The organism is Haloarchaeobius marinus, assembly GCF_051207415.1.
Taxonomy (GTDB): domain Archaea; phylum Halobacteriota; class Halobacteria; order Halobacteriales; family Natrialbaceae; genus Haloarchaeobius.
This window is the reverse complement of the sequence record NZ_JBPKGD010000004.1, coordinates 167,598-225,268: the sequence shown is the minus strand read 5'-3', so window position 1 is coordinate 225,268 and position 57,671 is coordinate 167,598. Positions and strand designations below refer to the sequence as shown.

At 63.9% G+C, this 57,671-nt stretch carries 45 protein-coding genes and 2 pseudogenes (2 of these 47 cut by a window edge); 34 read left to right on the top strand and 13 right to left on the bottom strand.

The features are described 5' to 3' along the window. A protein-coding gene (locus ACSC1W_RS16000; protein WP_435348581.1) for an SDR family NAD(P)-dependent oxidoreductase crosses the window boundary here: on the bottom strand, positions 1-35 show its beginning. It extends 697 nt beyond the left edge of the window; the window shows 35 of its 732 coding nt (coding positions 1-35); it begins with the start codon at positions 33-35; its stop codon lies beyond the left edge, outside the window. A 235-nt stretch (positions 36-270) separates the two neighbouring features. Here ACSC1W_RS16000 and ACSC1W_RS15995 point away from each other — a divergent pair, with 235 nt between their 5' ends. The 14 genes from ACSC1W_RS15995 to ACSC1W_RS15930 all read left to right on the top strand — a co-directional run bounded on the left by ACSC1W_RS15995 (position 271) and on the right by ACSC1W_RS15930 (position 15,643). Beyond that, positions 271-1,404, top strand: a complete 1,134-nt coding sequence (locus ACSC1W_RS15995; protein WP_435348580.1) for an NAD/NADP octopine/nopaline dehydrogenase family protein — start codon at positions 271-273, stop codon at positions 1,402-1,404. Continuing rightward, entirely contained in the window at positions 1,401-2,381 is a 981-nt protein-coding gene (locus ACSC1W_RS15990) for a 3-hydroxyacyl-CoA dehydrogenase family protein (RefSeq protein ID WP_435348579.1), read from the top strand. Before ACSC1W_RS15995 ends, ACSC1W_RS15990 begins: the two co-directional genes overlap by 4 nt. A gap of 150 nt (positions 2,382-2,531) precedes the next feature. Further along, complete coding sequence (locus ACSC1W_RS15985) at positions 2,532-2,969, top strand: VOC family protein (protein WP_435348578.1); 438 nt, start codon at positions 2,532-2,534, stop codon at positions 2,967-2,969. A gap of 88 nt (positions 2,970-3,057) precedes the next feature. After that, positions 3,058-4,383: an ABC transporter substrate-binding protein gene (locus tag ACSC1W_RS15980; RefSeq protein ID WP_435348577.1), complete on the top strand. Its 1,326-nt coding sequence runs from the start codon at positions 3,058-3,060 to the stop codon at positions 4,381-4,383. A 60-nt stretch (positions 4,384-4,443) separates the two neighbouring features. After that, a complete protein-coding gene (locus ACSC1W_RS15975) occupies positions 4,444-6,417 on the top strand; it encodes an ABC transporter permease (RefSeq protein WP_435348576.1) in 1,974 nt (657 codons plus the stop codon). Beyond that, positions 6,417-7,211 (top strand): ABC transporter ATP-binding protein, encoded by a 795-nt coding sequence (locus ACSC1W_RS15970; RefSeq protein WP_435348575.1) that lies wholly within the window; start codon positions 6,417-6,419, stop codon positions 7,209-7,211. The genes ACSC1W_RS15975 and ACSC1W_RS15970 overlap by 1 nt, the downstream gene beginning before the upstream one ends. Next, a complete protein-coding gene (locus tag ACSC1W_RS15965; protein WP_435348574.1) occupies positions 7,211-7,966 on the top strand; it encodes an ABC transporter ATP-binding protein in 756 nt (251 codons plus the stop codon). The genes ACSC1W_RS15970 and ACSC1W_RS15965 overlap by 1 nt, the downstream gene beginning before the upstream one ends. Positions 7,967-8,056: 90 nt before the next feature. Further along, positions 8,057-9,748 (top strand): acetate--CoA ligase, encoded by a 1,692-nt coding sequence (locus tag ACSC1W_RS15960; protein WP_435348573.1) that lies wholly within the window; start codon positions 8,057-8,059, stop codon positions 9,746-9,748. A 245-nt stretch (positions 9,749-9,993) separates the two neighbouring features. Then, entirely contained in the window at positions 9,994-10,770 is a 777-nt protein-coding gene (locus ACSC1W_RS15955) for an enoyl-CoA hydratase/isomerase family protein (RefSeq protein ID WP_435348572.1), read from the top strand. A gap of 168 nt (positions 10,771-10,938) precedes the next feature. Continuing rightward, positions 10,939-11,586: a helix-turn-helix domain-containing protein gene (locus tag ACSC1W_RS15950; protein ID WP_435348571.1), complete on the top strand. Its 648-nt coding sequence runs from the start codon at positions 10,939-10,941 to the stop codon at positions 11,584-11,586. A 171-nt stretch (positions 11,587-11,757) separates the two neighbouring features. Then, a complete protein-coding gene (locus tag ACSC1W_RS15945) occupies positions 11,758-12,648 on the top strand; it encodes a DUF6282 family protein (RefSeq protein ID WP_435348570.1) in 891 nt (296 codons plus the stop codon). Between the two features lie 452 nt (positions 12,649-13,100). After that, the gene (locus tag ACSC1W_RS15940; RefSeq protein WP_435348569.1) at positions 13,101-14,723 is read left to right on the top strand and encodes an acetate--CoA ligase; all 1,623 of its coding nucleotides are present in this window, start codon (positions 13,101-13,103) and stop codon (positions 14,721-14,723) included. A gap of 457 nt (positions 14,724-15,180) precedes the next feature. Beyond that, positions 15,181-15,363 carry a hypothetical protein gene (locus ACSC1W_RS15935; RefSeq protein WP_435348568.1) on the top strand — a complete coding sequence of 61 codons (183 nt, stop codon included), beginning with the start codon at positions 15,181-15,183 and terminating at the stop codon, positions 15,361-15,363. 4 nt (positions 15,364-15,367) lie between these two features. Beyond that, a complete protein-coding gene (locus tag ACSC1W_RS15930; protein WP_435348567.1) occupies positions 15,368-15,643 on the top strand; it encodes a DUF8156 family protein in 276 nt (91 codons plus the stop codon). A gap of 88 nt (positions 15,644-15,731) precedes the next feature. Here the strand turns inward: ACSC1W_RS15930 and trpB are convergent, their stop codons facing one another. Together trpB and ACSC1W_RS15920 are read right to left on the bottom strand one after the other, a co-directional pair. After that, complete coding sequence (gene trpB / locus ACSC1W_RS15925) at positions 15,732-16,886, bottom strand: tryptophan synthase subunit beta (RefSeq protein ID WP_435348566.1); 1,155 nt, start codon at positions 16,884-16,886, stop codon at positions 15,732-15,734. 450 nt (positions 16,887-17,336) lie between these two features. Continuing rightward, positions 17,337-19,205, bottom strand: a complete 1,869-nt coding sequence (locus ACSC1W_RS15920) for a cation:proton antiporter domain-containing protein (protein WP_435348565.1) — start codon at positions 19,203-19,205, stop codon at positions 17,337-17,339. 366 nt (positions 19,206-19,571) lie between these two features. Here ACSC1W_RS15920 and ACSC1W_RS15915 point away from each other — a divergent pair, with 366 nt between their 5' ends. Further along, the gene (locus tag ACSC1W_RS15915; protein WP_435348564.1) at positions 19,572-20,432 is read left to right on the top strand and encodes an IS5 family transposase; all 861 of its coding nucleotides are present in this window, start codon (positions 19,572-19,574) and stop codon (positions 20,430-20,432) included. A gap of 80 nt (positions 20,433-20,512) precedes the next feature. Beyond that, a complete protein-coding gene (locus ACSC1W_RS15910) occupies positions 20,513-20,905 on the top strand; it encodes a DUF6176 family protein (RefSeq protein ID WP_435348563.1) in 393 nt (130 codons plus the stop codon). A 210-nt stretch (positions 20,906-21,115) separates the two neighbouring features. Here ACSC1W_RS15910 and ACSC1W_RS15905 read toward each other — a convergent pair whose 3' ends face one another. After that, complete coding sequence (locus ACSC1W_RS15905; RefSeq protein ID WP_435348561.1) at positions 21,116-21,292, bottom strand: hypothetical protein; 177 nt, start codon at positions 21,290-21,292, stop codon at positions 21,116-21,118. Between the two features lie 248 nt (positions 21,293-21,540). On the opposite strand from ACSC1W_RS15905, the gene ACSC1W_RS15900 reads away from it, so the two are divergent. After that, positions 21,541-21,978: a DUF5518 domain-containing protein gene (locus tag ACSC1W_RS15900; RefSeq protein ID WP_435348560.1), complete on the top strand. Its 438-nt coding sequence runs from the start codon at positions 21,541-21,543 to the stop codon at positions 21,976-21,978. A 135-nt stretch (positions 21,979-22,113) separates the two neighbouring features. After that, on the top strand, positions 22,114-22,632 hold the full coding sequence (locus tag ACSC1W_RS15895; RefSeq protein WP_435348559.1) for a hypothetical protein: 519 nt from the start codon (positions 22,114-22,116) through the stop codon (positions 22,630-22,632). Positions 22,633-22,640: 8 nt separating this feature from the next. Here the strand turns inward: ACSC1W_RS15895 and ACSC1W_RS15890 are convergent, their stop codons facing one another. After that, a complete protein-coding gene (locus tag ACSC1W_RS15890; protein WP_435348558.1) occupies positions 22,641-23,504 on the bottom strand; it encodes a GNAT family N-acetyltransferase in 864 nt (287 codons plus the stop codon). Between the two features lie 268 nt (positions 23,505-23,772). On the opposite strand from ACSC1W_RS15890, the gene ACSC1W_RS15885 reads away from it, so the two are divergent. From ACSC1W_RS15885 to ACSC1W_RS15875, 3 genes are all read left to right on the top strand, one after another. Then, positions 23,773-24,195 (top strand): hypothetical protein, encoded by a 423-nt coding sequence (locus ACSC1W_RS15885; protein ID WP_435348557.1) that lies wholly within the window; start codon positions 23,773-23,775, stop codon positions 24,193-24,195. Positions 24,196-25,116: 921 nt separating this feature from the next. After that, a complete protein-coding gene (locus tag ACSC1W_RS15880) occupies positions 25,117-25,314 on the top strand; it encodes a hypothetical protein (RefSeq protein WP_435348556.1) in 198 nt (65 codons plus the stop codon). A 378-nt stretch (positions 25,315-25,692) separates the two neighbouring features. Continuing rightward, positions 25,693-33,003 carry a DUF5797 family protein gene (locus tag ACSC1W_RS15875; protein WP_435348555.1) on the top strand — a complete coding sequence of 2,437 codons (7,311 nt, stop codon included), beginning with the start codon at positions 25,693-25,695 and terminating at the stop codon, positions 33,001-33,003. A 184-nt stretch (positions 33,004-33,187) separates the two neighbouring features. Here ACSC1W_RS15875 and ACSC1W_RS15870 read toward each other — a convergent pair whose 3' ends face one another. The 3 genes and pseudogenes from ACSC1W_RS15870 to ACSC1W_RS15860 all read right to left on the bottom strand — a co-directional run bounded on the left by ACSC1W_RS15870 (position 33,188) and on the right by ACSC1W_RS15860 (position 36,890). After that, positions 33,188-34,684, bottom strand: coding sequence for a TrkH family potassium uptake protein (locus tag ACSC1W_RS15870; protein ID WP_435348553.1), 1,497 nt, complete (start codon positions 34,682-34,684; stop codon positions 33,188-33,190). Beyond that, positions 34,681-36,018: a Trk system potassium transporter TrkA gene (gene trkA, locus ACSC1W_RS15865; RefSeq protein ID WP_435348551.1), complete on the bottom strand. Its 1,338-nt coding sequence runs from the start codon at positions 36,016-36,018 to the stop codon at positions 34,681-34,683. Before trkA ends, ACSC1W_RS15870 begins: the two co-directional genes overlap by 4 nt. Positions 36,019-36,352: 334 nt before the next feature. Next, positions 36,353-36,890, bottom strand: a pseudogene (locus tag ACSC1W_RS15860) (transposase). A gap of 959 nt (positions 36,891-37,849) precedes the next feature. Between ACSC1W_RS15860 and ACSC1W_RS15855 the strand changes: the two are divergent. Continuing rightward, on the top strand, positions 37,850-38,620 hold the full coding sequence (locus ACSC1W_RS15855) for an IclR family transcriptional regulator (RefSeq protein ID WP_435348550.1): 771 nt from the start codon (positions 37,850-37,852) through the stop codon (positions 38,618-38,620). 150 nt (positions 38,621-38,770) lie between these two features. Further along, complete coding sequence (locus tag ACSC1W_RS15850) at positions 38,771-40,252, top strand: CoA-acylating methylmalonate-semialdehyde dehydrogenase (RefSeq protein ID WP_435348549.1); 1,482 nt, start codon at positions 38,771-38,773, stop codon at positions 40,250-40,252. 80 nt (positions 40,253-40,332) lie between these two features. Here ACSC1W_RS15850 and ACSC1W_RS15845 read toward each other — a convergent pair whose 3' ends face one another. The 3 genes from ACSC1W_RS15845 to ACSC1W_RS15835 form a co-directional block, all read right to left on the bottom strand. After that, complete coding sequence (locus ACSC1W_RS15845; RefSeq protein ID WP_435348548.1) at positions 40,333-41,037, bottom strand: cyclase family protein; 705 nt, start codon at positions 41,035-41,037, stop codon at positions 40,333-40,335. A gap of 80 nt (positions 41,038-41,117) precedes the next feature. After that, the gene (locus ACSC1W_RS15840) at positions 41,118-42,008 is read right to left on the bottom strand and encodes a branched-chain amino acid ABC transporter permease (protein ID WP_435348547.1); all 891 of its coding nucleotides are present in this window, start codon (positions 42,006-42,008) and stop codon (positions 41,118-41,120) included. A 2-nt stretch (positions 42,009-42,010) separates the two neighbouring features. After that, the gene (locus tag ACSC1W_RS15835; RefSeq protein WP_435348546.1) at positions 42,011-43,072 is read right to left on the bottom strand and encodes a branched-chain amino acid ABC transporter permease; all 1,062 of its coding nucleotides are present in this window, start codon (positions 43,070-43,072) and stop codon (positions 42,011-42,013) included. Between the two features lie 251 nt (positions 43,073-43,323). Here ACSC1W_RS15835 and ACSC1W_RS15830 point away from each other — a divergent pair, with 251 nt between their 5' ends. The 4 genes from ACSC1W_RS15830 to ACSC1W_RS15815 all read left to right on the top strand — a co-directional run bounded on the left by ACSC1W_RS15830 (position 43,324) and on the right by ACSC1W_RS15815 (position 48,449). Continuing rightward, entirely contained in the window at positions 43,324-43,809 is a 486-nt protein-coding gene (locus ACSC1W_RS15830) for a (2Fe-2S)-binding protein (RefSeq protein ID WP_435348545.1), read from the top strand. Beyond that, positions 43,802-46,186: a xanthine dehydrogenase family protein molybdopterin-binding subunit gene (locus tag ACSC1W_RS15825; RefSeq protein WP_435348544.1), complete on the top strand. Its 2,385-nt coding sequence runs from the start codon at positions 43,802-43,804 to the stop codon at positions 46,184-46,186. Before ACSC1W_RS15830 ends, ACSC1W_RS15825 begins: the two co-directional genes overlap by 8 nt. Next, entirely contained in the window at positions 46,186-47,055 is an 870-nt protein-coding gene (locus tag ACSC1W_RS15820) for an FAD binding domain-containing protein (protein ID WP_435348543.1), read from the top strand. The genes ACSC1W_RS15825 and ACSC1W_RS15820 overlap by 1 nt, the downstream gene beginning before the upstream one ends. A gap of 125 nt (positions 47,056-47,180) precedes the next feature. Further along, positions 47,181-48,449 (top strand): FAD binding domain-containing protein, encoded by a 1,269-nt coding sequence (locus ACSC1W_RS15815; protein ID WP_435348541.1) that lies wholly within the window; start codon positions 47,181-47,183, stop codon positions 48,447-48,449. A gap of 25 nt (positions 48,450-48,474) precedes the next feature. Here the strand turns inward: ACSC1W_RS15815 and ACSC1W_RS15810 are convergent, their stop codons facing one another. After that, positions 48,475-48,969 carry a VOC family protein gene (locus tag ACSC1W_RS15810; RefSeq protein WP_435348540.1) on the bottom strand — a complete coding sequence of 165 codons (495 nt, stop codon included), beginning with the start codon at positions 48,967-48,969 and terminating at the stop codon, positions 48,475-48,477. A 284-nt stretch (positions 48,970-49,253) separates the two neighbouring features. Here ACSC1W_RS15810 and ACSC1W_RS15805 point away from each other — a divergent pair, with 284 nt between their 5' ends. From ACSC1W_RS15805 to ACSC1W_RS15795, 3 genes are read left to right on the top strand one after another with little or no spacing between them, the layout of a single operon-like run. Then, complete coding sequence (locus ACSC1W_RS15805; RefSeq protein ID WP_435348539.1) at positions 49,254-50,432, top strand: ABC transporter substrate-binding protein; 1,179 nt, start codon at positions 49,254-49,256, stop codon at positions 50,430-50,432. Positions 50,433-50,457: 25 nt separating this feature from the next. Next, positions 50,458-51,213, top strand: coding sequence for an ABC transporter ATP-binding protein (locus ACSC1W_RS15800; protein ID WP_435348538.1), 756 nt, complete (start codon positions 50,458-50,460; stop codon positions 51,211-51,213). Further along, positions 51,206-51,904, top strand: a complete 699-nt coding sequence (locus ACSC1W_RS15795; protein WP_435348537.1) for an ABC transporter ATP-binding protein — start codon at positions 51,206-51,208, stop codon at positions 51,902-51,904. The genes ACSC1W_RS15800 and ACSC1W_RS15795 overlap by 8 nt, the downstream gene beginning before the upstream one ends. A 67-nt stretch (positions 51,905-51,971) precedes the next feature. On the opposite strand, the gene ACSC1W_RS15790 is transcribed toward ACSC1W_RS15795, so the two are convergent. Continuing rightward, on the bottom strand, positions 51,972-52,745 hold the full coding sequence (locus ACSC1W_RS15790) for an SDR family NAD(P)-dependent oxidoreductase (RefSeq protein WP_435348536.1): 774 nt from the start codon (positions 52,743-52,745) through the stop codon (positions 51,972-51,974). Between the two features lie 148 nt (positions 52,746-52,893). Between ACSC1W_RS15790 and hisD the strand changes: the two genes are divergently transcribed. The 4 genes and pseudogenes from hisD to ACSC1W_RS15770 form a co-directional block, all read left to right on the top strand. After that, entirely contained in the window at positions 52,894-54,210 is a 1,317-nt protein-coding gene (hisD, locus tag ACSC1W_RS15785; protein ID WP_435348534.1) for a histidinol dehydrogenase, read from the top strand. 200 nt (positions 54,211-54,410) lie between these two features. Beyond that, on the top strand, positions 54,411-55,016 hold the full coding sequence (locus ACSC1W_RS15780; protein ID WP_435348533.1) for an SRPBCC family protein: 606 nt from the start codon (positions 54,411-54,413) through the stop codon (positions 55,014-55,016). A 214-nt stretch (positions 55,017-55,230) separates the two neighbouring features. Further along, a pseudogene (locus ACSC1W_RS15775) lies at positions 55,231-55,451 on the top strand (hypothetical protein); the annotation flags it as partial. Between the two features lie 675 nt (positions 55,452-56,126). After that, a protein-coding gene (locus tag ACSC1W_RS15770; RefSeq protein WP_435348532.1) for a PD-(D/E)XK nuclease family protein crosses the window boundary here: on the top strand, positions 56,127-57,671 show its 5' portion. It continues 576 nt past the right edge of the window; 1,545 of the gene's 2,121 nt are visible here — the first part of the coding sequence; its start codon is at positions 56,127-56,129; its stop codon lies beyond the right edge, outside the window.

Here is a 57,671-nt window from a genome sequence, read left to right as displayed (position 1 = left end):
CTGACGACCAGGGCGGTTGTCTCTGCGTCCACCATATCGTTCGTGTCGACCGACTCGTATTTCAACTCTCGGGAAGCGGACCTCGCCCGTGAGCCGACGACCAGGGCACACGACCCGGTTCCCGCCCGGCCAGTCCGCCACGAACGTCTCCACGCTCGTTCGAGAGCGATTCGGCCGACGTGGGTACCACGTCGCCGGTGGAGTCGATAGGGATAGGCTCCCGTCGTGAGCCCCCCTGATTTACGTCGGTCCACGCCAATCGGGAACGTGATGCAAACCGTCGCCGTCGTCGGCGGCAGCAACGGCGGGTACGCGGCCGCCGCTGACTTCGCCGACCAGGGATTCGACGTACAGTGGTACGTGCGCTCACCGGACAACCACCGGCGGGTGCTCGAACGAGAGACGATCACGCTGGCCGTCTCCGAGAACTACATCGGCCGCAGGACGCCGGGCGAGCGCCGCGAGGTGACCCCCCACCTGGTGACGACGGACCTCGGTGAGGCGGTGTCGGGTGCCGACCTGGTACTCGTCCCGTTGCCGACGACCACACAGGAGGCGGTCGCCGAGACGCTGGTGCCACATCTCGAAGACGGGCAGGTCGTCGTCACCTGCCCCGGCAACTGTGGCTCGGTGCTCTTCCGCCGGGCGCTCGACGACCTCGACGGTTCGGCGGCGAACGTGGTCTTCGCGGAGACGCCGACGTTGCCGTACGTCACCCGCAAGTCCGGGCCGGCCGAGGTGACCATCAACCTCGACGCCGTCCGGCTGCCGGTCGGCGCGTTCCCCGGCCGCGACACCGACCGAGCGTACGAGGCGACGACGCGACTCTACGACGCCGCCCTGCCGGCCGAGAACGCGCTCGACGCGGCGTTGAACAACAGCAACGCGTGTGTGAACGCGACGCCGACGCTCCTCAACGCGGGTGCCATCGAGTGCGACGAGTTCGCGTTCAACATCCACCGCCACGGCGTCACCGAATCCGTGTACGAGGTCATCCTGGCGGTGGACGACGAGCGAGTTCGCATCCGTGAGGCACTCGGGTACGGCGACCCCCACTTCACACAGGACGAGTACTACGAACCCGGCCCGGAGACCGGCGAGCACTTCTACGGGGCACGGTCCCGCGAGGCGCTGGTTGCCGCCGATACGTTCAGCGAGGACCCGCCGTCGCTCGACGACCGCTACGTCCACGAAGACGTGAGCATCGCGACCGTCCTGCTCGCGTCGCTCGGCGACGCGCTCGACCTGCAGACGCCCACTATCGACTCGCTCGTGCACATCGCCGAGACGATGATGGACGAACCGTACGCCGAGACCGGGCGGACGCTGGAGCTGCTTGGACTCGACACCGGCTCGCAGAGCCAGCTGGAGGCGGTCCTCGAACGGGGGTTCGACGCCAGATGAGCGCCGACGTACCTGACCCGGAGGACGCCACCATCGCCGTCGTCGGTCCCGGCCGGATGGGCTGTGGCATCGTCCAGACGTTCGCGACCGCGGGCCACGACGTGCGGTTGCTCGATACCAAGGACCGCTCCCCGGAGGAACACGAGGAGACGTTCGAGACCGCACTCGACACGGTGCGGTCGAACCTCGCGTTCCTCGCGGAGGCGGGCGACTTCGAGGGGGACGCCGACGCCGTCGTCGACCGCGTCACCTGCACCACGGACGCTGCCGAAGCGCTCGACGGTGCCGACTGGACGTTCGAGGCGCTGCCAGAGGACCCAGACGTGAAGAGGGCCTTCTTCTCCGGAGCAGCCGAGGACGTCCCGGCCGAGGGCGTCGTGGCGACGACCACGTCCTCCATCAGCCTCGACACGGTCGCCCCGGCCGCCCCGGACCGGTCCCGGATGGTCATCACCCACTGGCTCAACCCCGCGTTCGTCGTCCCGCTCGTCGAGGTCGCCCGTGCGGACTACACGAACGACGTGGCCGTCGAGGCGACCGTCGAACTGCTGGACAGCGTCGGGAAGGAACCGGTCGTCTGTGCGGACAGTCCGGGGTTCATCGGGTCCCGCGTTCAGGCGGCGGCGATGAACGAGGCGGTCCGCGCCTGGGAGGAGGGCGTCGCCAGTGCCGAGGACATCGACACCGCGCTCCGCACGGGCGTCGGGTTCCGGATGGCCGCCATCGGTCTGCTGGAGTTCGTCGACCTCGGCGGCGTGGACGTCCTCTACTACGTCAACGAGTACCTCCAGGAGGAACTCGGCCCCAGGTTCTCGAACCCCGAGAGCGTGACCGAGAAGATGGAGAAGAACGAACTCGGCCCCAGGACCGGCAAGGGGTACTACGACTACGACGACGTGGACGTGGATGCCCTCCAGGCGGAGAAGTACCGGGTCATGCTCGCGCTCCGAGAGGCGCTCGCGGACGCAGAGCCCTAGTCGTCCGCCGCCGTCGTCGATTCGGCTCGGTCGGTCACTCCGATAGGCGGTTCAGCGCGTCGGGAACGACCCTGTTCGTCCGGGCGTCCCCGACTCGTCCGAGCAGCGAGTCCCGCAGAATTATACTGTCTCGACCTGATGAGGGAGACGATGCAGGTACTAGGGATAGACAGAGTGCTCGTCGCGACCGCCGATATCGACGACAGCGTCGCGCGGTTCGAGGAACTGCTCGACCTCTCGTTCGGGTCGCTCATCGACCCACCCGGGGAGCCGGCGGCCAACCGCATGAGTGCGTCCGGTATCGAGTTCGTCACGACCGACGACGAGGACTCGGCCGTCGGCCGGTTCCTCGCCGAGCGAGGGCCGGGGCTCTACGCACTCGCACTGGAGGTCACAGACCTGGACGCTGCGCGCGAACGTCTGGCCGAGAAGGGCGTCGAACCCATCGGCGAGATGGACGTCGCGGACTTCCGGGAACTGTTCTACCATCCGTCGTCGTTCGAGGGGGCGCTGCTCGTCCTCACGGAGTACGACCACCGCCACCCAGCAGAGATTGCTGCCCGTGGGCTGGGTGGTGACGACGACTGAGTGGAGCCAGCGCTTCGACTTTCCTTCTCTGTGCAGCAACTTTTAAATAATAATAAAGGTTTATTAGCCGGTCTTTCATTGACAACGTATGGCAATGGCAGGAGCCACGGGGAAGTCCAGCAACGCAGAGGCTAGCAAGAGTAGACGTAGCAGACGTCGTTTCCTCCAGGTGGCGGGTGCAGCAGGGGCGCTCGGGTTCGCTGGCTGTGTGCAACAACGCAACGGTGGGACGACCTCCGGTGGCGGTGGCGATGGCACCACCCAGGGTACCGCTGGCGGTGGAGGAGACATCGGGACCGTCACGTTCGGTATCCTGAACCCGGTAAGCGGCCCGCACAGTCCCCTCGGGTCGGCACAGCGTCAGGCGGCGAGGATCGCCGTCGACTACGTCAACAACAGCGACGACTTCGATTTCGAGATCGACGCCGTCTACGAGGACACCAAGACCGACCCCGCGACGGGACGACAGAAGGCACAGAAACTCGTCGAGCAGGACGGAGCGCAGGTGCTCGCCGGCGACACGAACAGTTCCGTCGCGCTCGCCGTCGCGGACTACGCGAACAACTCGGAGGTACTCTACACCTCCGGCGGTGCTGCGATGGCACTCACCGGCGAGAACTGCAACAGGTACACGTTCAGGAACGAGACGAACACCGCACAGCAGGCCGCAGGTCTCGTGGATTACGCCGTGAACAACCTCGGCAAGAAGATGTGGATCCACACGGCCGACTACGCGTACGGCAACTCGGCCATCCAGCAGATCAGGAGCCGCATCGAGGCGGAGAACTTCAGCGACGTCGAAGTCGTCGGCACCACCAAACCCGAGCAGGGAGCGAGCAACTTCGGCCCGCAGATCAGCCAGATAGCCAACTCGGACGCGGAGGTGCTCGCCATCCCGCTGACCGGCGGTGACCTCATCAACTTCATGAAACAGGCGGAGAGCCAGGGACTCCACGACCAGGTCGAGATAATCGGCACCGCGCTGTTCGCACAGGTCATCCGCGGTGCGCTCGGGTCTGCCGCGTACGGCACCTACTCGTCGACGCTGTACAACCACAAGCTGGAGACCGGCGACAACGCACAGTTCGTGCAGGCGTATCAGGACGAGTACGGCAGCCCGCCCGGCAGCTTCGCCCGCGTCGGCTACGAGGCGGTCCGCATGGCGGCACGTGGCATCCAGATGGCCGGCACCGCCGACCCGACAGAGGTCGCGAACACGTTGCCCGACAAGACGATGACGACCGTTCTCGGGGACACGCACTTCCGTGCCTGCGACCACCAGTCCGTCAACCCGGTCTGGACCGGCAAGATCAACGAACCGGACAGCGGGGACGTCGGTACGGTGGAACTCCTCAACGAGATTCCCGGCGAGGAAGCGATTCCGCCGTGTGACGCAGTGAACTGCAACATGTAACCGGCCTCCCGACACTCTTATCGTGGGCAAGGTTGACAAACAACGTAGCTACCCATTGGCATGGTATCAGGCACTCAACTCCTCGAACTCATACTGAACGGACTGACAATAGGGATGGTGTACGTACTCGTTGCGGCAGGGCTGTCCATCGTCTTCGGCGTGATGGACGTGCTCAACATCTCCCACGGCGAACTGCTGGCGCTCGGCGCGTACTTCGCGTTCTCGCTCATCTCTTCGATGGGGGGTAACGGCTTCTGGGTCGCGCTCGTCGTCGTCCCCATCGGCGTCGCGCTCCTCGGGGTCGTCATCGAGCGGTTCACTATCCGACGCGTCTACGGACGTGGCCACCTGGCCCACGTCCTGTTGACGTTCGGGTTACTGCTCATCATCTACGACCTGAAGCAGATACTCTGGGGCACCGAGGCGAAACTCTTCTCCGCACCGGCGGTCATCGACCACCCGGTCCAGATACTGGGCTTCAGCTACTCGCTCTACAACTACTTCATGATCCTCTCGGCGGCCGGACTCGCCCTCGCGACCTGGGCCCTGCTGAACTACACCAAGTTCGGGCTGGTCGTTCGTGCGGGCTCCGAGGACCGCGGCATGGTCCGGAACCTCGGCATCGACATCGACCGCTACTACACGCTCGTCTTCGGGTTCGGTGCGGCGCTCGCCGCGTTCGGCGGCGTGGTGCTCGGTGGCTACCAGAACGTGAACCTGGAGATGGGGAACGCGGTCATCATCCCCGCGTTCGTCATCGTCGTCCTCGGCGGTCTCGGGAGCTTCCGGGGCGCGGTCGTGGGCGGGCTCGGCGTCGGTATCATCCAGAGCGTCCTGAGCACGTACGTTCCCCAGCTGCAGGGACTCGTCATCTTCCTCATCATGATCGGCGTCCTGCTCGTCCGTCCGCACGGGCTGTTCGGGAGTGGAACCTCCCACGTGGCCGGGCGGTCGGAACCGAGCGAGTTCGTCAGTGGTCTCGAGGGAGGGCTCATCGGGGACCGGTTCAGGTCCAGACTGGGGCTCGCTCTACTCGGGTTGCTCGTCCTCGTTCCCGTGTTCGAGGGCATCCTGTACACTCCGTTCGTCGTAACGCTCGCGATAGAGGTGCTCATCTGGGCGCTGTTCGCGTTGAGCATCGACATCATCCTCGGCTACGCGGGCCTCATCTCGCTCGGCCACGCGCTGTTCTACGGCGTGGGGGCGTACACGGTGATGCTCGTCTTCCTGCACCTCACTCCCTCCGTGTTCGTCGCACTCGGTATCGCGCTGCTACTCTGTGCGATGCTCGCGTGGGTCGTCGGGTACCTCTCGCTCCGGGTCTCGGGCGTCTACTTCGTGATGATAACCCTGGCGTTCGCGGAGCTGTTCTACAGCGCCGTCTTCAAGTTCGACTTCACGGGTGGGAGCAACGGCCTGTTCGGCGGTCCGACGCCGCTGTACGGCATCGCGGGCGTCGGCATCCACCTGAACGACATCGTCGTCGGCGTGGAACCGTTCGCGTTCTACGGCGACGAACTGTTCTACTACTTCCTCCTCGCGGTCGTCGTGGGGGTCTACCTGACGACGCGGCGCATCATGGAGGCGCCGTTCGGGAGCATCCTCCAGTCAATCCGCGAGTCCGAACAGCGGGCGAAGTTCATCGGCTACGACGTCCAGGGATTCAAGCGCCGCGCGTTCGTCCTCAGTGGAACGCTCGGCGGACTCGCCGGTGCGCTTTTCGCGGTGCACTACGGCTACGCAGCCCCGGCGTTGCTCCACTGGATAAACTCGGGTGACGTCATCATCATGGCCGTGCTCGGTGGGACGGGGACGCTCTACGGGCCCATGATCGGTGCGAGCGTGTTCATCGTCTTCGAGGAGCAACTCTCCTCGCTCATCCCGTGGTGGCGGCTGCTGCTCGGGGTGTTCTTCGTGCTGGTGGTGCTGTTCCTGCCGAAGGGCATCATCTCCTTCCCGGCAAAGCTCGACGAACTCGTCAACGGCGAGGGAACCGACATCGCCCTCGGGGACGAAGCGGAGGCAGATAACTGATGGCACGAACGACACGAACGGCGGCCGAAGAGGAGCAGGGCGTCGTCCTCCGGACCGAGGGACTGACGAAGAAGTTCGGCGAACTCGTCGCCGTCGAGGACGTGGACTTCTCGCTCGAACGCGGGGAGTTCCGGAGCGTCATCGGTCCGAACGGGGCGGGCAAGACGACGCTGTTCAACCTCATCAGCGGGGCACTGCCGGCTACGGCCGGCACTATCACGTTCAAGGGTGAGGACGTGACCGCGCTCGACCCCTACCAGCGGGTTCGGCGGGGGGTCGCGCGGTCGTTCCAGATCACGATGGTGTTCAACGGGCTGTCGGTCCGCGAGAACGTCAGGCTCGCCGCCCAGTCGATGGCGCTCGACGACATGAGCCCGCAGCAGGTCCTGTTCGCGGACAAGAACGGGTTCGAGGACGTGAGCGCCATCACCGACGACGTCCTCGAGCGGGTCGGTCTCGAAGGGATGGGAGCGGTACAGGCCAGCAATCTCGCGTACGGCGACCGCCGTCGTCTCGAGATCGGACTCGTCCTCGCGACCGACCCCGAGGTCATCCTGCTCGACGAACCGACGGCAGGCATGAGCAGCGACGAGACCGTGGACACCATCGAACTCGTCGAGGACGTGCTCGCGGACAAGACGCTCATCCTCGTCGAGCACGACGTGGAACTGGTGATGAACGTCTCCGACAAGATAACCGTCCTCCACCAGGGACAGGTGCTTGCGGAGGGCACGCCACAGGAGATATCGGACAACGAGGCCGTTCAGGAGGCCTACCTCGGAGGGTACGACTGATGACGACGACAGGTTCGGCCGACAGAACGCACAGGCTCACCGACCCACTCCTCCGCATCGAGGGCTTCACGTCGGGGTACGGCGGGACCGAAGTGCTCCGTGACGTCTCGCTCGACATCGACGAGGGAGAGGTCGTCGCCCTCATCGGCCGCAACGGCGCGGGCAAGACGACGACGCTCCGGACCATCCTCGGGAACCTCATCCCGACCGCGGGGACCGTCACGTTCGACGGCGAGGAGATCGGCCACCTCGGTCCCGAGGAAACCGTCAAGCACGGTATCGCGCTCGTCCCCGAGGAGCGACGCATCTTCCCCAGCCTCACCGTCAGGGAGAACCTGGAACTCGCCAGGCTGGGCGGGTCAGGGGCCGGTGTCCGGCGCGACATCGACGAGGTGCTCGACACCTTCGAGAACCTCGCGCGCAACGAACACTCCGCCGGCAGCCAGCTCAGTGGCGGCGAACAGCAGATGGTCGCCATCGCGAGGGCGCTCGTGGGTGGCGCGCGCCTCCTCCTGCTGGACGAACCGACCGAGGGACTGGCACCGTTCATCGTCCAGCGCGTCGAGGAGGTCATCGAGGAACTGAGCGACGAGGGCCTGCCGATACTGCTCGTCGAACAGAACGTCCGCGTGGCGCTCGACGCCGCCGACTACGTCTACGTCATCGACAACGGCCAGATCGTCCACCAGGGCACCGCCGAGGAGGTGCGGGCGAACCAGGAGGTCCTCGACCGGTACCTCGGCGTCACGGTCTGACACTGGACCGCCTGCCGTACGGTTCTGGCTCGTCCAGAACCTTTATGCTGAGATTGGGGCAAGAGGAAGACGACCGGAGTAGCTCGCAGGATGCCAACACAACACAATACGTTCGGGTCGGTCGTCGTCGATTGGGACGAGGAACCGGTGCCGAACATGGGGCAGTTCGAGACGTATCAGGAGGCGAGAGAGGCGATGGAGTGGGACGTCCCGGAGACGTTCAACATCGCGACCGACGTCGTCACGAAGCACGCGGACGACCGCGGCCGCGTCGCCATGTTCCAGGAGATAGAGGGCGGTGACGAGCGGACCCACACCTTCTGGCGACTCGACAGGCGGTCGAACGAGATCGCGAGCGCGCTGGAGTCCCGCGGCGTCGGTCGCGGTGACCGCGTCGCCATCATCGGTTCACGGAGCGACCAGGTGATGCTCTCTCACCTCGCCACCTGGAAACTCGGCGGCATCAGCGTGCCGCTGTCGGTGCTCTACGGTCCGGACGCGCTCGAGTTCCGGCTGAGCGACAGCGAACCGACGGCGGTCTTCGTCGACCCCGAACTGCTCGACGCGGTCGGGGAGACCATCGCGAGCATCGAGAACGTCGACTGCGTCGTCGGAATGGGCGCGGAACCGGACGTGGACGGCGTCGAGACGCTGGCCTTCGAAGCCCTCGACGGCGACCGCACCTACGACGCTGCCGAGACGGCACCCGACGACCCGGCGTTCATCCTCTACACGTCCGGGACGACCGGCCAGCCGAAGGGCGTCCTGCAGACCCACCAGGCGCTCGTCGGCTGGTTGCCGAGCTTCCAGATGTGCTTCGAGTTGCCCTGGCACGAGGCGGACCCGTTCCTCTACGCGACGCCCGACCTGGCGTGGATCGGCGGCATCAACCTCGTTCTGGGGTCCTGGCACTACGGGTTCCCGGTGCTGCGGTACGACTCCACGTCCGGGTTCGACCCGGCGACCATCTTCGAGAACGTCGAGAAGTACGGCACCACGCGAGCGGTCATGGTCCCCGCGATGCTCAAGCCGATGTCGAAACTCGACGCCAGCCAGTACGACCTCTCGACGCTCACGGTCGTCATGTCCGGGTCCGAACCCGTCTCGGAGACGCTCTACGAGTACGTGACCGAGACGCTCGACGCCAACCTGAACGAGATGTACGGCCAGACGGAGGCCATGCACCTCATCACCACCTGTGAACGGTGGTTCGACGTGGAACCCGGGAGCCTCGGGTATCCGGCACCTGGCCACGAGATAGACGTCATCGACGAGGACGGGAACCGGTTGGACGACGGTGAGACGGGCATCATCGGCCTCGAGAAGCCGGACCCGGTGATGTTCCGGGAACTCTGGAACGACCCGGTGGGGACGGAAGACAAGTTCGTCGGCGACTGGATGAACACGGACGACCTCGGCCAGAAGGACGAGAACGGACAGTTCTGGTTCAAATCCCGTGCAGACAACCTCATTCTCACGTCCGGCTACCGCGTCGGTCCGGCGGAGGTCGAGGACTCCATCATCGAACTCGACGCCGTCGCCAACGTCGGCGTCATCGGCGTCCCGGACGAACGGCGTGGCGAACTCGTCAAGGCGTACGTCGAGGTGGCCGACGGGTTCGAGGAGAGTCAGACGCTCGAATCGCAGATTCAGGACCACGTCCGTCAGAACCTCGCGAAGTACGAGTACCCCCGTGAGATAGAGTTCATCGAGGAGATGCCGACCACGGTGACGGGCAAGATTCGGCGTCACGAACTCGAAGAGCGGGAGGGACTGGAGTGACCGGGAGTGCCCGGCACCGCCCCGTCGCTCCGGGTCGGACCGTCGCGTTCGCCGAACCCGTCGACTGACCCGATTCGCCCGCCAGCAGAGTGCTGTCTCCCTCGTTCGCAGGTCAGCGTCTGTGACTTCGGGCAAGTAGCGTACGCCGACCCCACCAGCTATTTCGTGTTCCGACGAGACGGTTCCCGTATGACCGGTCACGGGGACCGACTCGGGACGGGCCGCCCGAACGCAGGTGACAGACGGTGGTAGGAATCGACGTGGACGTGGCGGACCACGTCGCCACGCTGACGATACGGAACCCGGAGAAGCGGAACGCCATCGCCCCGTCGTTCCTTCCCGACCTCGCAGAGGAACTCGACGACCTCGAATCCCGGGACGACGTCCGGTGTCTCGTCGTCACCGGGGCGGGAGCGAAGGCGTTCTCGTCGGGATTCGACCTCTCGGAACTCGACGGAGACGCGTTCCAGGAGGAGTACGAGGACGTCTACGACGAGGCGTTCACTCGACTGGCCCGGTTCGACTACCCCACCATCGCCAGAATCAACGGTGACGCGGTCGGCGGGGGCTTCGACCTGGCGACGGCCTGTGACCTGCGCGTCGCCGCCGACCGGGCGAGATTCGGCATCCCCACCGCCAGGATCGGTCTCGTCTACACCGAACGAGCGATTCGACAGACGCTCACCGCAGTCGGGGCCGCTAACGCTAAGGAACTCCTGTTCACGGCCGACCTCGTCGACGCCGAACGCGCGGAGGAGATGGGGCTGTTGAACGACCGCGTCCCCGCGGCGGAACTCGACGACAGGGTCGACGACCTCGCGGAGCGGATAGCCAGTAACGCGCCGCTCTCGCTCGTCGGGACGAAGCGCATCGTCCAGGGGATACTGGACAAACAGGCGTTCTCGCCCGCGGAGCGAGCACTCGTCGAGCGATTGCGCGAGGAAGCCTACCAGAGCGACGACTACGACGAGGGCCGTGCAGCCGTCTCCGACGACCGCGAACCGGAGTTCACGGGGGAGTGACGGGCGCCGGTCACCTCGGCGTGGAGAACGACCGCCAGCAGGTCGGCCAGCGTCCCGCCACGTCCTTTCACCGCCGAGGCGTCCGTGCACTCCGTTTCGCACACGGGGGGACACTGATTTGCCACAACATGACAGGGGTTTATATGGAGGCTCTCCGTACGGGCCGGTATGATAGAGGAGTGTCTCGTGGTGGAGTTCGCCGTCACCGGCGACGACTGTCCCTTCGCAGACGCGACGTCGGAACTGGATACGACCGTCCACTGTCACCCGCCCCAGTACCGTGCGGACGGGACCACGCTCTTGCGTTTCACGGCGACCTCCCGGACCGACGACCTCGCATCCTGGCTCGACGAGGACGACCGCATCGCGTACCTCCACGTCTCGGACGCCGGCGACGGGAGCAACTACCGCTGTCTCTCGAAGCATCCGTGCGTCATCCACGACCTCATCAATACGGGGTTCATGGCGGAATCGCTGGAGTACCGCAACGGTCGGGGCATCTTCAGTGGCGGTGTCGTCGGGTACGACGTGCTCCGGAACGTCCTCGAGACGACGCAGGACGCGGTCGGCGTGGACCTCAAGCGCGTCTACCCACTCGACTCCTCACAGGACGAACTCATCGTCAAGAAGTGGGACCTGACCCCCGCACAGGAGGAGGCACTCCGCGTGGGACTCGAGATGAACTACCTCAGCGTTCCGCGCGAAGTGACCGCCACCGACGTCGCGGACGAACTCGGCATCAGCAAGTCCGCGTTCCTGGAGCGACTCCACCGTGGCGAGCAGCACCTCCTGGGACAGATATTCGACGACGGATGACGGGTCGGGACTCGACGCCCTCGCTGACGTCGGTCGAGACGAAGCCACTCCCCGTACTCACGAACCGGTCTTCGCCCTGGAAACACGTTGCTCTCGTGGCCGTGCTTTCGCGACCGTCCCGACACGGCAATCCGGCGTAGTTCTTTACCATCTCCCTACAGAGTGTGTCCTATGCGAGACCGAATCGACCTCTCGGGGGCGGTGGACCTCCACACGCACGTCGGCCCGTCGCCGTTCGACCGCAGGGTGGACGGCTACGAGTGCGCCATAGAGGCAGCAGCTGCGGGGATGGACGCGGTCGTGATGAAGGAACACCACCTGCCGACGGTGTACGCCGAACCGTACATCGACCGGCTGCTGGACCGTGACGGAACCGACATCGAGATGCTCGGCAGCGTCGTCCTCAACTACTGCAACGGTGGGTTCAACCCGTTCGTGGTCGAGGCAGCCATCCAGTACGGAGCACGGGTCGTCTGGGGACCGACGATAGACGCCAGGCACCACGCCGAACAGACCGGCTCGCTCGGTGCGTTCCTCGGCGTCGACGCAGGGAGGGAGTACGACGGACGGGACGGCATCTACGCGCTCGAGGACGACGGCACACTCCGGCCGGAGGTGTGCCTCTGTCTCGACAAGGTCGTCGACGGCGACCTGTTGTTCTGTCTCGGCCACCTCTCGTTCGAGGAGACCCGGGAGGTCGTGACCTACCTCACCGAACGGGGGCACGACAGGGTAGTCATCGACCACCCGAACTACCACGTCACCGACCTGGACCTGGACCAGCAACGGGAACTCGTCGACCTGGGCGCGACCCTCAACTTCCCCTTCATGGCGATCAGCCCGAAGTACCACTGGATCTCGAGTGCCGACCTGGCCGAGAACATCCGGGACGTCGGGGTTGAGAACTGCGTCGTGTCGAGCGACGTCGGCCAACTCGTCAATCCGAGCGTGCCCGAGAGCCTCCGCATCCTCGGGGAGACGCTCCTCGAGGAGGGGTTCGCTCCGGCAGAGTTCGAGCAACTGGTCGAGACGAAACCGAAGGAGCTTCTCGGACTCGGGTAGTCGGTCACTCTCACGGGGGTGACCCACGAGTGAATCTACGGAACGGCCCCGACTGCCCACAGCAAACCCGACAATAAACCTTTACTTGGTTCAGAGTACCAACTTATTTCCTACGGGATGGAATGTGAAAAAGCGTTCGGAATCAGAGCTGGGACAGGATTCCAATTCCCCGAAAGTATAAAATAAATCTATAGTTTAAAATGCTCCCGATTTCCACTGTGCGACAGTGACTCGGCGCAGGCGTCGATCGCACCGAACGCTCGCACTCGTGACAGCCCTGCCCTTCTCCTCCCGGCCGTGAGAGCCAACCGAGGTGAGCCTGCAGACGATACTGGCGGCTGACACGCCCTGGCAGTCACCCGCCGAGTACGCCACGGCGGAAACGCATCAGATACGTGGCACTCACCCCCTGGGGAGGTACTTCTAAGACGTGGGGCTTTCTAACGTAGACCATGCCTTCGGAGTACGAGGAACGACTCGACGAGTTCGAGTGGGACATCCCGGCCGACTACAACATCCCCGCGGTGGTCGAATCGCACGCCCGGGAGTTCGGCGACCGGGTCGCACTCCGGTTCCGGGACGCGTCGGGGCGTGCCGAGGAGCGGACGTACGCGGAAGTGCGTGCGGACATGAACCGGTTCGCGAACGCCCTGGCGGACCTCGGCGTCGGGAAGGGCGACCGCGTGATACACCTGTTCCCGCGACACCCCGACGCGTTCGCCGTCCAGCTGGGCGCGCTCAAGCGCGGCGCGCTGCTCGTCCCCAGTTCGGAGATGCTGAAGCCGAAGGACATCGAGTTCCGCGCGAACGACTGCGAGGCGTCGGTCGTCGTCGCCCACGACTCCCTCACGGACATGGTCGAACCCATCCGGGACGCGACGCCGCTCTCGACGTTCGTCGTCCTCGACGGGGCGGGCGAGGGCGACTGGCACGCCTTCGAGGACCTCGTCGACGACGTGCCACCGACCCACGACGGGCCGGACCTGGGTGCGGACGACCCCATGACCATCAACTACACCAGCGGGACCACCGGACAGCCCAAGCCGGTGATGCACCGCCACCGCTGGATGCGCGCGTTCGAACTCGTCAACGGTCCCCACTGGTGGGGCGTCACCCAGGAGACGGACTTCGACGACGAACTCCTGTGGGCGACGACGGGGACCGGCTGGGCGAAGTGGTTCTGGAGTCCGGTCGGCGTTGGGCTGACCACCGGGGCGAGCCAGCTCATCTACGAGGGCGAGTTCGACCCGCAGACCTTCCTCGACGTGATGGAACGGGAGGGCGTCACGCGACTGTGTGCGGTGCCGACGCAGTACCGGATGTGGTCACAGGAGGACCTCGAGGAGTGGGACGTCGACCTGACGGACGCCCTCTCGGCGGGCGAACCGCTCAACCGCGACCCCATCGCGGCGTTCGAGGACGCCTTCGGCGTCACGCCCCGGGACGGCTACGGCCAGACCGAGACGGTCGCGCTCGTCACGAACTACCCCGGCATCGACGTCAAACCCGGCAGCATGGGCAAGCCCGCACCGGGCATGGGGACGACCATCATCGACACCGAGGACGAGACGGAGGTCGGCACCGACGAGATCGGCGAGATAGCCGTGCCGGTGGACTGTCCGGGCATCTTCGACGGCTACTACGAGCGGCCTGACCTGGACGCGGACACGTTCCGCGGCGACTACTACCGGACGGGCGACCTGGCGAGTCGCGACGACGACGGCTACTTCTTCTTCGAGGGCCGCGCCGACGACATCATCATCTCGGCAGGCTACCGCATCGGTCCCTTCGAGGTGGAAGACGCGCTCATCGAACACCCCGCAGTCGCCGAGGCGGCGGCGGTCGGCAGCCCCCACGACGAGCGCGGGCAGGTCGTGAAGGCCTACGTCGTCCTCGCCGATGGGTACGAGGCTGCCGACGACCTCGTCGAGGAGGTGCAGGAGTTCATGAAAGAGCAGACCGCCCCCTACAAGTACCCCCGCCGGGTCGAGTTCGTCGACGAACTCCCCAAGACCTCCTCCGGGAAGATCCGGCGCATCGAACTCCGCAAGCAGGAGCGCCAGCAGTTCGGGTAGTGAGCGCGGTCGGGTACATGCGAACCGTGTAAGACCCCGCCTCGAAGTCCCCACCGGTGTCGCGAACCCCGTTTCGTCGCCTCGAACGTCAGTACCGCATCGTCCGCCTCCGAGACGACGTCGACCTGGCCGTCGGCGACCGGTTCCCGGTGCGGGTCCTGGACGACGACCTGGAGCGTTGCGGACGTCGCAATGTGCAGGACGTCGTCGGTGACGTGTCGCCTCCGTTCGTAGCGGGGGATTCCTGGAAACGCCCGCTTACTCCTCTTTGCGGGCCACGCGGTTCCGGACGGACCCCAGAATCGACCCGGGCCTCCTCGGTCCCGGAATCGTAGCCGATACGGAGCTTCACTTTCAGTTTCACTCCGCCCATGGCTCACCTATACAATCGCGTTCCTGTACTATCCGGACTGATGGGACGGAGAAGACCAGCGGTCACCGATCGGAGAGGGAGAGAATGAACTACGCGCAGGTCTTTCAGATTCGGGTCAAAGAGGACGGCGACGGCAGCTACCGGGCCCAGGAGGTCGGCACGACGACCGTCGGCACCGGGGAGACCGTCCAGGACGCCATCGTCGACTACGCAGAACGGTGTCGGGAGCGAGCGACGCAGACCCACCCCGACACGCAGGAGGCGTGATTCGATGGCCGCAACAAACCCCGCCTACCGCGACGTCGTGGACGCCTGGACCAGCGACGTCGAGTCGTACAAGCGCGCACTGGTCTACTACGAACACCAGCGGTCGGTCGAGGACGTCATCGAGCACGTCCAGCAACTGGCCCACGCCGGCGGCTACTACGACAGCACCGACCCGACCGAGTCCATCCTCCTCTCGGTCTGCATCGGCCAGCAGAACGACATCCGCGACCTCGAGGACCGCGTCGACGAACTCGAAGCAGCGCTCGACGACGGCGACTGAAAGTCACGATCATAGCCCGACGCCTGACGCATTATTCCATCGGTACGACGTCCGAGCGGGAAGAACCGTGGAGGGGCGGGCGGACTGCCTACTCGAAGTCGAACAGTTCGGCGGCGGTCTGCATGTCCTTGTCGCCGCGCCCGGAGAGGTTGACGAGGATGGTGTCGTGGGCCCCCTCCTCGGCGAGCTGGAGCGCGCGTGCGACGCCGTGACTGGACTCCAGGGCGGGGATGATGCCCTCGGCCTCGCTGAGTTCCTGGAACGCGTCCAGGGCCTCGTCGTCGGTGACGGCGGAGTACTCGCAGCGGCCGACCGCCCGGAACATCGCGTGCTCGGGGCCGACGCCGGGGTAGTCGAGACCCGCGGAGACCGAGTGCACCTCGACGTCGTCGTCGATGACGCGGGTCTTCATCCCGTGGATGACCTCGTCCTTGCCCTTCGCGAGTGGCGCTGCGTGGCGGTCCGACTCCGACCCTTCGCCGCCGCCCTCCGCGCCGTAGAAGTCGACGTCGTCGTCGCGGAACGCGTGGAACAACCCGATGGCGTTCGACCCACCGCCGACGCACGCCACCGCGGCATCCGGGAGCCCACCGGTACGCTCCTGGAACTGCTCGCGCGCTTCACTCCCGATCACGCTCTGGAAGTCACGGACCATCCGCGGGAACGGGTCCGGTCCGACGACGCTCCCGACGAGGTAGTGGGTGTCGTCGATGTTCTGTGCGAAGTCCTCGAGTGCAGCGTCGACGGCGTCCGCCAACCCCTCTCCGCCCCTCGTGACCTCGTTGACCTCGGCGCCCATGAGGCGCATCCGGAAGACGTTCATCTTCTGGCGCTCGACGTCCTTCTTCCCCATGTATATCTCCGTGTCGAGTCCGAACAACGCTCCGACCATCGCCGTGGCAGTCCCGTGCTGGCCCGCACCGGTTTCCGCGATCAGTCGTTCCTTTCCGGCTTTCTTCGCGAGCAACGCCTGCCCGAGACAGTTGTTTATCTTGTGGGCCCCGCCGTGGAGGAGGTCCTCCCGTTTCAGGTATATCTCGGCGTCGTATCCCTCGCTCAGGTTCGCGGCGTGATAGAGCGGCGTCGGCCGTCCGGCGTACTCCTCCAGATGCCGTCGAAAGTCCGCCTGGAAGTCTTCGGTCTCGCTGATCTCGTCGTACGCACCGGCGAGCTGTTCCAGCGGTTCTTCGAGTGGTTCTGGGACGAATCGACCACCGTATCCTTCGAAGTCACCTTGTGACATGTCCACATTGAACTCACACTGGTAGTCAAATAAAACTATGTCCCGAAAACGCGTCAGCTGATGCCTCGAACTGTCGCCTGGACGCCGATGCCCGGGTGCTGTCGCACTCGGCAAACTGAGGGTGAGAGGCTTCGTCGCCTGCTCGGGTGTCGCCTCTCGCTTCAGAAGATCTCACTCGGAGCGGTCGCTGACACTGCCGAGGCGGTCCACCCGCCCACTCGACCGGACAGTATCGGGAGTCCCCGGTTCGGAGCAGAAGATACCCTTTCTGTGCCGGAGCCGAAGTGTGGTACGCAAACGTCTCGCCGAACCCCACGCCGGGACAGGAGTACCGGCCGATCGGCACAGCCGGTACCCGCCCACCCCGGGCTGTCGCAAACCGTACCCGTCCCAACTCACCGGTGCGGTGCAGTGCCGCGGGAGTCCTCGCCCGTCAGGGCGGGGCGGCTGTCAGGTGGTACAGTACTCGATCGCCTCTCGAACGGCCTCTCTTCGACCGATGAAGGTCAGGTGGTCACCCATCTCGATCCGGTCGTCGGGATGTGGGAGTCGGTTGGTCTCGTCGCGACTGATCAGCGCCAGGTGGCACCCCTCCGGAAGTTCCTCCGTCAACCCCGAGACCGTCTTTCCGACGTGCTCTCTCGAGGTTACTTCGACCTCCTGGACGTCGCCGTCCTGGTCGAGCTCTTGCATCCACTGCGAGATTCCGGGTCGCTCGATGACGTTGTCCATCGACCAGGCGACCGACATGGACGTCGAGATCGCTTCGATGTCGATGTCCTCGAACGCGTCGAGATTCGACGGTTCGTTCACTCGGGCGACGACCGTCTCGACGTCGTACGTGTTTCTCGCGAGCTGTCCGATCAAGAGGTTCACGTCGTCGTCCCTCGTCGCCACTGCAACGATCTTCGCGTTCCCGACACCGGCGTTCTCCAGTACCTCCTGTTCGGTCCCGTCTCCGTTGTGGACCGTCAGTCCCGCCTGGCGCAACTCTTCGACGACCTGCTGGTCTTTCTCGATGATGACGACCTCTTCACCCCGGCGTTCGAGTCGTTCTGCAAGCTCTCTTCCGACGCGTCCACCGCCGACGATGAGCGTACGCATCGGTATCACGTCCAGCGCCTGAGCGATGTGACGGGCCAGTCCCCCTTCAAACACGACGGTAACGAAGATGACAAGAAAGACCGTGCCGACCAGTGTCGTCGCCGCTGTCTGATTCGTCGACTGGAGTTCGAGCGCGAACAGCGTCGCGACGCTAGCGGGAATGATCCCTCGCGGACCCAGCGCACTGATGAAGAGTCGCTCGCGGAGCGTCAGTCGGTCGCCGACGGTACTGACCAGAACGACTGCTGGACGAACGATAGCCGCGATGGCGACGACGGCGACGACGCCTCCAGCACCCAGTCCGAGCAAGTCCTGGAGCGAGAGCAACGACGCGAGCGTGATGAACACGAACGCGATCACGAGCAGCGAGACGTCGCCTTTGAACTGTTCGACCGTATCCCGGTAGGGGATGTCCGTGTTACCGAGGATGAACCCACCCGTCGCGACCGCAGCGATCCCGGCTTCCGATGCCCCAAACTCTGCCCCCAGCACTTCTGCAATGGCGTACATGGTCAGCGAGGACACGAGCACCATGAGGCGAGCGTTCTGTGGCGCATTTTCGACCGACTGCGTCCCGTACCGAAGGATGTACACCAGTGCGACTGCGACCGTCGCCCCGACGAAGATTCCGAGGCCGAATCGGATGGCGAACTCCTGGACGAGCCTCGGCAACCCCTGAGACCCCAGCAGGACGTACTCGAACATGACGATCGCCAGAATCGCTGCCGTGACGTCGTTGACGACACCCTCCGTTTCGAGGGTCGAGGCGACGCGCTCTCGGACGGGCACGACGTTCATGATCGGAGTGATCACCGTCGGACCGGTGGCGATGAGTAGCGACCCGATGAGGAACGCGACGTCCCACGGTGCCCCGAGCACGTAGTGCACGACGATTGCCGTCCCGACGAGCGAACCGAGCGCTCCGACCGTGATCAGTCGAAGCGTCTCTCGCTGGGCACCGCGGATCCGGTCTATCTGGAGGTGGAACGCTCCCTCGAACACGATGATCGCGACGCTCAACCCGACGATCGCCTGGAGTGCACTCCCGAACACCGCGGGAGTGATGAGACCGAGCCCTTCTGGCCCGACGACGACTCCTGCGAGAATCAGAAACACCACACTCGGGATTCGCACCCGGTCTGCGAGGACTTGCGCAGCGACGCCTAGTCCCATGATCGTCACGACGATCTGGATGATAGCGACGGCGTCGCTCATGGTGGTGAACGACGGGAGACCAAGGAGCAGGTGATAGACGTGTCCATTGGGGGCTGTCCAGTGGACTTGACTACGGGGCCTCTCCACAAAGTGCCTTGCACAACTCGAATCGCAGCTCTCCCACCGAAACCGCCAGGAGACGGGACGACCGGTATAGCTGAACCGCACCCAACGGCGTTCTGAACCCGTCAGGCCCAGAACCGTCTGTCCGACCGGCTCTGTCGAAGCCATCAATAACTGACATAAACGACGTACAAGATATAGAGGCTGGGCCCTGTTTAGACGCTCCTGACCAACCGGGAGCAATCGTCACTAGTAACTTCTAGTGTCCTAGCAATACTCGCTACTTGTCGAATCTACTATGAAGTGAAGCGGGACGGGTTCGGTGTGCAAACCAAGACCGCCCGCTTCGCGAAGACAGTCGTAACGTTCGCCCAAAAAGCCGTCGCTGGCGAGCCCGCTCCGGCATACCGCCCCGGTCAAGAGGGGTATGCCGATTGGGTGATTCTGGCGATTCAGGGGTTCAAAGAGTATCTCGGCCACGATTACCGGAAGCTGATGGACGTGCTGCGAGAGATGCCGCGGGTCGCGAACTCACTTGATTTGACGGTGGAGACGCTGCCGCACTTCTCGACCGTGTGTGCGCGGAAGCAAGCGATTCCGATGACGCGGTGGCGAGCAATCCTTGACGCGTCGGTCGAACTGTACGAACTCGGCGATGTTCAAGCGATCGACGCAACCGGTGTGGATCGTGTCCAGGCGAGTCAGCACTACGCGAAACGGACGGATTACACGTTCGAGGCGGTGAAGACCACGCTTCTCATCGATTGTGAAACGAGTGTGATCCTAGATATACACTGTTCGATGAAACAACCGCACGATACACAGGTCGGCTGGCAGGTGCTGGTGCGGAATCTTGACGCGTTGACGGCTGTGGCGGCGGATAAAGGCTACGACTGGGAGCAGCTCCGCACGAAGTTACGTTCTGAAAATGTCACACCGCTGATTCCGAAGCGTGACCCAGGATTCCGAGGGTGGGCGAGGAATCTACTCATTCACGATCGGGGCTACAATCAGCGCTCGAACGCTGAATCGGTGTTTTTCGGCTTGCGCCAGCGATACGGTGAGACGCTGTGGGCGAGAACGTGGTTCGGTCAGTTCCGTGAACTTGTCATGAAATCGGCGGTCCGAAACATCGAACGCGCGTTAGAGGGGTCAACCCGCTGAATTCAGGCGTCTAAACAACGCCTAGAGGCTGTAGTCAGCATCCTACAGACTTATGTTCCACTACTCGAAGTTGCTTCTTGATGGCTGATACGTTCATTCGAAAGCAGAAGATCCGCCCCGGTAAGACCGAGCGCCTCCGAGAGTGGATTACAAAGATGGAGGCCGAAGCAGAGGCGGACAGCCAAGGTGTCCAAGACATCTGGTCAGCGGAAAGCCTCCACACGATATCGTTGTTTATTGAACACGCTGAGGATGGGGACTACTTCGTCTGGTATCTCGAAGCGGACTCGATGGAACAACTCATCGAAGCTCGACGTGCCTCGACACACCCATTACACGATGTCGAAGACGCGATGATGGAGGACATCTTGGAAGACCCGGACGAAAACGGTGATTTCGAGCCACTGCTTCACGGGGTGAGCCCCGAACGTCCCGATGACTTTGCAATTCAGCAGTACGTCGAGGAGTCCTGATACCCCGCGCGCTGAGCGTTGTTTCATCAGGAAACCAGACTAGGTTACGGGAGAATCGGGACGAAAATCCGATCGTGAAACGTACGGCCTCGTCGAACCTCTCGCCAGGTGACGGAAATCGCGTGCTGCATACAGCTGACGAACCCGACAGACGGCCCGTCTCCCTCTTTTCACGAGCGGTGAAGACGCTGGTCGACCGAGATGGTGGCCCTACTGCTTCTCGTCCTCGGAACCTGACTGGCTGTCCCCTATCGGCGGGGTCTCCCAGCGCTCGTCTGTGCCGAGGAGACCGGTGAGTTCGAGCTCGAACCCGATATGGACGCTTGCCAGGGCAACCAGCAGTACGACGGACACGAACCCCATAATGAACAGAGCGAGGAGTTCCATGCCAGAAACGGTCGCTGTGTCGTCATTACCGTTGCGGTCGCAACGAACGTTCGACCGGCCGTCCCGGTTCACTGTGCCATCCAAACCCGCTGCACCCCCGCTGACGGGCGGTCAGTACCAGGTGCACGCTCTGTATGCGGCACGTTCCTGGAATCTGCCCAGTTGCTGTCAGCACAGGTGTACTGCAGACAGCGGACGACTCGTGTGAAGGGAAACGTACATGTCCTTCGAACGACAATCGTGCTTCTATGCCGCCCAGCGAGGTCCCCCCGCGATCGACGAACGACAAGTGGAAGTACGCCCTCGTCGGCGGGCTGGCGTCCATCCCGTTCACGGCGACGAGCTACTGGCAGTCGGGGTCCGAAATATCACTCACTCCGGTGCTCTTTGGCGGCCTCCTCGCTGGCTATCTGGCGAAACGCAGGGTCGGCGACGGTCGCGGGGTCGGTGCCCGGACCGGTCTGCTCGGTGGGCTGCCAGTGCTCTGGATGCTGATCGACATCCTACCTGTCGTGATCGGAATGCCCAATCCACGGTGGTTCACGGTGGTGGGCGTCGGGGTGGCGTTCGGGATTACATTGGTCGGGTTCGGGCTGGCCGCGCTCATCGGTGAACTCGGAGGGAGAATCGGTGGCTGGCTGGCCGACCGTGGCGGTCGGGGCCAGCAGACTCGGGCCTCGAGCTGACGCTGAGCCTGTACTCGGCGCAGCGTTCGTCTCGGTCCACGCTGGTGCCGAACCGGTACCAGCGGTGCACGAACTCACGCGCTCAACATGTTAGGGCCCCAAGGTTAATGACTGCGCCACTCGACCCCTGAATCGATGTTCCGGAGACAACTTCTGAAGCGAGGTGGTGCCCTCGCAGGGGGAGGAATCGTACTCAGTGGGACCGTGGCTGCGCGTGACGACGGGGAACTGCCGAACGGGAACGTCCCGGTGTCGCGGGTCCACGTGTTCGGGTCGCGGGAGGACCCGCTCGAGGTCTCGATGGGCGACTGGGTGAAACACACGGTCGGGTGGATCGATGGCGAAGGTGGCGATTCGACGCGCGAAGACGTCCAGCGGTGGCTCGACGCCAAGGAGTACTCGGCGTGGATCGACGGCGAGCCGGTGCCGGACGCCGACGAGCGCTACACCGAGCCCTACTTTCGTGACGACGACCGGACCGGGTGGGTCTCGTCCTGGAAGTACACCACACCCCCGAAACAGCCCGGCCTGCACACCTGGCGTAGCCAGTGGCACTACCCCGACGGGTTCTCCGACGGCCAGTTCACCATCCCGGCGGGCCACCGCGCCGAACTCGTGAGCTTCTACGAGGTCGTCCAGGACAGCAACCGCTGACCACCAGGTCAGTACACGCCACCGTCGGTGGCCGGTTCGAAGTGGTGGTAGGTGACGACCGTCTCGAATCCCATCCCCTCGTAGAGTGGCGCGCCCATCTCGGACGATTGCAACACGCCCACCTGGCAGCCAGCCTCGCGTCCAGCACGGAGCACCTCCCAGGTCATCGCTTCCCCGATTCCCCGTCGACGGAGCTCCTCGACCACGCCGATGGTGTAGACACCGGCCACGTGCCCGCTCTGTATCAAGAGCCCGCTCGCAGCGGGCTGGCCGTCCACTCTGCCGAGGAACAGACGGATGTCGTCTGCCGCCAGCGCGGCCCGGTCGACCTGCGCTACGACGTCCCGCGGCCACCCGAAGGCCGACGCCGTAACCGTGCTGAACTCGTCGCGTTCCGCCGGGTCGGTCACCTCGGCGAACTCGGCGACAGGGTCACGGGGTGGTATCTCGTCGAGTGGGGCCATCGCCATCCCCGGTTGCTCGGCGGCCTTCACGAGGTCGAGGTCGGCACGGTGGGTCTCGACGGCCTCGACCGCAGGGTCGGTCACGGTGACCCAGAACGGCACGTCACGCTCGGCCAGCCACGCGACCGCCGCCGACAGCTCACCGACGGGCGGGACGTCGAAGACGAACACTCGATTGAAAATCGGTGCTGGAACCCCGGCAGCGGCCACCGTGAGTGGCCCGAACTGTCGAGACTCGCCGGACCGGGCTTCGGCTGCTAGCATGCCGAAGGCACGCCGCAGGTTCTCGTTCGCGGCAGCGACGATATCGAACGCATCCTCGCCCGGCTCGGCGTCTCTATCGGAGTCGGTCACGGGTCCTCGATGGTAGCGGTCGTTCGTGGGCGATGCGGCGTGCTCGTCGTGCATCGGCTGCGACCCCCTGGCTGGACATTGCGGTCACGAGGGATTACTCGTGTTCTGTACCCATCACTGTTGGCCAGTGTCCCGCCCGCGGTCGCTGTCCCCGGGCAGATACCCGCCGGGACGGAGGACGGCCGTCACCGGACAGGTCGAACCGAACGATCGAGCGTCGCTGGAACCCGAAATCGACGACTGACCACAAGACACTCGTCCGAGTGGCTGGAGTGTAGTCGTAACCGTGGTCACATTTCCGAATCGGTGGTCGTTGGTAGTCGTGATAGCCGTGGTTCTCGCAGGGTGTACCTCGGGAGGAACGAGCGGGATTTCGTCGTCTTCACCGACGTCGACAGCGACGGAGGACTGGGTCGAACGAGCGGAGAACACCCACGACCCGAAGACCGTCTCCATCGAGAACGCTCTGGACCGACCCGTCACCGTCCAGGTCCGTATCAGGATGTCGGGTGAAACGGTACAGAACGAGAGCTATCTCCTCGAACCGGATGCTTCGAAGCAGGTGTACGACACGGCCATCGGTGACCCCGACGGAAGCGAAGCCTTTGCGGCCGTAATCACCGTCGGGAACGTAACGAGAGAGGAGGGGATAGCCACGAATCAGTGTGTCGGAGACCCGACGTACATGATACACGAGGACGAGAGCGGAGAACCGTCGATCGACGTGCACCACTCCGTCTGCTGAGCCCTTGTTGACCGAGTTGTCCCTCCGACTGCCAGCCTGCTGACCGTGTGCCCTCTCTTCAGCACGGCCAGCAAGCCGTGTCACCAACCGTTGATTTAAACGAGACCGTTCAGCACGAGTTCGCCTCATCACGAATCCGTCTGTGCTGCGTACGGGCGCTCGTTCAGCAAACTCCGAGCCAATCACTGTCCTTACAATTCCGAGACGGCCATCAGGGAGAACATCTCACACCGTCGGGCTATCGTCGAGAAACAGGAGCGTCCCCCCGGTCGACAGCAGATAGCCGCCGAGTACCACACCTCGATACGGTGTCGCTCGACATCGGTAGTCGATGCGATCCGTGTGGTCTCCGAACTTCAACTGGTTCGCCACCCAGTCGTACGTGATACCGTGTCCGCATCCGGTGGGTATCCCAGGTCGTTACAGCCGACGGCGCCACCGTAGACGCCGACGACGAACATTGTCAACCCGAGAACGACCACGAGCCCGGCGATCCGCCGTCGCCGACTCATCACCCAGGCGAGCAAGAGGAACCCGGCGCCGACGCTGGCGACGAAATATCGGAGGAGGGACGTCAAGTGCCACGACACCGACCCGTACGTCGACGCCTGGGGCCCGGCGTTCGAGGAGTACTGGAACCAGCCGGTCGGCTCCAGACGGATCAGTCGACTCGGCCTGCTCGCCTACCGGGACGTCAGGGACATCCAGCAGGCCGAGGAGGTCGAGTGCGAACGCGGCGACGAGGCGATAATCGAGGCGTACGACGAGTGGCAGTCTGACTCGCGCGGCCAGGTCCTCCTGTTCAGCAACGACCGCACGTTCGTCGAGCGCGCTCGCGGCCACACGATACTCGCCCAGCACGTCGAGCTTCCCCGGGACCTCCCGCGGAAGACGACCGCGACGTGGCGCGAGGTCGAAACCTTGCTCTACCTGCTGACGCTGCTGTTCGGCGTCGTCGAACTCCCTGGCGTGACAGTGCACGGCGTCTGGCGCGGAAAGGACGGACTCGATTGGCAGCGCGAGCGCCTGAAGCTCGACTGTCGGAGCACGACTCTGGAGCCAAAGCTGGAGTGTGACCTCGCCATCGCAGACGCGTTCGAGGAGTTACCCACCGAGTGAGCGGACGGTGCTCCGGAGACGGTGGAGGGAAGCGTACGGTCGCAGGCTGGTCGACGGACTCGCCGTCCTCGAACTGCTGAATCACTCCGGGTCCCGCTCCGTTCGAGTTCGCGTCGACATCGACCGTGACCAGGAGTACCTTCGCGGTTTCAGTCACGGGCGTATACCGCGATGCTCCTCTCTCCACCGCAGCCGATTCGGAGCCATGGATGGGGAGACCCCGTCTTCGGGACTCACGACCTCCTCTCTGCTCACCCCTCTCTGTCGTCGTCGGCATCCACGTGGAACGACGGCAGGACGCGCCCGTTGCTGTCAGCGAAACTTACATAACGCGTTACGAATTACCTATGTCAGACAGGACTCCTCTCGGGCATCACTATGGGACGTAAAATAGACGATATCGTGGACGACCGGGCGATAGAAATCCAGTCGGCAGGTGAGAAATATCACGACGAGTTCCTCCGCAAACGACCGAAGACGGAGTGGTCACCCTACATCGACGAAACCGCGAAGGACATCCGGTCTGGCATCCAGATCGACGATCTCGTACTCTCGAAGGACGATTTCGGGCGGGAGCTGGGAACCTACTATCGGCGTGGATTGAAGCAGACGGCGGGACGCTACGCCGACCTCCCTGCAGTTCTGGAGGAGGAGGTCAGCGACGAGAAGCTCGGCCTCCTCGCGTACCAGCTCAACGAGCTCAGTTACGACATCTCGACGACGGACCTCGGTATCGACGACGTCGAGAAGGCGACCGAGGCGGTGGTCGAGAAGCTCCTCACTCGGCACGTCGGAGCGGATCTGAGCGTCTCGTTCGACCTGTCCGGTGCGACGGTGTCCGACATCACGACGCAGCTATTCGACGACGGGGCCATCGCGTCGAACGTCGATTTGCTGCTGACCGAATTCGAGGACAGCGCATCGCGGGGGTTGCTCGCGCTCCTGGACGAACCCCAGCTGATGACGCCGTTGTGGGAGCACCAGCGCGATGCGCTGCAACAGTGGTGGGAACACGACAGGCGTGGCTACGTGGACATGGCGACGGCGACCGGGAAGACCGTTCTCGGTCTCGGCGCGATAGCGCTCCAGTACGGCGAGTTACATCCGGACGACCAGTCCATCGGTGGAGTGGGCGAACACCCGGGTTCGAACGGCAGCGACGACGTTCTCGTCGTCGCCCATAGCGACCTGATTCTCGAGCAGTGGCGCCGAGAGTTCGAGAGGCACCTGAACATCCCTCGAGAGCGAACGACCGGGAGCGACGATATCACGCTGGAGTGGGGGACGGTTCACTTCCGGACTCCCCAGTCACTGGTGAACGAGGAACGGATCGCGTACGACCTGGTCCTTCTCGACGAGGCCCACCATTACGCGACCGGGAGCGAGTGGGGGTCACTCCTCGACGAGTTCGACGGCGACGTACTGGCCATGTCCGGCTCCGTCGACGACGCGGGGAGCGACAGCGGACGCATCAAGGAACGCCTCTCGAACAGCATCGGGCCGGAGCTGAAACGATACACCATCACGGACGCGAGGGCGGACGGCGTCATCCCCTCGTTCGACTGGGAGGTTCACTATGCCCCGTACGACGTCGTCGGCGACGACCTGGAGACGACCGCGGAGCGAGCCGAGCGGTCGTTCCGTGACTTCCGGGAGCGCATCACGCGAGGTGAACTGTCTCTCGATACCGAACGCCGACTCCGGACGTACGAGGACGTCCGTCGGTTCTCCCACACGAAGGAGGGGAACTCACTGAAGCAACGGGACGATGCCTTTCGAGACCTGGTGACTCGCCTGTTTTCGAGGCGGACGAAGCAGTGGAACCTCTCGCCGGTGCTGGAGGCGGTGACCGACCTCGTCGTCGAACACCACACGACGGAGAACGTGGTCGTTCTCGCGGACAGCAACGCACAGGTCGAGGAACTGGAGTCACGGCTCACCGACGTCGTCGCGAATCCGTCCTCGGTGTATCTCGTGTCCGGTTCACAGAGCCGGGAGGAACAGCGCGAAACCATCGACGAATTCGACGAACCCGAACGTGCTGGCGTCCTCGTCGGAACCGGTGACCTGCTCGGTGAAGGCGTCGACATGCAGCACGCGTCGGTGGCGGTCAACATGGCCACCGGCGGGGTCAATCAGGAACTCGTGCAGCGTATCGGCCGTGTGCTTCGCAACCCTGCCGATACGCCCAAGCATGCGATGTTCTACAACGTCGCTGGCGTCCCCCCGACCGAAGCGGCGGCTGTTCCACGAGAGGACGGACTGCAGCTCATCGAGCAGGCGGCAGGCTTCTGTTCGCTCGGACGGCGCTTCGAGAAGCTACCCGGATTCGCGATGGCAGAGTCGATGGACGGCGGCGTCGTCGGAACGCTCCTGGAGGAGGGGGCCCGGTTCGTCGACTCGCTCGACGCTGACGGGGAGTACGACTGGGACAGAGAGACCATCGACCGGAACGACCTGACCGCACTCCACGACGCTGTTCAGGCCGATGCGGGAGACGTGGATACCATCTTGGGCGAGTGGGAGGAGTACGCGTGGGAACACAGCGACGAGACCGAGGAGCCAGTCACAGACCGGATAGCGGTCGAGGAAGACGAGACGGGACTCGTGCTGGGCGACGAGGAGGAAGCAGTGACGAAGCTGGAGCGTATCCTCGACCTCGCACGGCTACAACCGACGACGGACGCAGAGCTACAGGACCAGTGGGCGTTCTCGTCCGAACGGGACGTTCGGAGGTACTTGCAGTCCGAGCTCGCGGACTACCACTTCCGTGATGGAGACCGTCTCGTCTGGGCGAGTGACGAGGCCGAAGCCCTCGTGGAGCCCGACTCATCGTCCCGTGAAGAAGCCCATCCGTCGAGGTCGGATTCCACCGTCGGGACGGAATCAGACCCCGGTGCCGACGAGGACAGTTCAGCCCCGGAACAGACGATATTCTGGGACCAGGACGTCGACCCGATCACGGAGTACAGGGACGAAGAGACGGTTACCGAAGACGCCGCACCAGCCGGCGACTCGCTAGACAGAAAGATAGACGAGTGGAAGTCACAGTTGCTCGACCTGACCCGTCGGAACAAACTCGTCTCGTTCCAGCCGACGAAGACGAAGTCCCTGCCGTTCGAGGAGGCGGACCCGACGACTATCGCCGACGAACTCGACGGAGATGGGGAGCTCTACATCCGGAAGCGACCGACCGACGAGGAGGAATCCGAGCGACCCGACGTCTCGTCGAACGAATTACTGTCGACCCGCTTGCCAGACGAAACGGAGGACTCGCTGTACAGTATCGGTCTCAAGAACAAGCAGTACCTTCGGGAGCGGGGGGTCGATTCGCTGTACCTGTCGCTCGGGATGCTGCGCTGGTACAGTGTGGATTACAGCGACGACGCGAATCGCTCACCGCTGTTCCTCGCTCCCGTCGAACTGGAGGAGACGGCGCTTCAGGACGGGGAGAAACACAACTACGTCCTCAAGCCGAAAGCGGAGGGGTTCCGGTTGAACCCCGCGCTCCGCAAGAAGCTCGCGGCCGAGCGGGGAATCAGTTTGCCTGCGGACAACGCGCTCTCGCTCGACGGAATCGACGCAGCGTTCGAATCGGTGTACGAGACGCTGTGTGGATTCGACGGATGGACGATTCGACCGGACGTGGTCCTGGGAATCTTCGACTTCACCAAGCTCAGTCTCTACTCGGACCTGGAGCGCAACAGGGCAGCCATCAAGGACAACCCGGTCATCCAGGCACTCAACGGCGAGATGGGACCACTCCGGGAAGCCGAAGGCGACATCGCGCCACCAGCAGCGCCGGAACTCGACGACGTCGTCGACCCAATCGACACCTACCAGGTCCTCGACGCCGATTCGAGTCAACAGGAGGCCATCGAGGCTGCGAAACGCGGGAAAAGTTTCGTCCTCCAGGGACCACCCGGCACGGGGAAGAGCCAGACGATTTCCAACATCATCGCGGAGAAGTTAGCCGACGGCGAGCGCGTCCTGTTCGTGAGCGAGAAACAGGCGGCACTCGACGTGGTCAAGAACCGGCTCGACGACGTCGGGCTGGGTCGGTTCTGTCTCGAAGTCCACGGCGAGAAGGCGAACAACAGGGACGTACTCGCAAGCCTCGAAACCGAGCTGAAAGCACCGCAGATCGAGTCCGCAGACGAACGCGCCAAACGGCTCCGGAAGCTCCGTGACCGGAGAGACACTATCAACAAATACGAACAGCAACTGTTCTTCTCACCGGACGGATGGGACCTGACGGCGTATCGGGCGTTCGGCATCGTGAGCGAACACGCTGACGCACCACGGCTCGAAATCGGCATCGAACAGCCGTTGAGCGTGGGTCAGGACACGCTCGAACGCGCCGTCGACGAGCTAGAGACGCTCGCGCGCTTCGGCGAAGAGATCGACACGTACGAGACGAGCCCGTGGCGACACACGACGCTCAGCCGATGGGGCGTCGATACGGGCGACTCGATGCGACAGTCGCTGGACCGGCAGGTCGACGCCGTCGACGGTCTGCGAGACCTTGCAGGCGACCTCGAGTCCGAACTGGGAGTTCGACCGACGTCGCTCGCGGCGGTCCGTGAGTGTACTCGATTGCTAGAGCACGTCTCGAACCGACCGGACGTCGCCTGGCAGGAAGCGTTCTTCGACGGGTCGTTCGCACAGGTGGGTGGACGGTTCGAGGAACTCGCAGAACTGGAACGACAGCGCGAGTCGCTCATCGACGAGCTCTCGAACCACTACCGGCGTAGCTTCTTCTCTGCGAACGGACCCGAACTCAACGACGAACTCGCGGCATACGGGGCGCTGAAGGCACTCAAGCCGAGTTATCGGTCGCTCAAACGGACGGTCACGAATCACGCCCGGGAGGACTACGACCCGGGTCACGACCAGCTACTCGAAGATACACGCAAGCTCGCCGAAGTGCAGCGCATCGAGGACCGGAGAGAGGACTTCCGGGGGGTCATACAGCGCCTCGGTCCGCTGTACGAAGGCGGCGATACGGACTGGGAGACACTCATCCAGGCACAGGGCTGGGTCGCTGGACTCGACGAGTACGAGTCCACGCTCACGGAGCCGATAGTCGAAGCTCTCGTCGATGGCACCCTGCCGGGTGTCGACCGGTTCCTGGTTCGAGCACGCGAAGCACTGGCGACCTACGACGACGCTGCCACGTTCTTCGAGAACGCGATGGACGTCGAAGCGATGCGGGTCGACGGCACCCCGCTGCGACGGGCGCCGTTCCAGGAACTGTCGGAGACGCTCCAGGACCTTCAGGACGAAGTCCCTGCCCTTCAGCGCCGTGTCCAGTTCGCCTCGCAACTGGAGACCGTCCGTGAAACGGTCTGTGCGGAGTACGTCGACCGGTTCTTCCGGGGAGACTACAGTAGCGACCACCTCGTGCCGGCCTTCGAGAAGCGGTTCTACACGGAGTGGCTCGACAGCGTGTACGGGCGGACGGAACTCGGCTCGTTCAACGCCGACGAGATGGAACGGTACGTCGAGGATTTCCGCCGCCTGGACCAGGAACAGCAGGAGCTCGCGAAGATTCAGGTACAGCACGAGGTCACGAACCGTCGCCCCTCGCTGAATCTCGAACACGCGTCCAGCGCAGAGCAGGTACTCGTCCGTCGAGAGACGGAGAAGCAGCGCAGACACAAGCCACTCCGTGAGTTGTTCGACGAAGCGGGACCGTTCATCACGAGGTTGACGCCGTGCTTCATGATGAGTCCGCTGTCGGTCGCGCAGTACCTCAAAGCGGACTCGATACAGTTCGACGCCGTCGTGTTAGACGAGGCATCACAGATCATGCCACAGGATGCCGTGAGTAGCCTCATTCGAGCGGACCAGGCCATCATCGCAGGCGACACGAAACAGCTCCCGCCGACGTCGTTCTTCCAGTCCGACGTCGAAACGACGGAGGACGTCCGGGAGGACCTCGACAGCATTCTCGAAGAGACCGCGTCGGTCCTCCCCGAGAAGAACCTCCACTGGCACTACCGGAGTCGCACGGAGGAACTCATCCAGTTCTCGAACTCCCACTACTACAACGACGGTCTGCGAACGTTCCCGGAGAACGAACCCGACGTCGAGACCGGCGTCTCCTTCGAGTACGTCGAGGACGGCGTCTACGACCGGGGTGGGTCGAGACGGAACGAGGTCGAAGCACAGCGAGTCATCGACCTGATAGAGGAACACGCTGAAGAGCACAGCGACAGGAGCCTCGGCGTCGTCGCCTTCAGCAGTGCACAGGAACAGGCGATCCGGGATGCACTCGCAGAGCGGCGTGAGGAGAGCTCCGCACTCGATACGTTCGTCAGTCGAGACGACGTCCTGGACGAGTTCTTCGTGAAGAACCTCGAGATGGTCCAGGGGGACGAACGGGACCGGATGATATTCAGCATCGGGTACGGTCCGGACCAGGATGGAACGATATCGACGAACTTCGGTCCACTCAACCAGAGCGGTGGTGAACGACGTCTCAACGTGGCGGTGACGCGGGCGAAAGAGCAGATAACGGTCGTGTGTTCGATGCTCCCCGGCGACATCGACCTCTCCGGGTCGAACAGCACCGGTGCAGCACACTTCAAGAACTACCTCGAATACGCGCGGAACGGGGACCGGTCTCTCGTTCGGAACGACCACGGTGTGGACGCGCTCGACTCCGAGGCACCGTTCGAAGAAGCAGTGTACGAAGCCCTCGAATCGGAGGGGTACGACGTCGTCTCGAACGTCGGGAGTTCCAGCTACAGCATCGACCTGGCGATAGAGCACCCGACCCAGCCCGGGAAGTTCGTACTCGGCATCGAGTGCGACGGGGCGGCATATCACTCCTCGAAGACGGCACGAGACCGGGAGCGGACCCGGCGATTGGTGCTCGAGGACCTGGGGTGGACGATTCACCGTATCTGGTCACCGGACTGGACGTCTAACCAGGAGCGAGAGATCCGCAAGATCGACGAAACGGTCGAGGCACTACTCGACGGGCAGCAGGTCTCGTCAGACCCGGCTGACGTCCCCTCGTACGAACCCGAAGTGACCGAAGTGGGCTCGAAGACGGAGCACGAGGAGATAATCGAGTACGAGGAACCCTCGCTCGAGTGGGACGACCGGTACGACCCCGACGTACAGGGGATGGACCAGGCGAACCGGAACTCGATTCAGGATGCGGTTCTCCAGAACGGTCCGATCGAGTACGACACCGCGATGCGGACGTATCTCGACGTCTGGGCCCAGTCGCGTGCCGGCAAGAAAGTGCAACGCATCTTCCGGAACCGACTCGACGAACTCGAGAAACGTGGCGCGGTTTACGAACAGGGCGAGTTCCTCTGGCCACCCCTCGACGAGCTAGAGTTCAGAATACGGGTCAATACGGAGTCTGCCAGTCGGACGATCGACGAGATTCCGATCGAAGAGATAGCGAAAGCGATCGCACTCATACTGCAGGAGGGCGGTGAGATCGAGGAGGACGACCTCGTACTCGAGACGACCCGGATGATCGGGTACCAGCGCCGTGGGAATCGGATCGAAACCCGCATCAGGGATGCACTGGACCTCCTCGAAGAGGAAGACCTCGTAACGAGAGGCGAGCGACTGTCACTCGATTCGGGGACAGACGTCGACTCGGCGATACTCTCTCGAATCTATCCTTCTGTCGCTGTTTCGACGCCGGAACTGGAACAGTGACGTCCACGACGCCGTGAACGGAGCGGGTCCGTCGGTCCCTCGGGCGTCGCTCGACGACGCCGGGGCTTCCCGTCTCGCAGGTTGGGGCAATTGCTGGTCTACTACACGACATGGTCTCTGGGTTGGAACGGCACTCGTCGGTCGCTACGCACTCGACACGCCGTGGGGGTTCGCGTGGTCGCTCCTACGAACGCCAGTACGAGGGTGTCAACAACACCAGTACCGGAATGATTTCGATCCGACCGATCCACATGAGGAACGTCATCACGAGTTTCGTCGACGTCGGGAACGGCTCGTAGCTTTCGAGCGGGCCAGCGATCCCGAATGCCGGCCCGACGTTGAAGAAGGTCGCTGCTGCTGCACTCATCGCCTCGAATTCGGTCACCGTCAGCCGAACGCGAGACGCGTCGACGACGACGAAGATCGTGGCGAGGATGAAGAACACGAGACTCACGAGCGCGTACGCGTAGATGTCTCGGACCGTCTCCTCGTTGACGACGGTTCCACTCAGACGGACTGGTCGAATCGCGCTCGGGTTCGAGGCCGTGAACAGGTCTCGTCGGAACGCCTTCATGACGACCAACCAGCGGAGCGTCTTGATCGAACAGGTCGTACTCCCGGCCATCCCACCGATGAACATGCAGACGAACAGGAGGTGCTTCGCCCCCGACGACCAGAGGTTGAAATCCGTACTCGCGTAGCCAGTGGTGGTCACGATGGAGACGACCTGAAAGAGCGAGTGACGGGCGATCGCTTCGAGACTTGTATACGGTGCGCCGTCGACGAACAGCATCCCTCCGACACCGAGTGCGAAGAACGCCAGAATCCCCACGTAGAATCGGAACTCGTCGCTGCGCCGGAGTCGCTCGAAATTCCCGTGGACGACGAAGTAGATCAGGATGAAGCTCGTCGCGCCGATCGCCATGAACGGGATGATTGCCCACTGGACGGCGGGGGAGAACGCGGCGATACTGTCCCCTCGTGGGGAGAACCCGCTCGTGGAGATCGTCGTGAATGCGTGAGCCACAGCGTCGTACAACGTCATCTCGGGGGCGTATCCGACGAGGCGCAGGCCGTAGAGCACTGCCACCTGGAGTCCGGTCAGGCCGATGTAGAGCTTCCAGAGAAGCGCTGCAGTTTCGGAGATTCGGGGCGTGAGCTTGTTGACGTCCCGCGTCTGCGTCTCGGTCTCCATCAGCTGGGCCCCACCGACCGAGAGTTGAGAGAGTATCGCCGTCGCCAGAACGAGGATTCCGAGACCGCCGATCCACTGCAGCACCGCTCGCCACATGAGGATCGCTCGCGAGTGCCGGTCGAAGTCGACGATGACCGTCGCCCCAGTCGTCGTGATTCCACTCATACTCTCGAAGAGAGCGTTCACGGGCTCTGCGAGCACTCCATCGCCGGCCAGTACGAACGGGACTGCACCGACCAGTGCGATACTCAGCCACGTCAGCGAGACCATCAGGAACGCTTCTCGTGCCCGCAAGTCACGTTCTTCCGTCAGTTGCTCGAGTCCGAAGCCGATTGCTGCTGTGCCGAGCATCGGCAGGACGAAGGGCAGCAGTGGCGTCCCGTCGTAGAGTGCAAGTGCGAGTGGAAGGACGAGCGGGACCCACAACCACTTGAGAATCGTTCCGACCAGTCGGCAGCTAATCCGCCAGTCGACTCGAATCCTCATACGACGTTCATGACGGCAGAGAGTACGTCTGCAGACACGAAGAGGACGACGTGGTCGCCGGGTTCGACGACGGTGTCACCGCGGGGAACGACGAACTCCTGATTCCGGGTTATCGCCCCGATAACGACTTCCGAGGGCAGTTCACCGATACTCTCCCGGATCGGCCGCCCGGTGAGTATACTCTCTTCGTCGACCTCGATCTCCAGTACTTCGGCCTGCCGGCCCTCGATCAGCGAAAGATTCTCGATCTGTCCTTCCTGTGTGAAGCGGACGATCTCCTCGGCCGTCGCCTCACGCGGATTGATGGCGACGTCGATCCCCACCGCCTCGAAGAGGTTCGCGTATTGCCCCTCCTCGACGACAGCGACTGTTCGTCGAACGCCGATGTTCTTCGCGAGCAGCGAGACGAGGAGGTTCTTCTCGTCGCTGTCCGTTACTGCGATGACCGCATCTGCACGGTCGACGTGCTCGCTGACGAGGAATTCCACGTCCGTCGCATCGTGTTCCAGCACGATAGTCCCCGGGAGGTCCTCGGCGAGCTGTCTGCCACGTTCCGCATCCTGTTCGATCAGGCGCGGTTCGAGGCCTCGTTCTTCGAGCAGCTTGGCCGTATGGTGCCCGATATCGCTCCCGCCGACGATGACGATATCGCGAGCTTCAGCTGGCGTTCTCGCCGGGGCGACGGTTCTCGAGAACGCCTGAACGCTTTCCGGACTGCCGATGACGATAGCTTTGTCCCCGGCTTCGATCTGGGTCGGTCCGCTGGCGATCACGACGTCACCACTCTGAACCAGCGCAGCGAACGTCAGTGCCTCGAATTTGTCGGCTTCCTCGACGGTCCGCCCGGCGATTTCGCTGTCTGCAGTCACCTCGAACTCGGCCATCTGAACGAGTCCACCCGAGAACGGGTCGACGTCGACCGCGGCCGGGAGCCCGACGACACGCACGATGTCGTTCGCTGTCAGGAGGTTCGTCGACACCATGAAATCGACTCCGAACGCGCCTTCCGACTGGGCCCACGTGTCGAGGAAGTTCGCACTCCGTACGCGAGCGATGGTGAAGATATCACCCACGGTCTTCGCCGTCCCACAGGTGACTAGATTCGTCTCGTCACGGTCGGTACTGGCGATGAGCATGTCCGCCTCGCCGATACCAGCGTCTTCGAGTATCTCCAGTGACGTCCCGTCACCCTCTATCGCGAGTACGTCACTCGAGTAGGTGAGTTTCTCGACCTTCTCGGGGTCCACGTCGATGACGATGACGTCGTGACTCTCGGCGAGACTGGCTGCGATATTCGAACCGACTTCGCCAGCTCCGACGATGATGACCCGCAATCAACTCTCCCTCGACGTATCCATTAGGAGTAACTAACGGGATACCCGTACAAAAAAGCCGTTCTCGGTCGGTCACGTACGGGTGGTTTCTCCCGGAGAACTGGTGCCGAACGAATCCAGGGGACAGCAACGTCGGGATGATGGTCCAGTCCACGTACCGGAAGTTCTGGATGTCGGTTTCAGGTATCTATCCCGCTCCTCCTCCTCCGGGATGTCCGGGAGAACCTCCCGACCACCAGCCACCTTACAGAGCCCGAAGGGGTTCTCGTTGTTGGTCCGGACGTCGTCACCCTCCCTGAGAATATACTGGAGGTGATACTGTTTCTGGCACCGCTTAGAAGTAATTGCTCGGTTCGGGATGGAACGCTGGTCGAGAGCGGTATCGGTTGCGGCTGCACGCTCGTCGAGTGAGTCAGAGAAGCGGTCGTCGAGAACGGCTTGAAGCTGTCTCCAGCACTCCTCAACCGGACTGAACTCGGGCGAGTACGATGGGAGCGTCACGAAGGCGAGGTCGACACGGGCCGCCAGGTCCGTGACGGCCGACGCCTGGAAATACGGCGCTCCATCCAGCTCTTTAGACGAGTCGTGAAAAGTTGCTTCGAATCATCTGCAATTATCTCCGATAGCTTTTGGCACCTTCCGAATTTGTGAACGTAAAAGACGGCCTGCTCACGCGACTCGACACCGACGAGTCGCGTGAGCCAACTGTAGATCGTTCGCCGCCGAACGTCGTACCACCTGGCTAACTCTGTCTGCGTCACACCGTTCTTGGACGTGCTCGCAGCTGACAGTCCCTGTGTCGGCTTCTTGCTCTCCACGTCGCCGAGACCTCGTCGCAGTTCTATGACGGAGGGCTCGTCGAGATGATTCATCATCTACCCCAACAGCTAACGAGTAACAACTTCTAACGGTTACTACGGTCGAGCCAGTTTGAGGACCGGGCAGGCCGTCGAGTTCATCGACCAAGATACTCACAGACCTGCCCAGCGAGTGCTACGACGGGGAGCGAGAAACACGAGCGCTCGGACGCCGTGTTTCTCGTCGATCGATTCGGCCAGTAGACCGTCGGCTCTCGGTTAGGGCTGGCTGCCGGTCGAGCGCACGCGAGTGACCAGACGGGCCGTCTCGCGTGTCAGGCCGCTTCACGGGCGGGCGAGGATGCTGCTGTCCGGGGTCGGGACGACGAGTCCAACTCGGCGACCCACCACGAGCCCCGGACCCGTACCCAGTCGAACACCGGCGTTCGACGACGGTGTCCGGCCAGCACTGCCGAGCCACCGCCGGGGCAGCCTCGGGGTGAGTTACAGTAGTATAGTTGTAAGGCACCCGGCTCGAACACGACACTCGCAACGGGCCGGCGCCCCTCCCGGTCCGTGAGAAGACGTCCGACCTCACGGGTATCAGAACTGCTCCGGGCGTATAGCCGCCAGTATGGGGACGACAGAGATGCGCCGTTTGGTATGTGAGAACAAACCACACCTCCCCGTGGCCGACTCCGCCCTCGGCTGGTTCCGCCGGGACGATCTGTTTTGACCGTCTGTTGCCCTGCGACTTGCGCGCGAAGACCGCCGCCCATCTCTCTGGTGATTCGGCCAGGTGCGTTCTTCCGACTTCCTCGGCTCACCCCGTCGCGTCACTCTCGAAACGACGAACGGTATTGCCTCCCTCCTTACCTCCCGGTAATCTGTTCTGGAACGGAACAGACCAGTATATCTCGGCGACAAACTTGTGGACCATGAAGTTATCGGCCAGTATATTCGAGATACGCTCACCCGACGCCGTTTTGGAATATGCGAAAGTAATAAATCCGTCGAGTACAGTAATCGAGCTAATGGATGGAGACGATACGCGAAAACGGTCCGTCAAAACCGCCGAGACGGTTTTCGACATCGTGGAATTACTGGCTGACGCCGACTCGGCCTCGCTTACGACGATAGCGGACCATCTCGACATGCCCCGCAGCACGCTCCACCCGTACCTGACGACACTCGTCGACCGGGAGTACCTGCGCAAGGACGGCGACGAGTATCTCCTCAGTTTCAAGTTCCTCGACCACGGCGTGGCGGCCCAACAGAACGAACTGGTGTACGAGGTGAGCGCGCCGTTCCTCGAGCAGGTCGCCGAGGAGACCAAGGAGATCGTGTGGCTGGTCGTCGAGGAGCACGGGCGTGCGGTGTGTCTCCGGAAGGCCGAGGGCGAACACGCGATTCAACCGTACAAGCGCATCGGGTTGCGGATGACGATGCACGACATCGCCTCCGGGAAGGCGATTCTCGCGGAACTTCCCGACGAGCGGGTTCGGGAGATCGTCGACCACCACGGCCTCCCGGCGCGGACCGACCGTACGATAACCGACGTCGACGAGTTGATCGCGGAACTCGAGGAGATCCGCGAGACCGGCGTCGCGTTCAACGACGGCGAGTCGATGGAGGGGTTCCGGGCCGTCGCGAGCCCCATCTGTCCGTCGGGGACGCTCTACGGGTCGCTCGTCGTCTCGGGGCCGAAAAACAGGATAAGCGGCGAGCGGTTCACCGAGGACCTGCCCGACATCGTCTCCGGCACGACGAACGCGCTGGAACTCGAACTGACCTCCCGGATGTAGTAGTCCGGGGTCGCCGTCTCCGTTTCGATTATTCCGGAAACTCTCTGGGTGCGTCAACGGCGCTAGGTCCCGCTGTGTGCGGAGAGAGGAGGGGGCTCGCAGCAGGATGGAGAGACTAACACTTATGACGGAGGCAATTCCCTGATTGGTATGGTCTCGCTTGAGACATTGACCGAAGAAGGGTACGTCCAGAATTACGTCGGCGGGCAGTGGGAAACGCCAACCGGCGAAGACGGACAGGACAGCGTGAACCCCGCGACGGGCGAGCATCTGGCGCACGTCCCGTTCAGTTCGGACGGCGACGTGCGGCGGGCGATCGACAGGGGCCAGGCCGCCTTCGAGGAGTGGAGCGCCCGGCCGGTCGAGGAACGGATTCAGCCGCTGTTCCAGTTCAAGACGCTGCTGGAGGACCACCAGGACGAGCTGGCCGAGATTCTCGTCCAGGACCACGGCAAGACGCGCTCGGAGGCCAGGGGCGAACTGCGCCGCGGCATCGAGAACGTCGAGGTCGCGTGTGGCATCCCGTCGATGATGCAATCGGGGTCGCTTCTGAACGCCGCTCCCGCCATCGACGAGAGCGAGGTGCGCCAGCCGCTCGGCGTGTTCGCAGCGATCACGCCGTTCAACTTCCCGGGCATGATTCCGCTGTGGTTCCTCCCCTACGCCGTCGCAACGGGGAACACCTTCATCCTGAAGCCCAGCGAGCAGGACCCGCTCGTCCCCCAGCGTCTGATGGAACTGCTCGACCAGACCGACTTCCCGGATGGCGTCGTCCAGATGATAAACGGCGGGAAGGACACCGTCAACGCGCTGCTGGAGGCCGACGGCATCGAGGGCGTCTCCTTCGTCGGGAGCACCCCGGTCGCCAGGCACATCTACGAGACTGCGGCGGCACACGGCAAGCGCGTCCAGGCACAGGGCGGCGCGAAGAACTACATCGTCGTCACGGAGACCGCCGACCTGGAGTTCGCCGCCGAGAAGACGGTCTCCTCGTCGTACGCCTGCTCCGGCGAGCGGTGTCTCGCCAACGACATCGCTGTCGTCGAGGAGTCGGTCTACGACGAGTTCGCGGACCTCGTCGTCGAGAAAGCCAGCGAGCAGACGGTCGGCCACGGCCTCGACGAGGGGACGACCATCGGCCCGCTCATCACGCCCGAACACGAGCGGAGCGTCCGGAACCACGTCGAGACGGGCATACAGGAGGGCGCGACGGTGCTCTACGACGGCCGCGACGTCGAGGTGGAGGGCTACGAGGACGGGAACTTCCTCGGCCCGGTGGTGTTCGGCGACGTCACCGAGGATATGGTCATCGCTCAGGAGGAGATATTCGGACCGGTGCTGGGCCTCATGTCGGCCCGCGACATCGACGAGGCCATCGAGGTCGCGAACGGGACCGACTTCGGCAACGCCGCGAGCCTCTTCACCGGGTCCGGGGCGGATGCGCGGAAGGCCCGCCACGAACTCGACGTCGGCAACCTCGGCGTGAACGTCGGCACCTCCGCACCGATGGCCTTCTTCCACTTCGGCGGCCAGAAGGATTCCTTCTTCGGCGACCTGCACGCGCAGGGCGAGGACATGATATTCTTCTACACCGACAAGAAGGTGTACATCGAGCGGTGGCCGGACGCGTAAGCGGCGGCCCACAGAACCGCTCTACGTAGCCCGGGCCGGAATTACACGCCCCGGTCGCTCGAACCTACTACGACGGGGCTTCAGTCCTCGAGTACGGCGACCGGCCGTATCGGCGACCCGGTGCCGTCGCGGATCGCCAGCGGGAATCCGATGAACGTGAACGACTCGCCCAGCAGTCGGTCGACGTTCCGCAGGTTCTCCACGTGGGGCAGGTCGTGTTCGCGACAGAGCGTGTGACAGGGGTAGGTGGGGTCGGCTGGAGTGTCCGGACTCGGCTGGTCGACGCCGAAGTTCACGATGCCCCTGTCGATGAGCCACTGGGTTGCCTCGGCGTTCAACCCCGGATAGTCCTGGGAGTATTCGTGGGAGGGGTACGTCTCGTCGTAGTGGCCGGTCCTGATGAGCACCGTGTCCCCCTCCTCGATGGTCACGTCGTACTCGTCACACGCAGCCTCCAGGTCGTCGACGGTGATGTACTCGCCGGCGGAGCGATGCGAGACGTCGATGGCCTTCCCCGGCGTGTGGAACCGTTCCAGCGCCAGCTCGTTTATCGGGTCGCCCTCCGGACTGTAGTGTTTCGGTGCGTCTACGTGGGTCGGTCCGTGGTCACAGAGCAGCAACCCGCGCGTCTCGAAGGTGAACGGCGGCTCCTCGCCGAGTTCCTGCTCGAGGATGGCGCGGATGTCCTCGTGGGAGGAATCGGTCCAGACGACGGTCTTCTGGTGGGTGTGGTATACGGGATGACCGTCGTATATCGGCTGTGCAAGGTCAATGTACTCCGGCATGGCACCGCGTTCTCCGTGAACGAACAATAAAGTTCCCCAGGGGGACGACGAACTGACAGGTCGAGGGCCGGTGGTGGGTGCTACTCCAGGCCGCCCAGCGACTGCCCGTAGATTCCCTGTGGCCGCACGAGGAGGAACAGGACCATCACGACGAAGATGGCGACCTCCGTCGCTGCGGGCCAGACGAGATACGAGAGCGAGCTCGCGATGCCGACCAGGACGGCAGCGACGATCGACCCGCGGAAGCTGTTCAATCCGCCGATGACGACCACCACGAAACTCTGGACGATGATCGCCGTCCCCATCTCCGGATAGATGCTGATCATGGGTGCGTGCAGAATCCCGGCGAGTCCGGCGATACCCACGCCGAGGGCGAACACGAGCGTGTAGATCCTGTCGATGTCGATGCCGAGCGCCTTCACCATGTCCCGGTTTTCGGTGGCGGCACGGACGATCATGCCCGTCGACGTCAACTGGAGGAACAACCACACGGCGAGGGCGACGATGCCCGCCATGGCTATCACGAACAGCCGGTAGGCAGGGTAGTCGACGAGGCCGAGCGGGACCGTGAAATCGAACAGCGCCGGCGTGGTGACCGACCGGCTGCCGACGCCCCAGACGAACTTGATGACCCCGTGCAGGACCAACATTAGCCCGAACGTCAACAGGAGTGACGATATCAGGTCCCGGTCGTACAGCGGGCGGATGACGCTCACCTCCACGCCGATTCCGATGATTCCGGTCGCGATGAGTGCGACGACCAGCGCCAGCAGGAAGTCGCCGGTGCCGCCGACCACCCCGAGGACTGCGATGCCGATGTACGTTCCCAGCGCGTAGAACGCGCCGTGTGCGATGTTGATGACGCCCATCAGTCCGAAGATGATCGTCAGTCCCATCGCGGTCAGCGCGAAGATACTCGCGAGTGACAGGCCGTTCAACAGCTGCACCAGGAACTGTGATACTGATACCATTGTTATGTCTCCGTGTTTGGGTGAGTTTCGGGCGTACCGCGCTGTTCCGACCCGGAATACCGCTCGTCGCTCTTCGGTGGGACCGTCACGGTCGAATAGGTCGTGTGTTTCTCCAGGTAATCCCTGGCCGTCCCGATGATTCCCTCCGGGAGGTACAACACGAGTCCGATGAAGATGAGGCCGACGAACAGCTCCCAGTGTTCCGTCACCGCACTGATGTAGTCGGTGATGAAGTAGTAGGAGACGCTGCCCACGACCGGTCCGACGAAGGTGCCGATGCCGCCCAGGAGGATGAAGAAGTTCACCTCGCCGGAGAGCAGCCAGCTGAGCGTATCGAGTCCGACGAAGTTCAGGAACGTCGGGTACAGAGCGCCCGCGAGGCCCGAGAAGCCGGCACTTATGACGAACGCGAGCAGCCGGTACCGGTAGACGTCGTACCCGAGGAAGCTCGCACGGTCCTCGTTTTCCCGGATGGCGTTGAAGACGTGGCCGAGGTTCGACCGCTTGAGCCGCCGAATCGCGTACAGTGCGCCGACGAAGATGAGGAAGACGAAGAGGAAAAACAGCATGCGCGAGGTCACGAGCCCCCCGAGCATGTCCTCGAACTGGAAGACGTACACGCCGGGAATCCCGATGCCGGGGGTCGACATCCCGTACAGGCCGTCGTCACCGCCCGTCAGCGACTCCCACTGGAAGACGATGAAGTATATCATCTCGCCGAACGCGAGCGTTATCAGGGCGAGGTAGGTGCCGCGCCTGCGCAGCGAGAGCGCGCCGATGAACAACCCGCCGACGAGTGCGAGGAGAACGCCTACCGGGATGCCCAGCAACCCGAGCCCGGCCGGCACGTCGACGTGGGTGAGGAACATGCCACACCCGTACGCGCCGAGGCCGAAGAAGGCGGCGTGCCCGAACGTCAACATCCCCGTCTCGCCGAGGGAGATGTGATAGCCCATCGCGAAGATTCCGAAAATCAGTCCGAAGATGGTCAGCGAGAAGTTCCCGGTGATGGCCGGAACCAGGAGGATTGCGAGAAACAGCAGTGGCAGTTCGCGTCCATCCACGATCGATGCCGTTCTCTGAAGCCACGTATCCGGCTGTGTTCGATTCGTCATGCCTAGTGGTATCCTCCCTCGGGCGAACATAAAATTAACGTACGCCGTACGGCCGCCACACAGCGAGCGCAGGGCGTGCACCGCACTACCCTGCCGGAACCGTCGAGAACGTGGCCAGAGAACCCGGGAGGGCCAGATGTAGTGGGGCAATCTTTTTACGCTCTTGCCTTCAGGATACAGCAGACCCTGCGTGAGAGATAATGGCAACACATGAAATTACAGTGACGGTTAACGGCACTGAGCACACGTTATCAGTTACTTCTGAGACGCTCTTGATCCACGCCTTCCGCGACCAGCTCGACTACACGGGCCCGAAAGTCGGCTGTCAGAGCACGATGTGTGGTGCCTGTACAGTCCACCTCGACGGGAGTCCGGTCAAATCCTGCACGCTCTTTGCAGTGCAGGCGGACGGCGCGGAGATAACGACCGTCGAGGGACTCGGCGACCAGGACGACCTCCACCCGCTCCAGGAGAGTTTCCGGGAGGAGCACGGCCTCCAGTGTGGCTACTGCACCCCCGGGATGATAATGGCCGGGAAGGCCCTGCTGGAGGAGAACGACGACCCGAGTCGGGACGAGATCGCCGAAGCGCTGGAGGGGAACCTCTGTCGGTGTACCGGCTACGAAAACATCATCGACGCCGTCGAAACCGCGGCAACAGCGATGGACGGTGACCGGAATGAGTGAGCAGTCCCGCGGCCACATCGGGGAGGCCAGAGCGCGACGGGAGGACCTGGAACTCGTCACCGGGCACGGGAGCTTCGTCGACGACATGAAGCGACCGGGGATGGCGTTCGCCTCGTTCGTCCGGAGCGAGTACGCACATGCACGGATCGAGGACATCGATACCGAGAAGGCGACCGCACAGGACGACGTCCTCGCGGTGTACACCGCCGACGACCTCGCGCACCTCCCCGCAGACATCCCGCAGATATACCGGGTCCCGACGCTCACCGAAACGAGGTATCCACTGCTGGCCGAGGAGAAGGTGCGGTACCAGGGGATGCCCGTCGCGGTGGTCGTCGCGGAGGACCGTTACGCGGCACACCACGCGGCCGACCTCGTCGAGGTGGAGTACGAACGGCTCGACCCGGTGCTCGACCCGGTGACGGCGTCCGACGACGACGCACCGACCATCCACGAGGACCGCCCGGACAACGTCGCGTTCACCTTCGACATCGGGGACGAGGAGGCGGTCGAGGAGGCGTTCGACGAGGCGGCACAGACGGTCAGCTTCGAGTACGAGAACCAGCGAATCGTTCCCAACCCGATCGAGCCACGGGCCGTCCTCGCCGACTACGACCCGTACACCGACGAACTCGACGTCGTCGTCCCCAGCCAGCAGCCGTTCCTCCACAAGACGATCATCTCGACCGTCCTCGACCACCCGAAGCGGAAAGTCAGGGTCGAGGCACCCAACATCGGAGGCGGGTTCGGCGCCAAGTCGATGGTCTACCCCGACGAGGCGGTGACCGCCTTCTGCGCCAAACAGGTCGAACGCCCCGTGAAGTGGGTCGAGACGCGGTCCGAGGCGTTCCAGGCTACGGAGCACGGGCGCGGACAGGTCATCGAAGCGGCAGTCGCCGTCGACGACGATGGGCAGATTATCGGACTGGACGTCGCGTCGACCGCCGACGTCGGTGGCGAACTCGGGTCGAAGGGCTGTCTCCACCCGTCGACGACGTTCGGACTCCTCCTGTCCGGCCAGTACGACATCCCCGCGATCAACTTCGACAGCACCGCGATGTACACCAACAGGGTCCCCATCGGCGTCTACCGTGGTGTCGGCCGGGCCGAGGCGATCTGTACCCTCGAACGGCTCGTCCACCTCACCGCGCGGGAACTCGGCGAGGACCCCGTCGAGTTCCGCAGACGGCACTTCGTCGCCCCCGACCAGTTCCCCTACGAGACGGCTGTCGGGAGCGTCTACGACAGCGGGCAGTACGAGCGCGCACTCGAGAAAGCCATCGAGATGGCCGACTACGAGGGACTGCGCGAGCGCCAGGCGTCCCTCCGGGAGGAGGACCGCTACCTCGGCATCGGCATCTCCTGTTTCATCGAATCGGGCGGACTGGCCCCCTCCAGCCTCTCGGAGCTGTTCGGGATGGGACAACCGGACGCCGCCGTGAAGTCGAGCTACTGGGAGTCCAGCATCGTTCGTGTGCACGGGTCCGGCGAAGTGACCGCGTACGTCGGGACGTCCAGCCCCGGGACAGGCGTGGAGACGACCCACAGCCAGATCGTCGCGGACAAACTCGGCGTCGACGTCGAGGACGTCGACCTCATCGAAGGTCGAGACACGGCCGGCAACCCCGACGGGTCCGGGAGCGTCGGCTCGCGCAGCGCGCCCGTCGGCGGCGGCGCGATGAAGTTCAGCATCGACAAGGTCATCCGGAAAGCCGAGAAGATTGCAGCCCACAAGCTCGAAGCCGACCCCGAAGACGTCGAGTTCGAGGACGGCGAGTTCCACATCGCGGGCGCACCCGAGCACTCGTTGACGCTGCAGGCCGTCGCCCAGGAGGCCGAAGTCGCCACGGACCTGCCCGAGGACCTCGAACCCGGGCTCGAGGCGACGTCGTACTACGACCCGGAGAACTTCACCTGGGCCTTCGGCACCCACATCGCGGTCGTGGAGGTCGACGAAGAGACCGGCGAGGTCGACCTGCGGGACTTCTACGCCGTGGACGACTGTGGCGTCCAGATAAATCCCCAGATCGTCGAGGGACAGATCCAGGGTGGCATCGCGCAGGGAATCGGCCAGGCCCGCTACGAGGGCGCCGCCTACGACGAGAACGCGAACCTCATCAGCGGGTCGCTGCAGGATTACACGGTCCCCAAAGCGGGCTTCCTCCCCGACCTCACCCTCGACACCACCGAGACGCCGAGCCCGCACAACCCGCTCGGCGTGAAAGGCGTCGCGGAGTCCGGCACGATCGGCGCGACGCCGGCGGTCGCCAACGCTATCGTGGACGCGCTGGAACCGTTCGGCGTCGAACACATCGAGATGCCGATGACAGACGAGAGAGTGTGGCAGGCGATGCACGGCAACGAGGGGGGACGATAATGTATCCGGAACCATTCGACTACTACCGGGCCGAGACCGTCGAGGAGGCACTGTCGCTGCTGGACGAGCACGCGGACAGCAACCCCGCGGTACTCTCGGGCGGGCACAGCCTCGTTCCGACGATGAAGTCAGGGCTCGCGTCGCCGGACGTGGTCGTCGACATCGGCGACATCGACGCGATATCCGGCGTGGACACCGGTGACGGGACGCTCGAAGTCGGTGCCTGTACGCGGTACGAAACGGTGGTCGACAACGAGACCGTTCTGGCCGGTGCACCGCTCCTCGCCGAGGCGACCGCGGAAATCGGGGACAAACAGGTCCGGAGCCGGGGAACCGTGGGCGGCAACATCGCCCACGCCGACCCCGCCTCGGACCTGCCGGCGGTGATGCTCGCCACCGACGCGACGATTCACGCCCAGGGTCCCGACGGCACCCGCTCGATTCCGGCCGACGAGTTCTTCCTCGGCATCTACATGACGGCGCTGTCGCACGACGAGCTACTGACGGGGATATCGATTCCGACGGTCGACGAGGGGACGAGCGCGTACGTGAAGAAGGAGAGCCCGTCGTCGGGCTACGCGATGATCGGTGTCGCGGTCCGCATCCAGACGGCGGACGGCACGGTGTCGGACGCCGGCGTCGCGGCAAACGGCGCGAAGAACTACGCCGTGCGTCTCGACGCCGTCGAGTCGCTGCTCGAAGGGCGGCGCCCGGACGATATCTCCGCTGCGGCGGCCGGCGAGAAGGCGATGGACGGTATCGCCGTCGAGGAGATGATGGACGACATCCAGGCGAGCCAGTCCTACCGTGCACAGCTCCTCGAGAGCTACACGAAGCGAGCCGTCGAGACGGCACTGGACCGGCTGTAACCGACCGCTCTCTCGGCGGTTCATATCGGTTCGCTCCCGCCGTGGGACTGTCACTCGCCGCGCCCCCGGTCGCCGACGGTGGTTTTATTCGTGTGTGCGGAAATCTACCGACACAGGCCCGACAGATGTCGCCACGCATATACGACTACGAGGGACCACCGCGAGTCTGCCACGACGGACACGTGTACTACGACGCCGAGGTGATGCGGGAACGGTACGACCTCCCCGACGTCGACGAGCGCGCCGAGACGGTCGGTTCGATGGACGGTCGGCTGGAGGTGCTGATATCCGGCGGGTCGATGGGTGGCCTGTTCGCCGCACTCGCGCTCCGGCAGGCCGGACACGACGTCACCGTCTTCGAGCGGACCGAGCGCGGTAAGATGAGAGAGCGCGGCGCCGGCATCATCGCCCACCCGGAGATGCTCACCTACCTCGAAGAGCAGGGCATCGCCGCCTGGGACGAGATAACGACGTACACCACCCGCATCCACCATCTCGACCAGGCCGGCGACCCCATCGACGTCGAGGGGCGGGCGGTGTACACCACCTCCTGGGACACCGTCTATCGGGCGCTGCGCGACGCCGTCCCGGAGTCGGACTACCGGATGGGAACACAGACCACCGCCGTCACGCAGACCGACGACGGCGTCTCGGTCACGCTGGCGGACGGCGAGACGGTGACCGGCGACCTCCTCGTCGCCGCAGAGGGCTACCGGTCGGACACCCGTACCCAGTTTCTCCCGGAGCGAACGCCGGAGTACGCGGGCTACGTCGCCTACCGCGGGACGCTGCCGGAAGACGAGGTCCTCCCAACCTACCCGACGCGATTCAGCGACATCTACAACCTGTACCACGCCCCGAACTCGCAGTTTCTCACCTACCCCGTTCCCGGCCCGAACGGCGAGATGGAACGCGGGGACCGGCGGATAAACTGGGTGTGGTACTTCCCCTTCGAGGAGGGCGAGGAACTCGACGACATCCTGTACGACGACCAGGGGACCCAGCGGTCCCACTCCCTGCCGCCCGGCCTGATGCGCGAGGAGGTCCGCCAGAAGCAACTGCGCACCGCCGAGGAAATCCTCCCGCCGCAACTGGCGTGGGTCGTCCGCCAGACGGACGAGCCGTTCGTCCAGTGTATCTACGACCTGACCGTCCCCCGGATGGTTTTCGACAACGCCTGCATCATCGGCGATGCGGCGTTCTTCATCCGGCCACACATGGCCTCGGGTACTGCCCACGCCGCAGCGGACGCACTCGAACTGGCGGAGTCGATCCACACGACGGATGGACTCGAAACCGCACTCGCCGCCTGGGAACGGGACCGGGTGGAGGCGGGATACCGGCTGGTCGAGGAAGCGAAGCGGCGCGGCGACCGGTACGTCGGGAAGTTCTGAGCGTCGTCTGTCGCCCGCGTGTCTATCACTCGGTCGCGTCGTCCCCTACCGGGGAGATGTTCAGCGACCCGTTCGCAGCCTCGCCGGTCTGGGGGTGCAGTTCACTCCGGTCGACGACGCCCGCAGTGATGTCCTCCGGCAGGGCGTCGATGTCAGGGTAGTCGACCTCGAGGAGGTTGCCCGCCGGGTCGCTGAGGTACATCTGTGCGCTGTCGTCCGGGAGCCGGTAGACGCTCCCCTCGGCGTTGTCGTCCCAGTTCGCGAAGAAGTCCCCTTCCTCCGCGCGGCGGTAGATGCCCTCGAAGTCGTCGACGGTCACGCCGAAGTGGTAATACGGAACGGCGTCCATCTCCCGTTCGAAGAGGTGGAGTTGCCCCGAACCGGCCTGTAACCACTGGACCGGCACCTCGAAGTTCGGCGTCGGGATGCGTTCCATGCCCAGCACGTCACAGTAGAACTCGGCCGACTCGTCGATGTCCTTCGCGAGGACGCTCACGTGGTTGAAGTCGACGGTAACCATTGGCTCGTTCGCTCTGTTCCCGAAGCAGGTACAATAAGATTCCCGTGTTTTTCACCGCACAGGCGTCGCTCCACTCTCTCGTCTGGTTGCGACGGAGTGCTAACCACTGCGACGCACCGGAAAACGTCGATTCGATGATGGCTCTGGGGGTAACCTTTTTTTATGTGGTTCACGAGGTACCGGTAGCCATGCAGACAGATGACTCTTCGGCTAGGGAGGAGACGGTCTCTCGACCGACTCGACGTAGCGTTCTCAAAGCAGCAGGAACGGGCGGACTGGTCGGGATGACGAGCATTAGCGGCTGTGCAAGCCTCATGGGCGGCGACAGCGAGGGCGCGGTTCGCCTCGGCACCGCCTTCCCGTACACGGGACCGTACAGCGAGGAGGCGAACACACAGAAGCAAGGCGTCGATCTCGCAGTCAAGGAGATAAACGAGAACGGTGGTCTGAACGGCCGCGACGTCGAGGTCATCGACCGGGACACGGAGCTGTCGGGCGACGTGAGCGCCCGGCGGGTTCAGGACCTCATCTTCAACGAGGACATCGACCTCCTGTGTGCGAATCTCTCTGGCGGCATCTCGCTCCAGACGAACACGCAGGCACAGGATAACGACATCCCGTACATGGCGGGCTGTCAGACGATTCCCGACCTTCACGCGCAGGGGTTCCTCTACGAGTGTACGTACACGCCGTACGCGCTGACGGTGCAGTCCCAGCGGGCGAACGCCCGGTACATCTACAACAATCTGGGTGAGAGCATGTACGGGCTGTACGCCGACTACGCCTGGGGCCAGGACTCCTGGAACCACCAGAGCACGGCGTTCGAAGGGCTCGGCGGAACGATCGAGGGCCAGGTGACCCACCCGCTCGGCGGGTCGGACTTCTCCTCGCAGATGTCGGAGATCCAGGACTCCGACGCCGACGTCCTGTTCATCCACAACCTCGGTGCCGACCAGGCGACCGCGATCAACCAGGCCCGCGAGTTCGGACTCCACGAGGACATGGAGATATTCATCGGCGTGACGACCACGACCGTCGCCCGCCGTGCCGGACGTGACCAGTGGGAGAACATCCACGCCGGCATCCAGTACAGCCCGGACGCGGACAACGCGGCGACCCAGGAGTTCAGCCAGAAGATGGAAGACGAGTACGGGAACCCGGGCGACTCGTACTCCGCGGTCTGTTACACCGGCGTCAAGGAGTTCGAACGCGCCGTCAACACCGCCGAGAGTCTCGAACCGGACGCCATCACGGAGGCCATCAACAGTAATCCGGGGTACCAGCACACGAAGACAGGCGAGGAGTGGCGGGACTGTGACAACCAGTCGATTCAGGACTGGTACATCGTGGAGGGCAAGCCCAGATCGGAGCAGGAGGACGAGTGGGACATCTTCTCCGTCCAGGGCAGCAGCGGCGGGACCGATATCATCGCCGCGTGTGACGACCCGATGTACCAGGAATAAATATGCCCGCCGCCAAGGTTGGTTCATGACACTACTGCAAACAGAGGGGCTGACGAAACGGTTCGGGTCCATGACGGCTGTCGACTCCGTCGATTTCCACCTGGAGGAGGGTGGCATCGCCAGCATCATCGGCCCGAACGGCGCCGGAAAGACGACGTTTTTCAATCTCATCACCGGCGAGTACGAGGTCACCGAGGGTTCGATAACGTTCAAAGGCGAGGACGTCACGGACACGTCCTCCCACGAGCGCATCAATCAGGGCATGGGGCGCGTCTTCCAGATATCGAACGTCTTCCCGGAACTCACGACCTTCGAGAACGTCCGGCTGGCCGTCCAGTCGATCGACAGGGGCGACGAGAGTGGACTTCTGGCGAAGGCTCACGACAACCAGGCTGTCGTCGACACCGCCCACGAGATCCTCGAGGATCTCGGTCTCCACGACAGGCGCAGCATGACCGCCGATTCCCTCCCGTACGGCGACAAGCGCCGCCTGGAAATCGGGATGGCGGTCGCGCTCGAACCGGACCTGCTGTTGATGGACGAACCGGCCGCAGGGCTGCCCGAGGAGGATCTCCACGAGGTCATCGACTTCATCGAGACCATCGCCGAGGACCACACCGTCCTCCTCGTCGAACACAAGATGGACGTCGTGATGGGGCTGTCGGACCGGATTTCGGTCCTCCACGAGGGGCGTCTCATCGCCGACGGGACGGCCGAGGATATCCGGAACAATGAAGAGGTCAAGCGCGTCTATCTCGGGGAGGACGGTCAGTATGCTTGAGGTCAACGCGATAGACGCGTACTACGACGAGACGCAGGTGCTGTTCGACGTGAGCCTCTCGATCGAGACCGGGGAGGTCGTCTCGCTCGTCGGCCGGAACGGGATGGGGAAGACGACCACGGTCCGGTCGATTCTCAACCTGGCCGAGGTCAGGAGCGGCACTATCGAGTACGAGGGCGAGGACATCACAGGCGCCCCGACGGAGAAGATCGCACAGCGGGGAATCGGTTACGTCCCCGAGGAACGTGACATCTTCAGCGACCTGACCGTCGTCGAGAACCTGAGGATGGCCGGCGTGGACATCGGCGGTGCCGAGACCGAGAAGCGCATCGAGGAGGTGTTCGAACGGTTCCCCAAACTCCGGGAACTCGAAGACAGCAAGGGTGGTCACCTCAGCGGCGGTGAACAGCAGATGCTGACCATCGGTCGTGCACTCGTCGGGGACAACGACCTGTTGCTCATCGACGAACCGACGGAGGGGCTCGCACCGCTTATCGCGGAGGACGTCGAGAAGGCCGTCGCCGACCTCAAGGGCGAGAAGACGATTCTCCTCATCGAACAGTCGACGGAGTTCGTCTACAACCTCTCTGACCGCATCTACGGCATCGTCAACGGCGAAATCGTCTACGAGGGCGACCCCGAGGACGCCCGGGAGACCGGCGACGTGAAGGACATTCTCACCGTCAGTTAGCCGGCCTGCGTCTCGCCGGGCGGCCGGTTCTACCGGCCAGCAGGTATCGCACCTGTAGCCGCCAGTGTCAGTACCACACCGTGCCGGCGTCGACGTTGATGTCCTGCGCGGTGATGTGTCGACCCTTCTCGCTGGCGAGGAACGCGGCCACCTCGGCGGTGTCTTCGGCCTCGACGAGCGTTCCCAGCGCGGTTTCGTCGGTGAACACTTCGGCTTTCGCCGCCTCGTAGGAGACGTCCCGGCGCTGTGCCTGCGCCTCGATCACGTCCTCGATGCGCGGACCCGCCGTCGCGCCCGGGCAGATGGTGTTGACCGTCGCACCCACGTCGCTCAGTTCGAAGGCGAGCGTGCGTGTCAGACCGACGACGGCCATCTTCGAGGCGACGTACGGCGTCCGGTCCGGCAGCGGACGCTTGCCGCTGATAGACGAGATGTTGATGACCCGCGGCTGGTCGCTGTCTTCCAGTGCTCCCACCGCGTGTTTCGTCGTGAGGAACATCCCGGTGATGTTCACGTCGAGCGTCCGCTGCCACTCCTCGAGCGACACCTCCTCGATCGGAGCCGTCGGCCCGGCGATGCCGGCGTTGTTCACCACGCAGTCGAGGCCATCGAACTCCTCGACCGTCTCCGCGACCGTCCGCTCGACAGACGACTCGTCGGTGACGTCCGTCTCCACGGCGAGCGTCCGGTCTGGCGCGTCGATCAACTGCTCGGTCTCGTAAATCCCGTCCGACCGGGCCGCGAGCGCGACGTTCGCGCCGTACGCCGCGAACCGCCGTGCGATTTCGCGTCCGATACCCTGACTCGCACCGGTGACGAGAGCGGTTACGTCCGATAGCACAGCAGTACGTCCACCCGGAATCCTCTTAGGTTGTGGGGGTCGCTCGACATGGGTCCGGCACGCTGTCGAGACGCCGCCCGGAACGCAACACTTGATTGATAGGTTGGAAGCAAAATATTACTATCGAGGGGGCATACGGCGAGACACCATGGGTAGGCAGTACCTCAAACAGACGGACCACGATTCGATCGAGATAGACCAGGAGGTCACCGAAACTGTCCGGGACATCCTGGACGAGGTTCGTGCACGCGGCGACGACGCGCTCCGGGAGTTCACGCGGGAGTTCGACGGCGTCGAGCGCGAGCAGCTGCGGGTCAGCGACGAGGAGATTCAGACAGCCCGCGAGCAACTCGACGCCGACAAACGCGAGGCCATCGACAACACCATCGCGAACGTCCGTGAGTTCCACGAAGAGCAGTTCGCCAACCTCGACGGCTTCGAACGCGAGTTCGACGAGGGCGTCTCGCTGGGAACGCGGCTGGTCCCCATCCAGCGGGCGGGGGCGTACATCCCCGGCGGCCGCCACCCGCTGGTCGCCGCGCCGGCCATGTCCATCGTCCCCGCGAAGGTGGTCGGCGTCGAGACGATGGTTGCGTGCGCGCCCCCACAGGAGGACGGGTCAGTCCAGCCCGCCCAGCTGTACGCGATGGACCAGGCTGGGGCCGACGAGATCTACTGCATCGGCGGGGCGCAGGCCATCGGCGCGATGGCCTACGGTACCGACGCCATCTCCGCCGTGGACAAGGTGTGTGGCCCGGGCAACGTGTTCACGACCGAGGCCAAGCGCCAGGTGTTCGGCCGCGTGGGAATCGACTTCCTCGCCGGGCCGACGGAGGTGCTCATCGTCGCGGACGCGTCGTCGGACCCGGCGCTCGTGGCGACGGACCTCCTGGCACAGGCCGAGCACGACCCGAACTCCCGGCCGGTGCTCATCGACCTCGACGAGGACCACGCCCGCGCTGTCGTCGAGGAGTTCCACGACCAGCTGCCGGAGTTCCGCACCGAGGAGGTCGCCCGCGAGTGCTGGGAGGAGAACGGCGAGGTAGTCGTCGTCGACTCCCGCGAGGAAGCCTGCGAACTCGCGAACGAGTACGCGATGGAGCACCTCCAGGTGATGGTCGAGAACCCCCGCGACGTGCTGGACGACCTCCACAACTACGGGTCGCTGTTCATCGGCGAGCACGCACCGGTCGTGTTCGGCGACAAAGCCGTCGGGACGAACCACAGCCTGCCCACGCTGGAGGTCGCCCGGTACAGCGGCGGCATCAACGTCACGACCTACCTGAAGATACTGACCCACCAGGAGACGACCGCCGAGGGGGCTGCTCGCGTGGCGCCGTGGGCGGCACGCATCTGCCAGCTCGAGGGGACCCACGCCCACCAGGTGTCGGCAGAGGAGCGCATCCCCGCCGACCACCCCTACTGGACGGAGTACGCTGACGAAGGCTCGCGCCGGCCGGAGTAGACGGCCGCTCAGGACTGCCGTCACGCGGACGCTCTCCGGGTGCCGACTCCTCTCGACGCTCGACGGGCGACCTCTCGGAGTGGGAGCGCGTGGGCGACGGCACGGTCGGCCGCGCGAAGCAACTGTTTTATTGTCCAGCCACGCACAGTAGCCACTGGAACGGTCGAGCGCCGCATCCGACCGGACAGCGGAGTGATAACATGGAATTCGACGGCACATTCACCATCGAGGACGTATCGGCGAAAGAGGTCTGGCTGTCCCTGTCCGACCCATACATGATAAAGCAGGCTCTGCCGGGTTGTCAGTTCCTGACGAAGGTCGAGGACCCGGACGACGTCGACTTCGAGGCGCTGCGCGAGCAAGCCGAGGACGAGGAACCGTCGCTGCTCCCGGAGGCCGACCCGGACGAGGTCGCGGAGCGCGGGTTCGACGAGGGCGAGCACTACGCCGCACTGATGGAGATCAGCGTCGGGGCGGTCAGCCCGAGTTTCCGGACGGTCGTCTCCATCGACGAGTGGGACTTCCCCGAGGGGGCCGCATCCGGCGAAGGGGATTCCAGCGGGAGTTCCTTCGAGATGAACTCCTGGATGGAACTGGACGACCACGATGAGGGCGTGGACATCAACTGGCACGCCGAAGCGGACGTCTTCGGCCGGATCGCCCGGATGGGCCAGCGGGTCATCAACCCCGTCGCCAACCGCGTCGTCAACCGGTTCTTCGGGAGCGTCGAGGACCAGCTCACCGCCGTCGCCGAATCCGAGGACGAGGCCGGCGGCTTCCGCGACCGGGTCCGCGATTTGATATAACGAGATTGGTGGGACCGAAGAAAGAATGACCCGTCTATCGTAACAGACGGGGGACTTTTCGAGGGGGTATCGCGGTAGTTGTGAGTGATAGGGGGAATCTAGAATACAGACGACCCTCTTCGATAACGATGGAGAACGGTGCCACTGTCTGGCCCTGTCAAAGTACTAAAAGAATTTATGAGTATGCCATCCTATCAGCTACAGATAAATTCAGTCGCTCCACGGGGCACGGGATGTTCGACTGGACTGCTCTCTACGGTCAGCGCAGTCAGAACGAGACCGTGGACTCCCGGCACAAACGCAAGTACGGCGCGTTCGTCGGCTCACGGCACTGGTGGGAACAGTTTCGAGAACTCACGATCGCCCGGCTTCGCTCACAACCTCGACCGGTCACTCTGGTTCAGGTTGGACTGCGCATCCAGGTTGATCGAATAGCGTCGGTCTCGGGTTTCTTTTGTAACGGTCACACACGCGGTATGGGCGTTCTCGGCACCATTTTCAGATGAACTTCGTGGTCTTGGTACTCGTCAACAGCGTCGTAGTCGATACGTCGAGGAGTATTACATGGATGTCCAGGCCCAGATTGAGATGAACTACTGGGCAGAGCCTGAAGGAAAGTCGAAGCAGTCCCAAATCCCTCCGGTCGAAGAAAATATCTACAACTCAGCAATAAACGCGTAGTGATAATATCGTAAGCAGGCACCATGATTAAAGAGTTACTCGAGTTACCCCCCACGGACGATGTCCACAAGTACAGCCGCGAGTGCAGTTCGGCACGCTATCTCCTACGTTGCGACCACGTTACGTCGCCCAGGGGGTTCCTCCCCTGATAGCTCTTCGTCGACGAGTCGTTCTCGAAACTCGTAGCGGAAGCTACGGCGCACTCCGCAGCCAGTTCATATTTCGGTTCCGTGAACTGACCCTCCAGTTTGTCGCGCGAATGCTCCGCAATCAGGTCAGTTACCTTGCCGAAGAGCAATCGAATGGGGTTCAGACCGTACCGCCTTCCGTAGAGCAGCGAAGTTCGGCACAATCCCGTAAGGCAAATAACTCGAACCCGGTACAGTTCTGGCCCACACAATCATTACACTGATAGCTGAATCCCAACCCATGGGCGATACGACTACAGGAGACGACCCGCCGCTATCTGGAGACCTCCGTCTGCTTCCGTTTCTGAGCGACCCGCTTCCGGACGCGGTCGCACCGATCTACGCCGACCTCGCCGCCGAGCACGGTGCGGAGAACGTCCTCGTCGTCAAGCGGTTCCCGACCGGGATCGACGACCTGGAATCTGCACTCGCCGACGAGACGGACGGTGTCACCCAGCCCAGGGTCACTGGACTTGCCGCGCATACGAGACGCGTGCTTGAGGAACTACCAGACACCCCGCGAGTGCTGACGCCGGCCGAGCAGGGGTTGCTGCTGGAAGCGTTCGCCGCCGAGTTCGAGTGGGAGTCGCCGTACCTCGAACGGGCGAGCGCCCACGAGTCGTTCGTCCCGGACCTGGGACGGTTCGTGGCCGAGGCGACCTGGCAGGGAAGCAGCATCGAGACGGCGGACGAGCACCTCTCCGACCTCGCGCGGTTCAACCGGTCGTTCCACGAGTGGCTCGGGAGGCACGGCCTCCTCGACCCGGGGAACGTGCTCACGACGGTCGTCGACTCGCTGCGGGACGACAGCACCCGCGACCGGATACAGCGCTCGTTCGACGCGGTCCTCGCGCTCGAGTTCGAGGAGTTCACGCGGGTCGACCGGCGGTACCTGGCGTGGCTCACCCGAGGCGTCGACCTGGTCTGCGTGGCCGAGCGAGAGAGCGCGATCCAGCGGCCGTGGAACGAACCGGGCCGGATCGAGGACCACGTCCCGGACCTCGAGACGAACCGGCGGTCGGACGGTGGCGCACGCTCGCTACCCAGTGCGGTGGCGTCGTTCCTCGCCACCGGCGAGCGCCCGGATTCGACCGGGGACGGAACCGTCACGGTACTCGAGAGTCCGACGTTCGAGGCGCAGGTCCGTCGCATCGCGGACGAGATCGAACTGCTCCGACGGCGGGAGGGAATCCAGTACGACGACGTCGCGGTCGTCCTGCAGGACTCGAAGGCGCCGATCCCTGAGACCCTCCGGTTACTGCAGAACGCGGGCATCCCGGTCACGTCGGCGACGGTCGGTGGCCTGGAGCACGACCCCGCGGCGCGTGAACTGTACGCCGTGGTGAGCTGGTGCGCCGGCGAGGCAGAGCCCGACGTCGGCTGGACGGACCGCCGGGCGAGGGCGCTGTTGCAGGCCCGGACGGACGACGCGACGGCCGCGACGCTGGACGAGGTCGCGAGACTGGGTGACGAGGACTCCCTCGAGGACGCACTCTGGCACTGGTGCGTCGAGAGCGACCTGAAGGGTCGCGTCGCGGACGACGAGACCCCGCTCGAGGCCAAGACGCAGTTCGAGCACGTGCGCGAGGTCCTCTCGCTCGCGGGGTTCGTCGACGAGTCGCCGCTCCTCGACGCGACGTGGGAGGCCCTCTGTGGCGGACTGGAGCGAGAGATGCGACGCGCCGCGGCGGACCGACTCGCCACGGAACTCGACGTCCCGGCGGACGGCGTCCTCGTGGACACGGTCCGGGTCGTGAAGAACTGCGCCAGGGACACCGCGTTCCTG

What these genes read in the sequence shown, in the direction of transcription:
- ACSC1W_RS15995 (WP_435348580.1), top strand. Translation starts at nt 271, where the DNA reads ATGCAAACCGTCGCCGTCGTCGGCGGCAGCAACGGCGGGTACGCGGCC.
- ACSC1W_RS15990 (WP_435348579.1), top strand. Translation starts at nt 1,401, where the DNA reads ATGAGCGCCGACGTACCTGACCCGGAGGACGCCACCATCGCCGTCGTC.
- ACSC1W_RS15985 (WP_435348578.1), top strand. Translation starts at nt 2,532, where the DNA reads ATGCAGGTACTAGGGATAGACAGAGTGCTCGTCGCGACCGCCGATATC.
- ACSC1W_RS15980 (WP_435348577.1), top strand. Translation starts at nt 3,058, where the DNA reads ATGGCAATGGCAGGAGCCACGGGGAAGTCCAGCAACGCAGAGGCTAGC.
- ACSC1W_RS15975 (WP_435348576.1), top strand. Translation starts at nt 4,444, where the DNA reads ATGGTATCAGGCACTCAACTCCTCGAACTCATACTGAACGGACTGACA.
- ACSC1W_RS15970 (WP_435348575.1), top strand. Translation starts at nt 6,417, where the DNA reads ATGGCACGAACGACACGAACGGCGGCCGAAGAGGAGCAGGGCGTCGTC.
- ACSC1W_RS15965 (WP_435348574.1), top strand. Translation starts at nt 7,211, where the DNA reads ATGACGACGACAGGTTCGGCCGACAGAACGCACAGGCTCACCGACCCA.
- ACSC1W_RS15960 (WP_435348573.1), top strand. Translation starts at nt 8,057, where the DNA reads ATGCCAACACAACACAATACGTTCGGGTCGGTCGTCGTCGATTGGGAC.
- ACSC1W_RS15950 (WP_435348571.1), top strand. Translation starts at nt 10,939, where the DNA reads ATGATAGAGGAGTGTCTCGTGGTGGAGTTCGCCGTCACCGGCGACGAC.
- ACSC1W_RS15945 (WP_435348570.1), top strand. Translation starts at nt 11,758, where the DNA reads ATGCGAGACCGAATCGACCTCTCGGGGGCGGTGGACCTCCACACGCAC.
- ACSC1W_RS15940 (WP_435348569.1), top strand. Translation starts at nt 13,101, where the DNA reads ATGCCTTCGGAGTACGAGGAACGACTCGACGAGTTCGAGTGGGACATC.
- ACSC1W_RS15935 (WP_435348568.1), top strand. Translation starts at nt 15,181, where the DNA reads ATGAACTACGCGCAGGTCTTTCAGATTCGGGTCAAAGAGGACGGCGAC.
- ACSC1W_RS15930 (WP_435348567.1), top strand. Translation starts at nt 15,368, where the DNA reads ATGGCCGCAACAAACCCCGCCTACCGCGACGTCGTGGACGCCTGGACC.
- trpB (WP_435348566.1), bottom strand. Translation starts at nt 16,886, where the DNA reads ATGTCACAAGGTGACTTCGAAGGATACGGTGGTCGATTCGTCCCAGAA.
- ACSC1W_RS15920 (WP_435348565.1), bottom strand. Translation starts at nt 19,205, where the DNA reads ATGAGCGACGCCGTCGCTATCATCCAGATCGTCGTGACGATCATGGGA.
- ACSC1W_RS15910 (WP_435348563.1), top strand. Translation starts at nt 20,513, where the DNA reads ATGGCTGATACGTTCATTCGAAAGCAGAAGATCCGCCCCGGTAAGACC.
- ACSC1W_RS15905 (WP_435348561.1), bottom strand. Translation starts at nt 21,292, where the DNA reads ATGGAACTCCTCGCTCTGTTCATTATGGGGTTCGTGTCCGTCGTACTG.
- ACSC1W_RS15900 (WP_435348560.1), top strand. Translation starts at nt 21,541, where the DNA reads ATGCCGCCCAGCGAGGTCCCCCCGCGATCGACGAACGACAAGTGGAAG.
- ACSC1W_RS15895 (WP_435348559.1), top strand. Translation starts at nt 22,114, where the DNA reads ATGTTCCGGAGACAACTTCTGAAGCGAGGTGGTGCCCTCGCAGGGGGA.
- ACSC1W_RS15890 (WP_435348558.1), bottom strand. Translation starts at nt 23,504, where the DNA reads ATGCACGACGAGCACGCCGCATCGCCCACGAACGACCGCTACCATCGA.
- ACSC1W_RS15875 (WP_435348555.1), top strand. Translation starts at nt 25,693, where the DNA reads ATGGGACGTAAAATAGACGATATCGTGGACGACCGGGCGATAGAAATC.
- ACSC1W_RS15870 (WP_435348553.1), bottom strand. Translation starts at nt 34,684, where the DNA reads ATGAGGATTCGAGTCGACTGGCGGATTAGCTGCCGACTGGTCGGAACG.
- ACSC1W_RS15855 (WP_435348550.1), top strand. Translation starts at nt 37,850, where the DNA reads ATGGATGGAGACGATACGCGAAAACGGTCCGTCAAAACCGCCGAGACG.
- ACSC1W_RS15850 (WP_435348549.1), top strand. Translation starts at nt 38,771, where the DNA reads ATGGTCTCGCTTGAGACATTGACCGAAGAAGGGTACGTCCAGAATTAC.
- ACSC1W_RS15845 (WP_435348548.1), bottom strand. Translation starts at nt 41,037, where the DNA reads ATGCCGGAGTACATTGACCTTGCACAGCCGATATACGACGGTCATCCC.
- ACSC1W_RS15840 (WP_435348547.1), bottom strand. Translation starts at nt 42,008, where the DNA reads ATGGTATCAGTATCACAGTTCCTGGTGCAGCTGTTGAACGGCCTGTCA.
- ACSC1W_RS15830 (WP_435348545.1), top strand. Translation starts at nt 43,324, where the DNA reads ATGGCAACACATGAAATTACAGTGACGGTTAACGGCACTGAGCACACG.
- ACSC1W_RS15825 (WP_435348544.1), top strand. Translation starts at nt 43,802, where the DNA reads ATGAGTGAGCAGTCCCGCGGCCACATCGGGGAGGCCAGAGCGCGACGG.
- ACSC1W_RS15820 (WP_435348543.1), top strand. Translation starts at nt 46,186, where the DNA reads ATGTATCCGGAACCATTCGACTACTACCGGGCCGAGACCGTCGAGGAG.
- ACSC1W_RS15815 (WP_435348541.1), top strand. Translation starts at nt 47,181, where the DNA reads ATGTCGCCACGCATATACGACTACGAGGGACCACCGCGAGTCTGCCAC.
- ACSC1W_RS15810 (WP_435348540.1), bottom strand. Translation starts at nt 48,969, where the DNA reads ATGGTTACCGTCGACTTCAACCACGTGAGCGTCCTCGCGAAGGACATC.
- ACSC1W_RS15805 (WP_435348539.1), top strand. Translation starts at nt 49,254, where the DNA reads ATGACGAGCATTAGCGGCTGTGCAAGCCTCATGGGCGGCGACAGCGAG.
- ACSC1W_RS15800 (WP_435348538.1), top strand. Translation starts at nt 50,458, where the DNA reads ATGACACTACTGCAAACAGAGGGGCTGACGAAACGGTTCGGGTCCATG.
- ACSC1W_RS15795 (WP_435348537.1), top strand. Translation starts at nt 51,206, where the DNA reads ATGCTTGAGGTCAACGCGATAGACGCGTACTACGACGAGACGCAGGTG.
- hisD (WP_435348534.1), top strand. Translation starts at nt 52,894, where the DNA reads ATGGGTAGGCAGTACCTCAAACAGACGGACCACGATTCGATCGAGATA.
- ACSC1W_RS15780 (WP_435348533.1), top strand. Translation starts at nt 54,411, where the DNA reads ATGGAATTCGACGGCACATTCACCATCGAGGACGTATCGGCGAAAGAG.